The sequence below is a fragment of the Comamonas sp. A23 genome, assembly GCF_004522605.1.
In the GTDB taxonomy this organism is placed as follows: Bacteria; Pseudomonadota; Gammaproteobacteria; order Burkholderiales; family Burkholderiaceae_C; genus Comamonas; species Comamonas thiooxydans.
On sequence record NZ_RSDT01000014.1, the window covers coordinates 1 to 57671 of the forward strand.

Here is a 57671-nt window from a genome sequence, read left to right on the forward strand (position 1 = left end):
ATCGTCCAGCGACAGATGCCCTTGCTTGCGTAATGCAATTGCCAGGTGTTCTTGCTCTTGAGAAAGATGCTGGCTTGCTCTGTCCCGAGGACCCATGGGCTCATCGAGAACAGAGGTGCGCGCACGCACTTGGCCACGGCCAAGCTGCTGAAATCCGCGTCTCCCGACATGCCTTTGGGGGCTCGTCTGTATCTCGACAACTGCGCAGCCTGCCACTTTGTCAGCGGCAAGGGCGCTCCCGAGATCTTCCCCGAGCTGCAAGGCAATGCCATGGTGCTGGGCAAGGATGCCAGCCCGCTGGTGTCGGTGATTCTCAAGGGCGCTTCATCGCCCGCTACGGAGCGCCGTCCCATGCATCTGGTGATGCAGGGCTATGCCGACCGCCTGACCGACAGCGAAGTGGCCGCACTGGCCACCTTTCTGCGCACGGGCTGGGGCAACCAGGCTTCGGATGTGAGCGAAAGTCTGGTTAGCAAGGTGCGCAAGCATGTGCAAGTCGATGCTGCTCCGCCGCGAGCCCTGTAGACAGCATGAGCGTCCGCCAGGTGCCTTGTGCGCCGGGCCGGCTCCCGAAAACCCGGCCCGATGGAAATCCGGCCGGGTTTTTTCATGCCGCTGTCGTTTGCCGGAGTGACTGAGCAGTCCAAATATCAACAGGCCGCATCACTGTGCTTAAGTGATGCGGCCTGTTGCATATGCGTATTGCGGATCAACCAACCGGATGCTGACGGTAAACGGCGCGGTATGTTGAATGGTTTTGCTGCGTCGGTAAACGTGCTTCCATGGACTCAAGTGTGCATGTTGCAGTGCAGAAAATGTTGCTTCAAATTCTGTAAATACAGTGTTGCTACAGAAAATTTTTCTGTTTTTGAATTTTTGGCGGTAAATTCCAAGATATGGATACTCTGGATAAAAAGATTCTTGCTGCATTGCAGGCTAACGCGCGCGCCAGTCTGCAGGAGATTGGCGCGGCCGTGGGTCTGAGTGCATCACCATGCTGGGCACGCATCAAGAAGATGGAGGAGGCCGGCGTGATCGAGGGCTATACCGTGCGTCTGAACCCGCAGGCGCTGGGACTGGCCGATTCGGTTCTGGTCATGGTCACGCTGGACAGCCATTCGGACAACACGCTGGAGAAGTTCGGCGAGGTGCTGGCCACCATTCCCGAGGTAGTGGAGGCGCATCTGGTTTCGGGCGAGTACGATTATCTGCTGCGTATCGTTGTCAAGGACACGCGCGATTACGAGCGCCTGCTGCGCGAAAAGCTCTACAAGATCAAGGGCATACGCCATAGCCAGTCCAGCTTTGTGCTGCGCACGCTGAAGAAGGCCGACCTGCCCCTGGGAGTGTGAAGCAGCATCGCTCTAAGCGGTGCCAGGTGTGGCTGAAGTCATTCAGGTTTCAACTCTCATCGAGACCTGGATGCAGACCGGATCGCTGGCCGCGTTGGCCCATCTGGGGGGCTGCGCGGCGGATGTGATGGAGGAACGGATGAAGCTGATTCGGTGCCGGGGCGCCGCGTCAACTGTCTCAACGCATGGCGCGGCGCAGGCCGGCGCTGCTCCAGTCCACGGCAATGCTCAGCAAAAGCATGGCCATGATCACGGTGCTGGCCTGGGCATAGTGGAACAGCGAAAGCTCGAAGTACAGCAGCTGGCCCAGACCGCCGGCACCCACAAAGCCCAGAATCGCCGCCATGCGGATATTCATTTCCCAGCGGTACAGCGTGTATGCCAGCAACTGCGGCGCTGCGCCAGGGAGGGTGCCATAGCAAAATGCCAGCAGGCGATTGCTGCCGCTGAGCTTGAGCGCATTCGCGGGGGCGGCCGGAGCATTCTGCAAGGCCTCGGCAAACAGGCGGCCCAGCACGCCGGTGGTATGCAGGGCCAGGGCCAGCGCACCGGCAAACGGGCCCAGGCCCACGGCCAGCGCGGTGATCGTGGCCCAGACCAGCTCGGGCACGGAGCGCAGCACGTTGAGCACCACATTCCATGGCGCACGCCAGCGCGGCAGGGCCAGCAGCAGGCCCGCGATCGCGGCCAGCAAGGTGCCGACTATGGAGATGGCCAGGGTCTCCCAGATGCCTTGCAGCACCTTGAGCAGCCAGGACTGGCTCAGATCGGGCGGGAAAAAGCCACGCACGAAGTCGCCCATGCTGGCGGCAGCATCTGCCGTGAACAGCGCAGAGAAATCAATATCCAGAAGCCGCAGACTGGCCCATAGCGCCGCGCAGGCAGCCAGCAGAAATGTGCCGGTTCGCCAGCCGAAGGGCTGGGCGCGCGCAGCAGGCGCGGCGTCGAGCGCGCGACGCAGCCACCAGGAAAGCAGATCGGCCGCCGCCACCAGCAGCATGAAGGCCAGCAGAATGCTGGCGGCTTCGCCGCCGTTGAGCATCTTCATGGCCTGATCCATGAGCTGGCCCAGGCCCCCCGCCCCGACAAAGCCCATGACCACCGAGGCACGGACCGCGCATTCCCAGCGGTAGACGGTGTAGGAGGTCAGCTCCTTGGCAGCCTGGGGCAGCAGGCCATAGAGCAGGGCCTGGATACGGCCGGTGCCGCTGGCACGCAGGGCGCGGGCCGGGGCGGGGTCGGTGGATTCGAGAATTTCCGCATAGACCTTGGCCAGCATGCCGCCATAGGTCAGGCCCAGGGCCAGCACACCGGCTGCCGGGCCCAGGCCGAAGACACGCACGAACACCAGAGCCCAGACCAGCTCGGGAATGCCGCGCAGGATGGTGAGCACGCTGCGGGCGATGGGGTTGAGCGTGACTCTCTCGCGTGCCGCGCCCGTGGACAGATAGGCCATGGGTACGGCAATCACAAAGGCCAGCGCCATGCCGGCCGTGGCGATGGCCAGGGTCTCCAGCGTGGCCTGAGCCAGATAGGCCAGAAACTCCCTACTGGTCTCGGGCGGCAGAAACTGCGCGAGAAAGCCGCCGATGACTTTGAGATTGTCGGCATCGAAAAGCGGCTTGAGCGAAAAGCCCGAGGTCTGCAGCATGGGCCAGAGCACGACCAGGGTCAGGATCAGGCCGCTCAGGCGGCCGCGAGCAGAGGGGTCGCGGCGTGATGGCCGGGCTTGCTCGAGCATGTCTACCGGCATGCGTTCACCTGGATGGGAGTGGGCGTGATGCTGGCGGGATCGCGCTGAGCCAGGCGGTTGTGCAGCATGGGCAGGTCGGCCGCTCTGCCATCGGTATGGGCATAGAGCGCTTGCAACTGCGCATCGCTGACCTGCGCGGCCGGCAGGTCAAAGGCCAGGCGGCCATCGCGCACGCCGACGATGCGGGCAAAGTTGGCCAGCGCCAGATCGACGGCATGCAGGCTGACCACCAGCGTGGCCTTGCGCGCGGCGGCTTCCCGCACCAGCAATTGCACCGTGGCCTGCGAGAGTGCAGGGTCCAGGGCCGAGACCGGCTCGTCGGCCAGAATCAGTTCGGCCTGCTGGTAGAGCACGCGGGCAATGCCCACGCGCTGCAGCTGGCCGCCGGAGAGCTGGTCGCAGCGTGCAAACAGCTTGTTCTCGAGCTGCACGCGGGCCAGGGCCTCGCGCGCGCCCGCAATGTCCTGCGGATAGGCCAGCGATGCCAGCGCCTTCCACAGCGGCCACTGGCCGAGCTTGCCGGCCAGCACGGCCGTGACTACGCGCTGACGAAGCGGAATGGGGGCGGCCTGGTGCACGGTGCCGATGCGGCTGCGCAAAGCCTTGAGTTCGCGGGCGGCGGATTGCGCAGACGCGGTCCGGCCCAGCACCTGCATGCGACCTGCCGTGGGCAGGTAGGCTGTGCCTATGGTGCTGAGCAGCGAAGTCTTGCCGGCGCCCGAGGGGCCGATGAGCGCAATGCTCTCGCCCTGGATGGCGGACAAGGAGATATGGGACAGGGCGGTAAAGCCGTTGCTGTGGGTCAGGCCCACATCGTCCAGCATGAAGCTCATGAGACGAATACTCTGAAAACAATAGCTGCCAACGCCTGATAAATAAGCGTTGGCAGTCAAAAAAGCTGAATTTCTTACTTCAGCAGACCGGCGGACTTGGCGGCAGCTTCGATGCCGTCGTAGTTCTTGGAGTCGGTGGCGATGAACTTGGAGGCGCGCTGCAGGTCCATGATGGCCTTGTGCTCTGGCTTGCTGGGGTCCAGTGCCAGGAAGGCAGTAGTCAGTTTCTTGACGATGGCTGGGTCCAGGTCGCCGCGCACCGTCCAGTTGTAGTCAAAGTAGGTGGGCGTCGTGGCGAACACGCGCACCTTGCTCGTGTCCACCTTCTTGGATTCGACCAGCTTGTCCCACACCGAAGTGTTGAGCACGCCGGCCTCGGCCTTGCCTGCGGCCACAAAGGCCACGGTGGCGTCATGCGCGCCCGAGTAGGCCACGGTCTTGAAATCTTTTTCGGGATTCAGGCCGTCCTGCTGCAGGAAGAAACGCGGCATCAGGCTGCCTGAGGTGGACGAAGGTGCACCGAAGGCAAAGGTCTTCCCCTTGAGGTCGGCCAGCGTCTTGATGGCGGGGTCGGCCGTGATGAACTTGCTGGTGAAGACCGCATCTTCGGCCCGTTGCACAATGGGGATGGCCGTGCCGTTGGTGCGAATCTTGGCCTGCACATAGGTGAAACCGCCCAGCCAGGCCAGGTCCAGCTTTTTGGTGGCCAGGGACTCGACCACGGCTGCGTAGTCGGATACGGGGGTGAACACCACCTTCATGCCGGTGGCTTGCGAGAGGTATTCGCCCAGGGGCTTGAACTTGCGCTGCAGCTCGGTCGGTGCCTCGTCAGGAATGGCCGAGACGCGCAGCACGGCGGGGGTGTCTGCATGCGCTGCGGACAGCAGGGAAGAGGAGGCGAGAGCTGCCACGGCCAAGCCGCGCAGCGCCTGGCGGCGAGCGAAAGAGTGCGTCATTAAGTGCTCCGTTCAAAAAGCCACCGCCGTCCGGATACACGGCGGTTTAGTAGGTCGCAAGCGTCTGGCTTGCGGCGAATGGGAACCCATAGGCGGTACACCGACCGCTGGCGCTTATTGTTACGTAATTGAGAAACCCTCGGTGCAGTCTTTGCTTGATTTGAATAGCAAAAAGCCCCGTGGGGACGGGGCTTGGCATGAAAGCGATTGCTTGTCTGCAGGTTTCAATATTGCAGATTGAGCTGGTAGATGGCCGTGGTGCCGCTGACCTCGTTGCCCACCATCAGCAAGGGTTTGCCGTTGGGTGACTTGGCGGCAGAAATGAAGTGCAGGCCTTCGGGGCCCAGATCGCCCACATCGCTGAGTGCAGTGCCTGCCAGCGCGGATTTGCTGTCAAAGCTGGCGGTCCAGTTTTCGCGAGTGTTCAGATAGTCGATCTGCTTGGGTGCCTTGGGGTCGGTGATGTCGAACACCAGAATGCCTCCCATGCGTTCCAGGCCCACAAAGACAAAGGTCTTGGTGCCGATCTGGCCCACGGTCAGTCCTTCGGGCTCGGGACCCTTGGCGCTGCTGCGCGCATCGAGCCTGGCCGTTTCGTCATGACCGGTGTTGAAGTAGGTGGCGCAGGCAATGTCACGTCTGGCGCCCAGCTTGCATTCGGGGCTGGCGATGAATTTTTCGATGGCCGCGCCAGAGTCCCAGACCTGCTTGCCCTTGGCATCCCAGATGGAGATGGAGCGGCCGCCATAGGCGTATAGCCTGTCATAAGTCAGGTAGCCCTTGCCATCCTTGACGGGGTTGCCGCTGCTGTCGGTCTGGTAGCCCATGGTCCAGGTGACCTTGAGGCGGCCCAGTTTGTCATCGTCGCGGCAGGTCTTGGGGTCTGTGCCGACCGCGCCGCACCAGGCAAAGTTGCTGGCATTCAGATAGGCGCCGCTGGCCAGCTGAGCCAGATGGGCAGGCAGATCGTCGCCCGCGCGGCGCAGAAAGCCGTCCTTGTGCACCAGGTGCTTGATGCGCCACTCTTCCACAAAGCCCTTGCTCATATCGCCCGCCGTGGCCGGGGTGTTGGCCGTCTTGTCGGCGGCCGTGCCGAAATAGCTCTTGTTGCCTTCACCCCAGGCGCGTGCATCGCCTTCGTTGGCAGTGACCAGATAGGTCGCACCGTCGGCGGCCTTGTAGGCGGCGATGGAGTCGGGCTGGTACATGCCAAACACATTGGCGGCCTGGGTGATGTTGATGACCGGGCTCTTGCCGTCGCTGTCGGCGAAGTCCAGCTCGTTGCCGGCCGCGCCATGATCCTTGTAGCCCAGAGCCACCACATCGGTCACGGTGGCGCTGGCGATGTCCACGATGGCCAGCGCATTGTTTTCCTGCAGCGTCACCCAGGCCGTCTTGCCGTCCGGGGCCACGGCAATGTATTCGGGCTCCAGGTCGTTGGCCACGGCGGCCGTTCCCAGGCCGTCTGCGGTCGGGCCGAAGATGCGCACGCCCTTGGCCAGCAACTGCGCCTTCTGGCTGTTGAAGGCCTTGAAGTCGGCAGTGCGCGCCACGGGCTTGGCGGGCGTGCTCACATCGATCACGCTGATCGAGCCTTCGGGGTCGATCTGGTAGTCATCGCTGGGCTCGCCCTCGTTGGCGACCAGAATGGTCTTGCCGTCGGGGGTGAAGGTCAGCATATCGGGCAGGGCGCCCACGGGCACTTCGGCGATCACGCCGAGCTTGTCGGCGTCATAGATGACGACCATGCCCTTGTCCGTCTTGACCGATGCCTGCACGGCTGCAGCCACCAGGCCGCCATGCACGGCCACGCTGTTGATGGAGGCCCCCGCACCCAGCGAGAGCTTTGTGGCATCCAGGCTGGCCAGCATGCGCGGTGCGGCGGGGTTGCTCATGTCCAGCACGTCGAGCGCACCCTTTTGGGCGTTGACCACAAAGCCGCGCTTGGTGACAGGATCGAAAGCCGTAATTTCGGCGGCGCTCTGCAGAAAAATGCCCGACTGATAGCTGCCGATTTTCTCCAGCGTGAGCGAGGTGGGCGTCTTCTCGGGCTCGGGTGCCGGCGCCGGGACTTCAGGAATCGGAGCAGGCGCTGGTGTGGTGTTGTTCGTGTTGTTGTCACCGCCACCGCAGGCGGCCAGGGCAGCGGCTGCGATCAGGGAAATCAGAAGAGGTTGGCGAAAGGTCTGTGCAGATGTCATTGAGAGTTTGGCAGGTGCAGGAAGAAAACTACGATTTGTAACCAGCCTCTGTTTCATCTCTGTGAAACCGTTTCGTGTTCTTTGCGCAACAAGTTTCGGTCAAGCGCTTGGCAGTTGGGCTTGCAAGCAAATACACTCGCCAGCCTTGCTCCACCTGCGCTATTCGCTCTCATTTTCGAGGTGCACCATGTCCCGCCGTATTCGTTTGAGCTAAACGACTTCGTCACACGCTGATCTTTCTCGCGTGTGCGCTGCGGTGTGGAACTCCCGCTCTGTGAAGGGCGGCAATCTTCCTGCTTGGCGTCTCTGGCCTGAATTGCATTCGGGCTCCAAGCTCCTCCCACTCTCTGAACTCCAGGCCGGCCCTTTGCTTGGCTGCTTGGGTTCTGTCTTTTTCCGATGGCAGCGGAGAGCGGCGCTGTCCATGTCCTTGATTTGTCTGCCGCGCCTTTTTTGCGCGTGGCTTATTCCCTTTTAGGAAAGCACAACATGACTTCACCACATCTATTCAATCTGGAGATCCTCAAATATCCGCGCACGCCGCATCTGCGTGGCTCGCGGCTGCAGATCGGCGATCAGGCAGATGCCGTGCCTTACGATGCGCTGGCCGGCCGGCATATCGTTGTCGAGGAAAAGCTGGACGGCGCCAATGCGGCACTGAGCTTTGGTGCCGACGGCAGCTTGCTGCTGCAGTCGCGCGGCCACTATCTGCAAGCCGATCAGATGGGCGGGCGCGAGCGTCAGTTCAACGCCTACAAGCAATGGGCCCGAGCCCATGAGAGCGCGCTGATGGCGCTGCTGGACGATCGCTATGTGATGTATGGCGAATGGCTGTATGCCAAGCATTCTCTGTACTACGACGCCTTGCCGCACTGGTTTTGCGAGTTCGACATCTGGGACCGCTCGGCGCAGCAGTTTCTGGACACGCCGCAGCGCCACGCGCTGCTGGACGGTGTGCCCGTGGTGTCCGTGCCCGTGCTCTACGCGGGCATCGCACCGAGGCGCATGCAGGATTTGCTGGCATTGCTGACACCATCTCTGGGGCGCAGCGCAGGCTGGAAGGCTATGTTCGAGGATCAGGTGCAAAGACAGAAGCTGGATCTGCCGTTGGCCTGGCGCCAGACCGACCGATCCGAGCTGGCCGAAGGTCTGTATATCAAGGTCGAGGAAAACGGCCAGACCGTGGAGCGCTACAAGTTCGTGCGCTCCGACTTCGTGCAGGTGATCCTGGAGTCGGGCTCGCACCACAGCGAGCGGCCCATTGTCGCCAACGGTCTGCGCACAGGCGTCGATATCTTTGCCAACAAGATTCAAAAAAGCTGGTGAGGCTTGTCCAACAAGCGTTGATAGCTATCAAAACCGTGGTTTTCATGAGGAGGCTGCGGTGAAAGGAGAATTTATGTGGAGCTGGAAACAGATCGCGGCCCTGGTGCCGCATTCCGCTCACCATGCGGTGGACTGGGCGGCCTGCCTGGAGGCTTTTCCGCAACTGGAGCTGGCCAAGACCACGCCGCAAGATCCGATCTACCATGCCGAAGGCGATGTCTGGACGCATACGCAGATGGTGGTGACCGAGCTGCTGCAGGACGGCGACTATGCAGGGCTCACCAACGAGGAGCGCGAGACAGTCTTTCTGGCCGCGCTGCTGCACGATGTCGCCAAGTGCTCGACCACGCAGATAGCCGACGACGGCCGCATCTCGCAGCCCGGCCATTCGCGCCGGGGTGCACTCGATGCGCGGCTCATGCTCTGGGAGGCGGGCGCGCCCGTGGCCCGGCGCGAGGCGGTCTGCCGCCTGATTGCAGTGCATCAGGTGCCGTTCTTCGCCTTTGCCGATTCGCGCCGAGGCGTCTCGCCCGAGTTCATGGTCAGAGAGCTGTCCTGGCAGGTCGATCTGCATTTGCTGGTGCTGCTGGCCCGTGCCGATATTCGCGGCCGCATCTGCCCCGATGTGGGCAATGTGCTGGTGAATATCGAGCTGTTCAGGGAGCTTGCGCTGGAGGAGGGCTGTTTGCGCAAGCCGCGCAGCTTTGCTTCGGCCGAGACGGCAGTGCGCTATTTCCGCGGTGCCGAGTTGCACCCGGACTACGCCTTGCACGAAGAGCCGGGCTCGCGCGTCATCGTCATGTGCGGTCTGCCTGCATCGGGCAAGAACCACTGGGTGGCCCGGCATCATGCGGGCCTGCCCGTGGTGTCGTTTGACGATGCGCGCACCGAACTGGGCCTGCGCCACGGCGAGAACGAGGGCGCTGCGGCCCATCATGCGGTGGACAAGGCCAAGAGCCTGCTGCGCGCCAAGGCCGCTTTTGTCTGGAATGCCACGCATCTGTCCAGGCAGATGCGCGGCAAGACGCTGGAGCTGTGCCTGGCCTATGGCGCGCAGGTGGAACTGGTGCATCTGGAGGCAAGCAGGTCCACCTTGCTGGCGCGCAACAGCAAGCGCGACACCACGCTCGGCAATGCCGCATTGCTGGGCATGTTGCACCGATGGGAGGTACCCTTGCCGACCGAGGCGCATGGGCTGCAACTGCTGGTCAACGAGTAGTCCGCGTAAAAACGAAAAGGAAAAAGGGCCTGGAAGTTTCCAGGCCCTTTTTTTGGGGATCGCAATGCCGTGCTCAAGGCTGTTGCATGGCTTGCGGGTAGCCCTGGGGGTTGAAGCGTGTCACCAGCAGGCAGACCAGCGCGGCGACGCCGGCCTGATAAAGCCAGCCCGTCATCCAGCTGTCGCTGATCTGGTGCAACTGTGCCATGACCAGAGGGGCCAGTGCGGCGAGGATGAAGCCGCCGCCCTGCATCAGCGAGTTGAGGGCGCCGGCCTGTGTGGGCGATGGCAGATGGTCCAGCGCCACCAGCATGAAGAGCGAAAAGCAGCCGCCCAGTCCCAGACCCAGCACGATGGCATTGAGTGTGGGCATGGCATCGGGCCAGAGCCCGAGGCCGGCAAAGCCGATGATCTGCAGCAGCAAGGCCAGCACGACCCAGCTGCGGCGGTCCAGGCTGCGGCGCGCCAGGGCGGGCATGGCCAGCGCCGATGCGGCCTGTGCAATCGACAGAATGGCCAGCAGCGAGCCGCTTTGCGTGGCCGTCCAGCCATGGGTCTGATAGAACGGAGCGAGCCAGGCAACGGTGGAGCCATAACCGCCGTTCATCAGGCCAAAGCTGATCAGCAGCAGCCAGGTGCGGCCCCGGCGCAGCAGCCAGCCGGTGTCGCTGTCGGCTTGTATCCGGGGCGCGGAGGGGGCAGGGGCAACGGGCTCGCGCATCAGGGTCAGCGCATACCAGGCCAGCGGCAATGCCAGCAGCACCGGAATGGCCCAGATGGCCAGCGAAGCCTGCCAGCTCAGACCCAGCTGCATGGCCACTGGCGAGAGCTGGGCGCTGAGTGCACCGCCGCCCATGAGTGCAGCCGAATACAGGCCCATCATGGGCGCCACGTTGTGGGGAGACTGGCGCTTGATCAGTCCCGGCAGAATGCTTTGTGCCAGCGCCACGCCCGCGCCGCAGAGGCCGGCCGTGGCGATCAGCAGACTGCCGGTGGCGTCACCAGCAGGCGTCAGGCGCAGGGCGCAGCCCAGGGCAATCAACAGCAACGAGGCGCAAATGGCGGCACGTGCGCCCCAGCGTCGCAATGCCGTGGGAGCAAGCCAGCCGCCGATGCCCATCAGCGCCATAGGCAGCAGCGTGAGCCAGGAAAAACTGCGCAAATCCATGCCCGTGGCCTGCTGTATGGTCGGTGCCAAGGGGCCGGGGGCAGTCAGAAAGGGGCGCAGGTTGATGGTGACCAGTATCACCACGACCAGCCACAGCAGCGGCGGTACGCGGTGCGTTTGGGAATATGTCGATGTCATGAAGCGCTGAGGCTGCCAGCGTTGCAACGCGCTGGTGCGATTGCTGGTCGCCTTAGGCAGCCCGGTTTGTTGTTGTGGTTTTTGGCGGCAACGAGGATCAGGCAGCGGGCCAGGCCTCGTCACCATAGAGCTGGGCCGCGCGGATGCCGGTATCGATGCGGGTGATGGGCAGCGGCTGCGGCGTCAGCGACAGGCGCAGGCGCTGGTAGCTGCTCTCGCTGGACAGGCCATAGGGCGCGGCGTCCTGGTTGTCGAAGGCGAAGAACACCTGCTCGGCACCATTCATGACCAGGGCTGCCAGGCACATGGGGCAGGGGTGGCCACTGGCATAGATGGACAGGCCTGCCAGGCTGGGGTTGGCGCGTTTTTGCGTGCCCGCGCGTATGGCCTGCATTTCGGCATGGGTGCTGGGGTCGTGGCTGACAATGATTTCGTTGACGCCGGTGGCAACGACTTCATTTCCCTGGGCGAGCACGGCGCCGAACGGGCGGCCGCCCTGGAGGCGGTTGGCATGGGCCAGGTCCACGGCCAGGCGCATCAGTTGTTGTGGGGTACCGGAAGTTGGACTCATGACTAAGAAAGATATGGCGGCGAGCGTCGGATGCCTGATGCATCAGCGCCGCAACTGTTGTGTTTGAAATGGGCAAGGCGGCGCTCAGCGCCGTGCAGCGTACACCTGCAGTGCCGTGCCGCTACCTGTCTGGAAAGCAAAACTTATTTGCTCTGAGGGCGTTGGCCGCCTATTAGTTCCGCCCAGGCCGAGCAGGCGAGCTCGACCTGCTGGCGTGCCGCCGGGCTGGCGGCCAGCATGCGTGCAAAGCCGTGGACCATGGCCGGGGCGCGCAAAAGCTGCAGTGGTGCGCCCAGTGCCTGGGCAGCATGGGCAAAGGCTTCAGCCTCGTCGCGCAGAATATCGTGGCTGGCCGTCATCAGCAGTGTGGGCGGCAAATGGGCGATGGCTGCGCTGCAGCAGCCCGGCGTCCGCCATTGAGCGGCCTGGCCTTCGGGCCGGCCCAGTTCCTGCCAGTAGCGCTGCATGGCGGCGGGCGTGAGCCCGAAGCCTGTGGCAAAGCGGCGCATGCTGTCATTGTCCTGATCGGGCTGAAGCGGGGGGTAGAGCAGCAGCAGGCCTGCAATGCGGGCCGCATCGGTGGGTTGCTGAATCTGGCGCACCGCCGCTGCCAGTGCCAGATGGGCGCCAGCGCTATCGCCACCGAGCAGGACCTGGTCAGTCGCAAAAGGCTGCAGTCCGCGCATATCTCTCAGCCATTGCAGCACGGCCATCACATCGTCCAGCGGCGCGGGAAAGGGGTTTTCCGGCGTGCGGCGGTAATGCACGGACAGCACGGTATGGCCGGTGAACTGGGCCAGATGCTCGCACAGGTCGTCATGGGTGTTGAGATCGCCCACCATCCAGCCGCCGCCATGCAGCCAGACCAGCGTCCGGCCGCTGCCCGCACCTTGCTTGCGATAGCTGCGCAGGCAGATCTCGCGGCCCTCTGCGGCCAGGAAATGCTCAGCCCTGGAAATGCCGGGTAGTGCCGAGCGAATCAGCCCGGCCTGCAGCTCGCTGAGCAGACGCCGGCGTTGCACATAGTCGAGCTGCGGGGTCGGCGTCTCCGCATCGAGCCGGGCAAAGCGCTGCAGCGTGCGTGCCAGAGCCGGGTCCATGGGCTGCAGAGGCAGGCTGCGGCCCTGATCTGTGCCCTCGCTCATGGCTGCTGGTCCGCCGCCAGCGCAGGAGCGCGATAGACCATGACCTTGAGGCTGCGCTCTTCGTTCACATCGGCAAATACGGCCGGGTTGGCCAGGCGCTCGACGAACTGGAGCTCGGGTGCGATTTCCGCCATCTGCTCGCGCAGAAAGTCGGTGCCGAGTTCGGGGGCGTTCAGGCACAGCAGGACCTGGCCGCCCGGCACCAGCAGATCGGGCAGGCGGCGCATCAGGCGCGCATAGTCCTTGGTGGCGATGAAGCTGCCTTTTTGGTAGCTGGGTGGGTCCACGACGATCAGGTCGTACGGTCCGCTGCGGTTGATCTTGCCCCAGCTGCTGAAAATATCGTGGGCGGCGAAGCTGGCGCCGGCCTTGACGCCGTTGAGCTGATGGTTGTGCTGACCCGTGGCCAGAGCGCCCTTGCTCATGTCCATATTGAGAACCTGGCCCGCGCCGGCCAGCTTGGCCACGACCGAGAACGCGCAGGTATAGGCAAACAGATTGAGCACCTTCATGCGCGCGGGCCGCTCATGGGCCAGCACCTGCCGGCGCACCCAGTCGCGGCCGGCGGCCATGTCGAGGAACAGGCCGTGGTTCTGCCCGCGTGCGATATGGATCAGATATCGCGCGCCGTTCTCTGTGACCACATGCGGCTCGGGCAGCTCCCCGGCCATGACGCGGGTTTCGACCTTGCCGCCGCTTTCGCGGGTCTGGAAGGCCCAGGTCAGAGCCTGGCCGGCCGGGGCGATCTGCTGCCAGCGCTGCTCCAGCGCCTGACCAATCTGGCTCAGTTGGGCTTCCTCCATGGGGGCAAAGCTGGTCAGCACGATGACGGGCGCAAAAGCATCCAGCGAGATCTGTTCGCAGCCCGGATACCGCCCCCCGCGGCCATGAAAGATGCGCTGGGCATCGGTGGGTAAGGGCATCTGGGCAATGGCGGCTAGCAGGGCTTGCATGGAGAGAAAACAGTCACACGGTCAAACAAGCCGCCAGTGTAGGCATTGCAGCGAGCTCCGGTGACCAGGGCGGCACATGTCCCTTGCAATGCTTGGCAGCCCGGTCCAGCGCTGACGGCCTCGGGACTCGCGCCGCCCGCGTCCGTTCACTCAGTGGTAGATGCGCCGCACATCGAAAAAACAGCTTTCGGTGCCTCCAATACCTTGCAGGCCGGCCTCTGCAGCGGCGCGGGCAGCTTTCATCCAGCGGTGGAAGGTGAGCTTGGCGTCGTCGGTGATTTCTTCGGGCGGGGTGTCTTCCAGGCCTTGCACCAGCGACAGGGCTTGTCCGACCTGTTCTTCCCCGCCAAGCTGGCGTGCCAGTACGCGGGCATAACGTGCCTCGGCTTGTTGGCGTTTGTCCTCGGGCAGCTCGGGATAGTCGCAAAGAGAGACGGTGAAATGGGCTTCTTGCATGTCCGTATATCCACAGTGTTTTGACTGTCTAAATATACAGTAATTAACTGTTTTTGCATCCAGTCTTTTGGGAATTTTTGCGAAAGCATATGGATTGCGTTTTGTAGACTGTGGCCATGAACCACGCTGCTTCGTTGCCATTTCCCGGCCATGCCCTGTTTGTCACGCGTATTGGCGTATGTGGTCTGGCCTGGAATGCCACTGCCATCTGCGCCGTGCAACTGCCCGAGGCCAGCTGGGGCGAGACTCGGGAGCGCATGCTGCTGGGTCTGTCCAAACGCCATGCGCTGCAGCCGCAGCGCGGGCCTGCGGCCTATGGTGCCGTGACCTCCATCTCCGCTGTTCCGGGCTTTGCCCTGCAGGCCATGGCGGGGGTTCAGTGTCTGCTGGCCGGAGTGAATGCGCAGATCGAGCCGGGCTGGGCGCAGCCCAGCGCAGAGGCCGTGGCTGCCGGCGTGCTGGGAGATATGCGGCAGGACAGGGGGCAAGGCGCGGTTGGTGTTCTGCCTGACCTGCAGGAGATTGCACTCGACGAGTTCGCCGTGCCTGCATTTCACAGCCGGGTCTATGCCTTCACGCGCGCCCTGGCGCCAGGCCGGACCAGCACTTATGGTGAAGTTGCAGCAGCGCTGGGTGAGGCTGGTGCTGCGCGCGCCGTGGGCCAGGCCCTGGGTGCGAATCCGTTTGCGCCGATTGTTCCCTGCCATCGCGTGCTGGCCGCAGGGCGGGCACCGGGAGGCTTCTCGGGCGGTCAGGGCGCTTTGACCAAGCTGCGCATGCTGGAGATCGAAGGCGGGGCCTGGGGCGGCACGCAGTCGCTGTTTGCCGATTGATGCCGATTGAAGGCGCCGGATGCGCTTTGCCTTGCTGCTGCTGGCAGACCCTGCAAGCCGCGCCAGCGCGGGCTCTGCCACCTGCGGGACAGCGCCGACACGCAGGTGACAACACAGCGTCTGAGGCGCCCGCACAATTCATGCAGCTTTTGACGGGCAGGCCTTGCAAGGCACTGCGCACCCGGTTTGAACCTTGAAAACAAACAGGAGACATGAGAATGACACGTACGGTGCAGCAACTTTTCGACCTCTCGGGCAAGACGGCCCTGGTGACCGGCGGCTCGCGTGGCCTGGGTCTGCAGATGGCGCATGCGCTGGGCGAGGCCGGCGCGAAGATTCTGCTGAGCTCGCGCAAGGCCAAGGATCTGGAAGAGGCCGCAGCCGAGCTCAAGGCCGCTGGCATAGAGGCCGACTGGATTGCTGCCGACTGCTCGGACGAGGCCGATATCACGCGCCTGGCCAAGGAGGCCGTGCAGCGTCTCGGCCATGTGGACATCCTGATCAACAATGCGGGAGCCAGCTGGGGTGCGCCGGCCGAAGACCACCCGACGGCGGCCTGGGACAAGGTGATGAACCTGAATGTGCGCGGCTATTTTCTGCTGAGCCAGCAGATCGCCCGCCTGTCCATGCTGGAGCGCAAGAGCGGCCGCATCATCAATCTGGCCTCGATCGCCGGCCTGGGCGGCAATCCCACGGGCATGAAGACCATTGCCTACAACACCTCCAAGGGCGCAGTCATCAATTTCACGCGCGCGCTGGCCGGCGAGTGGGGCGAGCACGGCATCACCGTCAACGCCATCTGCCCGGGCTTTTTCAAGACCAAGATGGCAGCCGTGCTGATCGAGACATTGGGCGAGGACGAAATGCGCTCCCATGCGCCGCTGCGCCGCCTGGGCGACGATGAGGACCTCAAGGGCCTGACGCTGCTCTATGCCAGCGATGCCGGCAAGCACATCACGGGCCAGTGGATGGCCGTGGATGGCGGCGTGAGCGCTCTGGTCGGTGGTTGATAGTGGCGGATGAAGGGTGAGTCATGTTTTTTGTGCGGTGCAGCATTCTGAGGCTGTCCGCCGCGCTTACATTCACGGTTCAGCAGCTGCAGTCTGCGGCGCATCACTCTTCTGAAAGGTTTCGCGGTGTTGTCATTTGGTCCTGAAATTCCCTTTGTGCATGAGCTGGGCTTCACCCTCCACAAGATGGAGAACGGTGAGTCCGAGCTGCACTTCACACCGCGTCCCGAACATCTGAATTCCTTTGGCATCACCCATGGCGGAGCCTCGATGACGCTGATGGATGTGACCATGGCCGTGGCTGCGCGCAGCGTGGATTTCGATCTGGGCGTGGTCACCATCGAGATGAAAACCTCGTTCATGCAGGCGGCCAATGGCCCGCTGGTGGGCAAGGGCGTGCTGCTGCATCGCACCGGCACCATGGCTTTTACCGAAGGCCGCATCTACGATGCACAGGGCCGACTCTGCGTCCATGCCACGGGCACCTTCAAGTACATGAAGCGCAGGCCTGCGGCCGAAGGCGGATTGCAAGCCCTGCCCACGGATTGAGTACGGATCGGTTGCTCTGTTTTTATGAGCGGCTGTCGCTTTCCCTATTGTTGTTTTGTGTGCTATCAGCTTCAAGTGCGAGGTATATCAAGCGCTTGCAGCTATGAGATCTGAAGTTCAAACAGGAGACGAAACATGACGGTCAATCAGCAAATCCTTCTGGACAATCGCCCCCAGGGTGAGGCGGTGGAGAGCAATTTCAAGCTGGTGCAGTCGCCGCTGCCCGCCGTGGGCGAGGGCCAGGTGCTGGTGCGCCACCACTATCTGAGCCTGGACCCTTACATGCGCGGCCGCATGAACGACTCCAAGAGCTATGCCCAGCCTCAGCCACTGGGTGAGGTCATGCAGGGCGGCACGGTGGGCGAGATTGTCGAGAGCCGCCACCCCAAGTTCAAGGCCGGCGACAAGGTGGTCGGCATGGGCGGCTGGCAGGAATACTCGCTGCTCGACCCCAGCGTGCCCGGCGCGCTGCGCAAGGTCGACACCACCCATGTGCCGCTGTCCTACTATCTGGGCGCCGTGGGCATGCCGGGCGTGACGGCCTGGTATGGCCTGGTCAAGATCATCAACCCCAAGGCCGGTGAAACCATGGTCGTCAGCGCTGCCACCGGTGCCGTGGGCAGCGCCTTTGTGGCGCTGGCCAAGGCACGTGGCTGCCGCGTGGTGGGCATTGCGGGCGGTGCCGAGAAATGCCGCTACGCCGTGCATGAATTGGGCTTTGATGCATGCATCGATTACCGCGAGCACCCCGATGTCAAGACCATGGCCAAGGCCTTGAAGGATGCCTGCCCCAACGGCATCGACGGCTATTTCGAGAACGTGGGCGGCTATATTTTCGACGCCGTGCTGCTGCGCACCAATGCCTTTGCGCGTGTGGCCTTGTGCGGAATGATTGCCGGCTATGACGGCCAGCCCCTGCCGCTGGCCAACCCGGCGCTGCTGCTGGTCAACCGCATCAAGCTCGAAGGCTTTATCGTCAGCGAGCACATGGAAGTCTGGGGCGAGGCCCTGACCGAGCTGGGCGGTCTGGTGGCAGCTGGCAAGCTCAAGCCGCGCGAGACGATCTCCCAAGGTCTGGCCTCGGCGCCCGGCGCGTTCCTGGGCCTGCTCAAGGGCAAGAACTTCGGCAAGCAGCTGGTGAAGCTGCTCTAACCCCCTGAGGCGCTTTGCGCCTTCCCCTAGCCGGGCGCCCCCCTTTTCTCTACGCGCTGCGCGCTATGGAAGGGGGGCGACAGCCTCGCTGCGGGGCGGCGCGGCCGGCATAGGCCCTTGCTTGCTGTCCCTTGGTTGTGCCGCACCGGTTTCGAGTGTGGAAGCGCATTTGAGCTGCGTCCAAATAAATACGGAGACAAGAATGATCACGAATTTCGCGGGAAAGACGGCGGTTCTGACTGGTGCGGGCTCGGGCTTCGGGCTGGAGTGCGCGCGCATCGGAGCCGCCAGAGGCATGAATCTGGTGCTGGTCGATGTGCAGCAGGAGGCGCTGGACAAGGCCGAGACCGAGCTCAAGGCTACCGGTGCCAAGGTGCTGGCGCGCAGGGTCGATGTCTCGGATGCGGCGCAGATGGAGCGACTGGCAGCCGAAGTCAAGGAAACCTTTGGTGCGCCGCACTTTGTCTTCAACAACGCGGGCGTCGGCGCGGGCGGCCTGGTCTGGGAAAACACTGTTGCCGACTGGCAATGGGTGCTGGGCGTCAATGTCTGGGGCGTAATCCATGGCGTACGCCTGTTCACGCCCATGATGCTGGAGGCCGCCAAGGCCGATCCCGCCTTCGAAGGCCATATCGTCAACACCGCCAGCATGGCAGGTCTGCTGGCGCCGCCGAACATGGGCATCTACAACGTCAGCAAGCACGCTGTGGTGTCACTGACCGAGACGCTGTACCAGGACCTGGCCCTGGTCTCGGACCAGGTCAGTGCCAGTCTGCTCTGCCCCTTCTTCGTGCCCACGGGCATAGGTCATAGCGAGCGCAACCGTCCCCAGGGCCTGGAGGCGCAGCCTTTGACGGCCAGCCAGAAGATAGGCCAGGCCATGACCGACAAGGCCGTGGGCTCGGGCAAGGTCACGGCGACCGAGGTGGCGCAGAAGGTGTTCGATGCCATGGCCTCGGGCCAGTTCTATATCTACAGCCACCCGCAGGCCCTGGGTTCGGTGCAGGTGCGCCTGGAAGATGTGGTTCAGGGCCGCAACCCGACGGATCCGTTTGCGCACAAGCCCGAACTGGGCGAGAGCCTCAAGGCAGCGCTGCGCGCTGGCTGAGCCGGCGGGAGTTGAAAAAGCCTTGCCAAAGCGGCAAGGCTTTTTTCATGGTGCGGCCGGAGCCTGGGTGCCGAGTTCGGCCTCGGTGGCAGGGCGCACCAGGCGCAGCAGCAAGGCATTGCCCTTGCCCATATCGGGCACGGCCTGCAGTGTCTCGGTGTTGACCGCCCAGGCCTGCTGGGCCGAGAGGCCGGAGAGGCTGCTGGATTTGTCCACCTGGGCGTAGTTGTAGGTGTTCAGGCGCTGGGCATTCACGGCGGCCGTACCCGTCCAGTGCCAGTCGCGTGGCGCATTGGGAAAGAGTTCCGGGTTCAGGCCCTGGGGCTTGCTGCTGCGGTCCAGCAGGCGTTTGAGTTCATTGACGCGCGGCAGGCGCCAGCGCAGGTTTTCGGCCTTGCTGCGTTCTGCGGCATGGCTCATGGCCTGCTTGTAGCTGAAGACCTCGGCCTGGCCGCTGCAGGCCTTGCCATTCCAGCTCATGCCCTCGGCGCAGCGCGGCCAGGCCAGCCTGGCGCGCGTGTCTATCACCATGCTGGCATCGGGCGAGAGCTGAAAGGCAGGGGCAGCAGGCGCGGGCTGTGCACCAGTTGGTCCAGCCGCCAAGCATAGTGCAGCGAGCGCGGTGGGCAGCGAAAAGGGCAGACGTGGGAAGGAGCTTGCAGCAGTCACGGCGAGAGCAGGGAAGGGTGGTTGAGCCCATTGTGCTGGTTGTCCATGCAGTCATCGCCTGGATGACCGGGTCTAAAGCCTCGTAATTGAAGGCTTAGGCACAGGCGCTGCCCGGCGGACTGGCGTGAGCCTGCAAGGTCATACAGGAAACCGGCAATTGCTCAGCACATAAATCAAGTTACCACGACAATCACACCCCTATGCAAGCTTCTGTCTCCCTGCGTCTGGTTCTGATCCTGGGCCTGTTGTCGGCCATCGGGCCTTTCGCCATCGATATGTATCTGCCGGCCTTGCCCCAGATCGGCGCCAGCCTGGATGCCCAGGTCGGGGCCGTGCAAGCCAGCCTGACCGCGTTCTTTCTCTCCATTGGTGTGGGCCAGCTGCTCTATGGGCCGGTCTCCGACATGCTGGGCCGCAAGCCGCCGCTGTACTTTGGTCTGACGGTTTTTGCCGTCGCCAGCGTGGGATGCGCGCTGGCTCCGAATATCGAGACCCTGGTGGCGTTTCGCTTTGTGCAGGGTCTGGGCGCTGCGGCCTGCATGGCCGTGCCGCGTGCCGTGGTGCGCGATCTGCATACCGGCCACGCGGCCGCGCGCATGATGTCGCTGCTGATGCTGGTGTTCAGCGTCTCGCCGATTCTGGCGCCCCTGGCCGGCAGCGGCGTGATTTCCCTGGCCGGCTGGCGTGCCGTGTTCTGGGTGGTGGCGGCAGCAGCCGTGCTGGGCCTGATCGCCACGTGGCGTGGCGTGGAAGAGACCCGCACGGCCGAGGCGCGGCTGGACAGCAGCCTTGGCGGTGCGCTCAAGGCCTATCTGGTCCTGCTGCGTGACTGGCATTACCTGGGCCTGGTGTTCATCGGCGGCTGCGCCATGGCGGGCTTTTTCGTCTATCTGGCGGGCTCGCCCTTTGTGCTCATCAACTACTACGGCCTCTCGTCCACCCAGTACAGCATGGCGTTTGCGCTGAACTCCATCGCCTTTATCGGCGCGGCGCAGCTGACGGGGCGGCTGGGCCAGCGCTTTGGCCTGGTCAATGTGGTCAAGGCTGCGGCTTCTGCTTCGGGCCTGACCATGGCAGCATTGCTGCTCTATTACCTGCTGGGCGGCGAGAAGCTGGCGGTGCTGATCGTGCTGTACTTCATTGCCAGCGCCTTCATGGGCCTGGTGATTCCCACGACCTCGGTGCTGGCCCTGGAAGAGCATGGCGAGATTGCGGGCACGGCCTCCGCCTTGCTGGGAACGCTGCAGATGCTGAGCGGCGCTGCGGCCATGCAGATCGTGGGGCACTTTTCCAATGGCAAGCCCCTGCCCATGGTGGTGGGCATGGCGACCGGCGCCCTGGTGGGCGTGGCGCTGACCTGGATCACGCTGGGCCGTGTGCACCGAGTCGCCCATGACTGAGAGCACTGCTCAAGCTTCCCCTGTCTACGACGGCCTGCCTGACGGTGCGCGTGGCCGCGCCATGCTGGTCATCATTCTGGGACTGACGCTGTCGGTGCTGGACAGCAGCATTGTCAATCTGGCCTTGCCCGCCATTGCGCGCGAGCTGCAGGCCAGCTCGGCCCTGACGCTCTGGGTGGTCAACGCCTATCAGCTGGCCGGCCTGGTGCTGCTGCTGCCGCTGGCAGCCCTGGGCGAGCGCCTGGGTTATCGGCGCATCTATCTGCTGGGCATGACGGTGTTTGTCATTGCCTCGGTGGCGGCCACGCTGGCCAGCTCGCTGAGCACGCTGATTGCAGCGCGCGTGTTTCAAGGCATGGGTGCAGCGGGTATCATGAGCGTCAATGCGGCGCTGGTGCGCTTGACCTATCCGCGTGCCATGCTGGGGCGCGGCATGGCCATCAACTCGCTGGTGGTGGCGACCTCGTCCATGGCCGGGCCTTCGGTGGCCGCTGCCATCCTGTCGGTTGCCAGCTGGCCCTGGCTGTTTGCCATCAACGTGCCGCTGGGCTTGATGACCTTGTGGATGGGGCGCAAGGCGCTGCCGGCCAACCCCGTGGTGCGCAAGAATGGCGAGCCGATAGCGGCGCTTGACGTATTGCTCAATATTCTGATGTTCACCCTGCTTTTCCTGGGCGGTGAGCAACTGGGCGTGCGCATGGGGCAGGATCAGGGGGCTGCGGGCAGCCCGCTGATGCCTTCGGGCTGGTGGCTGCTGGGCGCCGGGCTGGTGGTCGGCTATGTCTATCTGCGCCGTCAGTGGCACAAGACAGCTCCGCTGTTCCCCGTCGATCTGATGCGCATTCCCGTGTTCCGGCTGTCGATGTGCGGCTCGGTCTCGGCCTTCTGCGCGCAGATGCTGTCCTATCTGGCCTTGCCGTTCCTGCTGCTGGAGGCGCGCGGTCTGTCACCCATGGAGGCAGGCATGCTGATCACGGCCTGGCCGCTGGCCACCGTGCTGACGGCGCCGGTGGCCGGACGCCTGATCGGCAAGTATCCCGACGGGTTGCTGGGCGGCATCGGCATGGCCATGTTTGCCTGTGGACTGTGGCTGTTGGCGGCCATGCCGGTCGATGTGGCGCACTGGGACATGGTCTGGCGCATGCTGCTGGCGGGCAGCGGCTTCGCGCTCTACCAGTCGCCCAACAATCACACCATCGTCACTTCGGCCCCCATGTCGCGCAGCGGTGCCGCGGGCGGCATGCTCAGTTCTGCCCGCATGACAGGTCAGACACTGGGTGCCGTGGTGCTGGCCACCATCTTTGCCATCTCGGGCGGGCATGGCGGCAATGCTGAACTGCTGGCGCTGGCTGTGGCCGGCGGTTTTGCGGCGCTGGCCGGAGTTTTCAGCATCTTGCGCGTACGTCCGGGCAAGCAGCAGCATTGATTTGGCAGCAAAAGCTGCTTTTGTCCTGATATAGAGAGCGCAGCCAGTTGCCGATTCCGGGATTTTGCGGGTTCCGGCTCTAGTCCGTTATGACGAGGAGCCTTGCTGCCAAGGTTTTCTACAGTGGTGTCTCAAGCCAGAGACCGCTGCGACGCCGCATGCCCGCATGACAGGAGAATGGCAAGCGGGTGATTGCCGGCATGTCATTGCGCCTTTGGCTGCTTTACATTTTATTAATATTGTCGGCGCACAATGTTGACAAGTTCTTTAGTTCAGACCGCTCCACGTATGAAGATTGACCAGCCCGCTTCGCTGAGCCCGCGCCGAGAGGCGCATTTTTCTTGCCTTCCCAGTGCAAGCCAGCAAGGTCATCGCCAGCAGCGCTGGACACTGGCTGTGGGAGCCATGCTGATTGCCGCTGCGCTGGCGGGCTGCTCCAAGCCCGAGGCGGAGCAAAAAGGCCCGCCCAAGTCCGAGCCGAAGGTCGGCGTGGTCACCTTGCAGTCGCAAAGCCAGCAGCTGGATGCCAGCCTGCCGGGGCGCACCCGTGCCTTCATGACGGCCGAAGTGCGTCCCCAGGTCTCGGGCATCATTCAGCAGCGCTTGTTCACCGAAGGTGCTCTGGTCAAACAGGGCCAGCAGCTCTATCAGATCGACGCCGCGTCGTTGAAGGCGGCCGAGGCCAGTGCTGCGGCCGCCGTGGCCAAGGCCGAAGCCAGCCAGCGCACGCTGGCTGCAACGGCACGGCGCAATGCCGAGCTGGTCAAGATCGACGCGATCAGCAAGCAGGCGTTTGACGAAAGCCAGGCGGCGGCGGCCCAGTCCGCATCGGATGTGGCCGTGGCCAAGGCGAATCTGGAAACCGCACGCATCAATCTCAAGTACAGCCGGATCGAAGCCCCTATCGGCGGTCGCATCGCGCTGTCTGCCGTCACGCCCGGTGCGCTGGTCACGGCCAATCAGGCCACGGCGCTCACCACCATCGTGCGGTTGGACCCCATGTATGTGGACTTCACCCAGTCCAGCACCGATCTGATGCAGCTCAAGCGCGATCTGGATTCCGGCCGCTACCAGAAGGTGGAAGGCAACAAGATTCCCGTGCGCATCCAGCTCGACGACGGCAGCGACTACCCGCATCAGGGCAAGCTGGCCTTTGCGGGCGTGATCGTCAACGACACGACTGGCACGCTGACCCTGCGCGCCGAGGTGCCCAATCCCGACGGCATGCTCATGCCCGGCATGTATGTGAAGGCCTTGCTGCCCACGGCCCTGGCACCCGATGCCTTGCTGGTGCCGCAGCAGTCGGTGACCCGCGATCTGACCGGCCGTGCCAATGTCATGGTCGTCAAGGACGGCGATGTGGTTGAAAAGCGGGATGTGGAACTGGACCGCGCCGTAGGCGCTTTCTGGTTGCTCAAGACGGGCCTGAAAGCAGGCGAGCGTGTGATGGTGGATGGCTTTCAGCGCATCAAGCCCGGCGACAAGGTTCAGACCGTGGAGGTGGATCTGAAGGCCAAGGCCGAGCGCAAGAGCCAGCGGGGCGAGCCGCCCGTGCAGGCCGCTGCCGATGCACCTGCCAAGAAGTAAGCAAGGCAGGCGACACACATGGCTCAGTTCTTCATCAACCGGCCCATCTTTGCGTGGGTCATCGCCATCATCATCATGCTGGCCGGGGCTTTGTCGATCAAGCTGCTGCCGCTGGAGCAGTATCCCGAGATCGCTCCACCCCGCGTGACCATAGGCGCCCAGTACACGGGTGCTTCGGCCGAGACGGTCGAAAACTCGGTGACGCAGATCATCGAGCAGCAGATCAAAGGCATCGACAACATGCTCTATATGAGCTCGACCAGCAATGCCTCCGGTCAGGCTCGCATCACGCTGACCTTTGCTCCGGGCACCAATGTCGACGTGGCGCAGGTGCAGGTGCAAAACAAGATCCAGGGCGCGGTCAACCGCCTGCCGGACTCCGTGAAGACGCGTGGCGTCTTCATCAACAAGGGCGGCCAGGATTTTCTGGTCACCTACAGCTTCTATTCGCCCGATGAAGATGTGACCGCAGTGGACATCGGCGACTACATCAACAGCAATCTGGTGGACATCATCGGTCGCATAGAAGGCGTCGGTGACATCAACGTCTTCGGCACGCCCTATGCCATGCGCATCTGGATGGACCCCGCCAAGATGGAGAAGTACGGGCTGATCCCCTCCGATCTGAGCAGCGCGCTCAACGCGCAAAATGCCCAGGTCTCGGCGGGTCAGCTGGGGGCCTTGCCCGCGGTGCAGAACCAGCAGCTGAACGCGACCATTACGGCGCGTACCAAGCTCAAGACCGTGGAGCAGTTCGAGGACATCGTGCTCAAGTCTTCGAATGACGGCTCGGTCGTCACCATCAAGGACGTGGCCCGGGTGGAACTGGGGGCCGACAATCTCTCCATCCAGGCCAAGCTCAATGGTATGCCGGGCGCAGGCATGGGCATCATCCTGGCCGATGGTGCCAACGCCATGGCGGTGTCGGATGCAGTGGCGGCCAAGCTGGCCGAGCTCAAGCCCTTCTTTCCCAATCAGATCGACTATTTCGTGAGTTCGGACTCCACGCCCTTTGTGCGGGCCTCGATCAGCGAAGTGGTGCATGCGCTGGGCGAGGCCATGGTGCTGGTGGTGATCGTGATGTTCGTGTTCCTGCAGAACTTCCGCGCCACGCTGATCCCCGCCATTGCCGTGCCGGTGGTGCTGCTTGGGACCTTCGGCGTGCTGTCCGTCGCGGGCTTCTCCATCAATACCCTGACCATGTTTGCCATGGTGCTGGCCATCGGCCTGCTGGTGGACGATGCCATCGTGGTGGTCGAGAACGTGGAGCGGGTGATGCACGAGACGGGCAAGTCTCCCAAGGAGGCGACGCGCCAGTCCATGAAGGAAATCACGCCTGCGCTGGTCGGCATCGGGGTCACGCTGTCGGCGGTGTTTGTGCCCATGGCCTTCTTTGGCGGCTCCACGGGTGTGATCTATCGCCAGTTCTCCATCACCATCGTGGCGGCCATGGCGCTGTCCGTGTTCGTGGCCCTGACGCTGACACCGGCGCTGTGCGCCACGCTTCTCAAGGCACCGGATCGCAGCCATGGCGACGGCCATGAGCGTCCCATACGCTCCGGGGTGCTGGGCATCAACGACCGGTTCTTCCGCTGGTTCAACCGCAATTTCGATGCCGCCGCCAATCGCTACCAAAGCACCGTGGCCTTCAGCCTGGGCCGGGCCAAGCGCATGATGCTGATCTTCCTGGCCGTGCTGGCCGCGGTCTGGCTGCTGATGGCCAAGCTGCCCACTTCCTTTCTGCCCGATGAGGACCAGGGCTTTGTCTACGTCAACGTGAACCTGCCTTCCGGTGCTTCGAATGCCCGTCTTCAGGAAGTGCTTGACCAGGTGCGCGAGTACCTGGCCAAGCAGCCGGATGTGATCAGCTTCAACCAGGTGTCCGGTCTCAACGGCGACCAGAGTTCGGCGCGCGGCTTCATCCGTCTGAAGCCCTGGAGCATGCGTCCGCTGCCTTCTCAATCAGCCGCGGCCATTGCGAACAAGGCAACCAGGGAGCTGGCCAGCATCCGTGATGCGCGCGTGCAAGTGGTGCTGCCGCCTGCAGTGCGTGGCCTGGGTTCGAGTTCGGGCTACAACTTCATGATCAAGGACATCAATGGTGTGGGCCACGAGGCACTGCTCGCCGCGCGTGATCAGGTGCTTGGCGAAATGCGCGCCAACAATCTGCTGACTGCCGTGCGCACGACCAATCTGGAAGACGCCAGCGAGCTGCGCGTGGATGTGGATGACCGCAAGGCCGCCGCGCTGGGACTGGCGTACAGCGACATCAACAGCGTGCTCTCCAGCGCCATGGGTGGCACCTATGTGAACGACTTCTTGAACAATGGTCGTGTCAAGCGTGTCTACATCATGGGCGATGCCCAGTACCGCATGCTGCCCACCGATATCGCCAAATGGACGGTGCGCAACAACAAGGGCGAGATGGTGCCTTTCGGAGCCTTCTCCAAAAGCTACTGGGCCTACGGCTCGCCCCAGCTGCTGCGCTACAACGGCAGCCCGGCCTATGAGTTCGAAGGCCGTGCCGCAGCCGGCATCAGCTCGGGTACCGCCATGGAGACGGTGGAAGATATCTTGAAGAAGCTGCCCAACGGTATTGCCTACGAATGGACGGGCGCTTCTTTGCAGGAGCGCCAGTCCGGTGCGCAGGCGCCCATGCTGTATGCCATCTCGATTCTGTTCGTCTTCCTGTGCCTGGCTGCACTCTATGAAAGCTGGACGGTGCCGCTGTCGGTGATGCTGGCCGTGCCGCTGGGTGTGGTCGGCGCACTGCTGGCGACCTATACCCGTGGCTTGACCAACGATGTGTATTTCCAGGTCGGTCTGCTCACGACCGTGGGTCTTGCGGCAAAGAACGCGATCCTGATCGTGGAGTTTGCGGTGCAGCTGCAGGAGCAGGGCAAGAAGCTGTTCGATGCGACGGTGGAAGCCGTGCGTCTGCGTCTGCGACCCATCCTGATGACTTCTCTGGCCTTTGGTTTCGGCGTGATCCCGCTGGCCATCGGCACCGGCGCTGGCGCTGGTGGTCGCAATGCCATCGGCACGGCCGTGCTGGGCGGCATGGTGGCATCGACGGTGCTGGGTATCTTCCTCGTGCCGGTGTTCTTCCTGCTGGTTCGCAGCTGGTTCAAGAGCCGCTCGCGCAGCGATGAGGCACCTGACGTCAACAAGGAGAGCGCAGCATGAGGCGCCCGAGCATGAAATTTTCTACCATGGCGGCCGCCGCAGTGACGGCCTTGCTGGCGGGCTGCAATCTGGCTCCGGCCTATAAAACGCCTGATCTGCCCGTGCCCGAGACTGTCTCCGGCAACGCCTTGCCGGCCCAGGCGAGCGAGGCGGCGCTGCAACAGGCCGAGGCGCTGCAATGGTTGCAGTCGCCGCAGCTGCGCGAGGTGGTGGCGCTGGCGCTGAGCAACAATCGCGATCTGCGTGTCGCGCTGGAAAACATCGAGAAGGCGCGCGCCCAGTACGGCATCACAAGAGCCGATCTGCTGCCTGGCATCACGGCCCAGGCGCAGAGCAATCGCACGCGCACCGCAGGGGATCTGACGACGGCCGGGCGTTCCAGCATCACCGAGCAATACACGGCTCAGCTGGGTTTCGCCAGCTATGAGCTGGACCTGTGGGGGCGCATCCGCAATCTGAGCGAAGCCTCGCTGCAGCAGTTTCTGCAAAGCCAGGACAACCGGCGCAATGTGCAGATCGGCCTGGTGGCCGATGTCGCCAATGCCTGGCTGACGCTGGCGGCCGATCAGGCGCGCCTGCAGCTGGCCAGGGACACGCTGGACAGCCGCATCAAGGCTTTTGAGCTGACACGGCGCATGCATGAACTGGGCTCGACCTCCGGTTTGGTGCTGGCCCAGAACCAGACCACGGTCGATACGGCGCGCGGCGATGTGGCCAGCTATACCTCCCAGGTCGACAGAGATCGCAATGCCCTGCAACTGCTGGTGGGGGGGGCGGTGCCCGTGCAACTGCTACCTACTGCGCAGACCCTGACGGGTGCGGCAGACACTGCGGCTCTCAAGGTCGTGCCCGTACCCCTGCCATCATCGGTACTGCTCAAGCGTCCCGATGTGCAGGCCGCCGAGCGCAATCTGCAGGCCATGAATGCCAATATCGGCGCAGCCAGAGCGGCGCTGTTTCCCAGCATCACGCTCACTGGCAGTGTCGGTACCGGCAGCAACGAGCTGGACCGTTTGTTCGGCAACAACAACAGCACCTGGAGTTTCATCCCTCTGGTCAAGCTGCCGATTTTTGATGGCGGTCGCAACCGCGCCAATGTACAGGTGGCCGAAAGCAATCAGCGCATTGCGCTGAGTCAGTACGAGAAGTCCGTGCAGACGGCCTTCAAGGAGGTGGCGGATGTGCTGGCCGACCGAGCCCAGTGGGATGAGCGGCTGGCCGCCCAGACAAGCATGGTGGCCAATACCCAAAAAGCCTTCGATTTGTCGAATGCTCGCTTCAAGGCCGGCGTGGACAACTATCTGACGGTGCTGGATGCGCAGCGCAGCCTCTATACCGCGCAGCAGACCCTGATAGGCCTGCGCCTGTCTGAGCAGCTCAACCGTGTGACTCTGTGGAAGGCGCTGGGCGGGGACGAGGCCGCACAGCAGGGTTGCTGGGCGGACTCGCTCGATAAAAAAAGCTGCAGCCTGAAAGACTGCGGCTTTGTTTTTTGATAGCTACTAGCGCTTTACCAGAAAGCGATTGAGCCGGATTTCATTGAAATTTCGGCGCGTCAACATCCAAGGTCATGGCATCTTGAATAGCAGAGCCACCTGGAGTCGGAACAGGGTTCCAGCATTCATGGGCACTTCGGGATGGATGACGGTGTTGTTCATCATCGCCAGCCACAGCGGTGCGAGCAGCAATTCCGGGTGCTGCACCAGCTCGGGCGCCTTGAGTTCGCCACGTTTGGCGGCCAGCTGCGCGAGCCGGGTGAAATGCTCGAGCAGGGCATCGTGCACGTAGCGGCGATACATCTGCGCCAGCAGCGGAAACTCCAGGCCTTCGGCGACGACCAGCCTGGCCGTGGCAGAGCGGCCGCTGCTGTCGATGACCTCTGCCGCAGCCCCCACCGTGCGCAGCAGATACTCACCCACGGATTCATGCTCGTGCATGGGGCTGGACTGCAAGGCCACGGCGGCAGAGGCGATATGTGTCTGGATCACTGCCTCGAACAAGGCTTCCTTGCTGTCGAAATAGCGAAACAGCGTGACCTTGGACAGTCCTGCGCGCTGTGCAACCGAAGCCGTGGTGCCACGCGCATAGCCGTGTTCCAGAAATTCTGCAAACGCAGCCGCCACGATGGAGCGGCGTGTGGCCTGGGTCTTTTGTGGACTGGGGCCGCGTGGCGTGCGCTTGGGGCGTGCGGTGTCTGGTTCAATCATGGACGCAAGAGCTGGTGAAGTCGCAGACTATGCCTGCATGGGAGCGCGCATCGGGGAAAAGCGTGCGCAAGCAATGATGGCACATTTATACAAGCCGATTCGAAGGCTCCATTTTTGCCTTTGTATGGAGCCTGTCCTGCCCGGAATGATGCGGGCAAACCCTTGTTTTTCTAAAAAATGCCCAAGGCCAGTCCCGTGGCCAGTGATTGCCCCAATTCTTCGCAGCGCTGCAAATCGGCGGACGGTATCTGTTTGGGGGCGAGTATGGCCTCCGGCGTCTGGGCATGGGTGCAGATGATGAGCGGCTCTGCCACGGCCTTCAGGCGCCAGCCGGTGGCAATGCGTTCCATCTGCCTGGCTGCGTTATGACCGTCGCTGCCGGCGCAGACCAAACTGGCATAGGGTCGGCCCTGTATCCGGTCGAGCACGCCGTAATAGCTTCGATCGAAGAAGTCCTTCATCAGACCGCTGATGGCGGCCAGATTCTCCGGTGTGGCAAACAGATAGCCCTGAGCTTGCAGCAGGTCTTGCGGGCCGGCCTGGGAGGCATGCAGCACGCGGACCTCGACGGATTCCTCCTGCCGGGCGCCGGTGCTGGCCGCTTCAACCATCTGGAGTGTGCCGCCAGTCAGTGAGTGGTAGACGATCAGCAGGGTCGTGCGTTGTGACATGGTTGCTTTATTGCCGGTGGACAAACCGCAGGCGCTTGCAGGCGGGAATAACCGGGTAGAGCGCTGTGGTTCTGCTTGATTGTTGCTAAAAAGATACGGGTTGCCGTGGTTTGTGATGCGGCCTGAATGGGACTAAGCTCCGACAAATATTGACATTTGTCAATTTTGCGACCTGGGGTTGCTCTTGATTTTGCAGCGCTTTGTATTGGATATACAAGCTTATGCCTATGATTTGATCTAAATCCAGACGCAATCATGCCAAGGCTTTCAGGGTAATCACTTGGTGTGACTGTTCTTTGGATGTAGGTTTGCTCCTACAAACTATGTCGCTCCTCATCTTGGCTCATGGTGCTGCAGCCTTTGCTGCAAGGCGCCACTGCCGACTGGAGCCACCTCGCAACTCAGGAATCTTGTGTTTTTTGCATGTCGCAATTCGCAACTCAGCCAGTGATGAAAATGCGTAAACCCTGGTTGGCGCTGCTGGCATTGGGTTTTGGAATTTCCTGTGGCAGTTTGGGGGGCTGGATGCTCCATCAACGCCAGGAGTCGCGCATGCAACAGCGCTTGCAGCTCAGTGCCGATATGGCGACGAGAGCTATGGAGCAACGCCTGGGCAGCTATGACCGTCTGCTCGTCAAGCTCGCCGAGCAAATGGCCGGCAATGCGGATGCGGGCCAGCAGGTGTTTGCCCAGCATGCCCATGCTCTGCTCAGTCAGGATAGTCTGGTGGGGCTGCAGGCCCTGAGTCTGACCCGTGCAGTGACTGCGGAGCAGCACACCGATCTTGCGCGTGATTCACAGGCCTTCGAGGTTTCCTACGTCTGGCCGTTGATAGGCAACGAGGCGCTGGCGGGAAGCAACGCGCGTCAGCCGGCGGCGGCATTTCATTCCTTGATGCAGGCGTGGAACTCTCGCCAGATGTCGATGTCGGCTCCATTTCGCTTTCTGCAACTGCCCGATAGCCCCAAGGGCGTGGTGTTGCGGGCTCCGCTGTGGGCTGCAGAAGAGGGGGGCGGCGGCGCCGCGATCGGGAAATCTTCCGGAAAGCCGCTCGGGACGCTCAATGCCAGGATCCGTCTGGGCGAATTTGCGAGGGGGCTGGTTCCGGCCAACCTCTACCCTCAGGTCGCCTTCAAGCTGGTGGATCTCAGCCCAGCCGACCCATCGCCAAAGGCTGGTGGGGACCACATGAGACTGACCACACCGCTGTCGATGCTTGCTGGCGGTGCGGAGATCTTGTTCACTGGCTCACTGTGGGCGGAGGCGGAAACCCATCCTGAATTTGCCTTGATCAAGCCGCTGGAGCGGCAGATACAGGTGTATGACCGCATCTGGTCGCTGCAGTTCAAGCCTGCGCTCAGCACTCAGAGACGGTTTGAGAGGTATCTGCCCTGGCTGGTATTGGGCCTGGGTCTGCTGGCGGGGCTGGTGCTGGCTGCCTGGGTCTCGGGCTGGTGGCAGAGCCGCTGGAGCTGGAGCCGGCGCCTCAAGTTCAGTGCGCAGGCAAGGCAGGAGAGTGATGCGCGCTTTCATGCTATGTGCGAGCAGGCGGCCATGGGCGTGCTCGAGCTTGATATCGCCACGCGCAGCGTACTCAAGGCCAACCAGCATTTCTGTCAGTTGCTGGGCTATGAGGCCCAGGAAATTCACAGACGCAGCGTGCTGGAGTTGGTCATGCCCGAAGACCAGGCGCACTGTGCGCAATTGCTCGAAGGACTGGACCTGCAGCAGTTCCAGCACAACGCGGGCGAATTCTGTCTGCGTTCCAAGGAGGGCGCGCCAGTCTGGGTCGAACTCAATGCGTTTCTGACCGGACGTCATGAATCACGGCGCCTGCAGGTGCTGGTGCAGGACATCAGCGGGCGCAAGCGCCTCGAGCAGATGGAGCGGCTGGGTCATCAGCAGTTGCGCAATCTCATGCAGAGACTTCCGGTGGGTCTGGTCATGGAGGATCTGGATGGGCGCCTGGTCTACTGGAACGAAGAGTTTCTGCGTCTGGCCGGCCATGGGGGCAAGCCCGGCGTATCAACCCAGCAGTGGTGGGAGCGCATGTTCCCCGATGCCGCTGAGCGCGAGCGCGTCATCCAGCGATGGGAAGCCGCCAAGGCTCAGGCCCGCCGGACGTTGCAGCTGCGCCAATCCGAGCGTGTCGACGATGTGCAGGCTCAGTGGGACGAGCTCGCCACCGAGGCGTCGGCTTGCACGGTGTCTGCGCAGACATTGATGCTCAGTGGGGTAGACGGCCTGCGCCGCCCGGTCGCGGTCAGTGCCGTGTTGCAAGCCGAAGGGTGCTTGATGGTGCTGCAGGATCAGAGCCAGCGCATGGCGGCCGAGCAGGAGGTCCGCCGTCTGGCCTTCTACGACGCCTTGACTGGCCTGCCCAACCGGCGCCTGCTGGCTGATCGGCTGCAACAGGCTCTGGCCGTGGCGCAACGCAAGGCCCATTTTGGTGGTGTGGTGCTGCTGGATATCGACAACTTCAAAGCCTTCAACGAGACCTATGGCCTGGATCAGGGCGATTTGCTGCTGCAGTCGATGAGTCAGCGCATCCGTGGTCTGCTTCCTTCAGGGGCCACGATTGCTCGTCAGGGCGGCGATGATTTTGTGCTGCTGATCGAGGACCTTGGCAGCGATTCCGTGGCGGCAGCCGCCAGGCTGGAGCAGCAGGCCGACCAGTGGCTGAGCCGCTTGCGTGAGCCCATAGAGATCGGCGGCATTCCGCGCTCCATCACCGTCAGCATGGGCCTGAGCCTGTTTGGCGAGCCAGAGCTGACGGGTGAAGAAGTGCAGCGCCGCGCTGAAATGGCCATGTACCAGGCCAAGAGCCAGGGGCGCAATGTCAGTTGCTTCTTTGACCCCCAGCTGCAATCGGCGCTGCAGGAACGCCGCACGCTTGAACAGGACATGCGTGCCGGTCTGCAGGCCGGTGAATTCGAGCTGTTCTATCAACCCCAGGTGGAGATGGGCAAGGTGATTGGCGCCGAAGGTCTGCTGCGCTGGAAGCATCCTGAAAAAGGCTTTGTCCCTCCTGCGCATTTCATTCCGCTGGCCGAGGAAACAGGCGTCATCCTCCCCCTGGGCGACTGGGTGCTGCAAGCCGCCTGCCAGCAACTGGCGAAATGGGCCAAGCACCCCCGTTATGCGCAACTGGTGCTCTCGGTCAACGTCAGTCCCAAGCAGTTCCATCAGAGCGGATTTGTCGAACAGGTGCTCAAGGCGCTGGCCGAGCATGGGGCCGATGCGCGTCGGCTCAAGCTGGAGCTGACCGAAGGCATGCTGGTCTCCGACGTGGACGACACCATCGCCAAGATGATGCGCCTGAAGTCCTACGGCATCGGATTTTCGCTGGACGACTTTGGTACCGGCTATTCCTCGCTGTCCTATCTGAAACGGTTGCCGCTGGACCAGCTCAAGATCGACCGCAGCTTTGTGCGTGACGTGCTGACCGATCCCAATGACGCGGCCATTGCCCGCACCATTGTGGCTCTGGCCAAGAGCCTGAGTCTGCATGTGATCGCCGAAGGCGTGGAGACCCAGGCGCAGTGCCGTTTTCTCGAAGGCATACGCTGCTATGCGTGGCAGGGGTATCTGATGAGCCCGCCCGTGCCGGTCAGCGAGTTCGAGAGCCTGGTCACCAATGGCAATGTGCCGGGATCTCCGACGCCGGCTCTCAGTCCGGTGTCCATGCGCTGAGGCGGTTCATGCTCTCTACAATGCCCGCATTTCGCTGTGTGAGAGATTGAATTGCCTGAAATCAAGACCCTGCTGTTATTTGTCCTGACCGCCGTGGCGGAGATTGTGGGCTGCTACCTGCCCTGGCTCTGGCTCAAGCAGGGCGGTAGCGCCTGGCTGTTGCTGCCCGCCGCGGTCAGCCTGGCCTTGTTTGTCTGGCTGCTGACTTTGCATCCCTCGGCCTCGGGTCGTGTCTACGCGGCCTACGGCGGCATCTACATCAGCGTGGCGCTTCTGTGGCTGTGGCTGGTGGATGGCATCAAACCCAGCGTCTGGGATATGGCAGGGGTGGCCGTCTGTCTGCTGGGGGCGGGTTTGATTGCTTTTCAGCCGCGCACCTGAGGCATCCGCTGCTCTCTTATTTGATCAAAATCTGCCCCAATCCCTTGCCGATCCTGCGCAGGCTGCTATGGTTTGCGTGTATGCAGCAATCTTGGCTGACGAGGGGGCAGGCCGCGTTATGATTCCCGTCTGTTGACGGTTGCGAGCAAGAACAGGGCTTTTTCAAGTTTTGCGTTTGTGCAACCGCTTTTGCCGTTTTTCTTTCCCAATCACAAGCCTTTGCTGGCCAGCCTCTAGACCGACACCGACACCGTGCGCCTGAATTCCATCAAGCTCTCCGGCTTCAAATCCTTTGCCGAGCCCACCAATTTCATTCTGCCGGGGCAGATGGTCGGCGTGGTGGGGCCCAACGGTTGCGGCAAGTCCAACATCATGGATGCGGTGCGCTGGGTGCTGGGGGAGAGCAAGGCCAGCGAGCTGCGTGGCGAGTCCATGCAGGACGTGATCTTCAACGGCACCACGCATCGCAAGCCGTCCAGCCGTGCCAGTGTGGAGCTGACCTTCGACAACAGCGACCACCGCGCAGGCGGTCAGTGGGGGCAGTTCGGCGAAATCGCCGTCAAGCGCGTGCTCACGCGCGAGGGCAACAGCAGCTACTTCATCAACAACCAGCCCGTGCGTCGTCGCGACGTGCAGGACGTGTTTCTGGGCACGGGTCTGGGACCGCGTGCCTACGCCATCATCGGTCAGGGCACGATCAGCCGCATCATCGAGTCGCGCCCCGAAGAGCTGCGCCTGTTCCTCGAAGAAGCGGCCGGGGTTTCCAAGTACAAGGAGCGTCGTCGTGAGACGGAAAACCGCCTCTCGGCCACGACCGAGAACCTCACCCGTGTGGAAGACATTCTGCGCGAGCTCAATGCCAATCTGGACAAGCTGGAAAAGCAGGCCGAAGTTGCGGCCAAGTACAACGGCCTGAACGCCCAGGTCACGCTCAAGCAGCACCAACTGTGGTTCATGAAGCGGGCCGATGCCGAGGCCGAGCAGGACCGCGTGCGTGTCGAAGGCCTCAAGGTCGTCAACGAGCTCGAAGAGCGCATGGCCGATATCCGCAACAACGAGAGCGGACTCGAGACCCTGCGCCAGTCGCACTACGACGCCAGCGATCAGGTCAATCAGGCGCAGAGCAAGCTCTACGAAGCCACGGCCGAGGTCGGCAAGCTGGAGGCCGAAATCCGCTATGTGGTCGAAGGCCGCCAGCGCGTGCAACTGCGTCTGCAGCAACTGGCCGAGCAACTGCTGCTGTGGAGTAGCCGCAGCGAAGAGGCCCAGGGCGAGATCGAGAACATCGAGGGTGCGGGCATGGATGCCGAAGAGCAGGCCGAGATGCTGGCTGCCCAGCTCGAGGAGCAAAGCACCCGCCTGCCCGATCTGGAAGATTCTCTGCATAAGGCGCAGAAAGCCGATGCAGACCAGCGCAACTCGGTGGTGCAGGTGCAGCAGCAGATTCAGGTGCTGGCCGCCGAGCAGCGCAGTCTCGATGAGCAGCGCCGTCAGTTTGAAACCCGTTATGAACGTTTGCGGGCCGACCGCAATGCACTGGAAACGCCGGACGAAGCGCGCCTGAACAATTTGCAGGCGCAGCTGGCCGAGGCGCAGGAGCTGGCCGAGATGGCCGATGCCGTCCTCAATGAGTTGCAGGACAGCGTGCCGCAACTCGATGAGGATAGGCGCGCACGCCAGCAGGCCGTGAATGCCGAAAACAGTCGTCACGCCGATCTGTCGGCGCGGCTGGATGCGCTCAAGGCCTTGCAGGAAAAGGTCAAGACCGATGGCAAGCTTCAGCCCTGGCTGGCCAAGCATGGGTTGGACGGCATGCAAGGCCTGTGGAGCCGCATAGCCATCGAGTCGGGTTGGGAAAATGCGCTGGAAGCCGCACTGCGCGAACGTCTGGGTGCGCTGGAAGTCGGTCGCCTCGACATGGTGCGCGGTTTTCTGGGCTCCGGGGGGCTGGACGCTCCGCCGGCCCGGCTGGCCTTTTTCAGCCAGGCTCAGGCAGCGGGAGCACCTGTGGCTGCGCGCTTTGCGCGTCTCAGCGATCTGCTCAAGATCAATGATGCCGGCCTGCGCGCCGTGCTGGTGGACTGGCTGACGGGCTGCTATACCGCGCCCACGCTCGACGAGGCCCTGGCCAAGCGTGCCGATCTGCAGGCTGGCGAGACCATTTATGTGCCCACCGGCCATGCGGTGACCGCGCACAGCGTGACCTTTTATGCGCAGGACTCCGAACAATCGGGGCTGCTGGCGCGGGCGCAGGAAATCGAGCACCTGGAAAAGGAAGTCCGCGCCCAGGCGCTGATCGCCGATGAATCGCGTTCGGCCTTGGTGCGCGCCGAAAGCGCTTATGCCGATGCCTCGCAGCGTCTGGTGTCCGCACGCCGCGAAGCGAGCGAGTCGCAAAGCCGTGCCCATGAGCTGCAGGTCGAGACCTTGCGCCTGTCTCAACTGGCCGAGCAGGCGCGCGCACGCAATGCGCAAATTTCGGCGGATCTGTCCGAAGTCGAAACCCAGCTCTCCGATATCGAAGAGCGCAAGGTCGCCGCCGAGGCCCGCTTTGAAGAGCTGGACATGCAGTTGGCCGACAGCCAGGAGCGCCATGCCCAGCTGGGGGATCGCGTGCTGGAGGCCGAGCGCCGCCTGAACGAATCGCGCGAGCAGTTGCGCAGTCTGGAGCGTCAGGCCCAGGAGGCGACCTTCTCGCAGCGCACGCTGCACGCGCGTCGCGCCGAGCTGTCGCGCACCATCGAAACCGCCAGCCAGCAGGCCAAGTCCCTGGCCGAGGAGCAGCAACGCGCTCAGGACGAACTGGCAAGACTGTCTGATGCCGCAGCGCAGGGCGGCCTGCAGGATGCGCTGGATCTGAAGATGCAGCGCGAAAAAGACGTCGCCGAGCGCCGCAGCGAATATGAGGATCTGACCAATAAGCTGCGTGCCAGCGACGAGCGCCGCCAGAGCCTGGAAAAGGCACTGGACCCGCTGCGTCAGCGCATCACCGAATTCCAGCTCAAGGAACAGGCCGCGCGCCTGGGACTGGAGCAGTACAGCAATCTGCTGACCGAAGCCGAGGCCGATCTGGCTGCTGTGGCTCAGTCGATTGCCGAAGGAAATGTGCGCATGCACGGCCTGCAAGGTGAAATTGACCGCCTGCACCGCGAAATCCAGGCCCTGGGGGCCGTGAATCTGGCCGCGCTGGATGAGTTGACCCTGGCGCGTGAGCGCAAGACCTTCCTCGATGCGCAGATGGATGATCTGACCAAGGCCATGAACACCTTGGAAGAAGCCATTCGCAAGATCGATGCCGAGACGCGGGATTTGCTGACCGGCACCTTCGACATCGTCAATCGCCATTTTGGCCGCATGTTTCCCGAGCTGTTCGGTGGCGGTCAGGCCAAGCTGGTGATCACCGGCGACGAGATTCTCGACGCCGGGGTGCAGGTGATTGCTCAGCCGCCCGGCAAGAAGAACCAGACCATTCACCTGCTCTCGGGCGGCGAGAAGGCGCTGACCGCGATTGCGCTGGTGTTTGCCATCTTCCAGCTCAACCCAGCGCCATTCTGTTTGCTGGACGAGGTGGATGCGCCGCTGGACGACGCCAATACCGAACGTTATGCCAAGCTGGTTTACAGCATGAGCAAGGGAACCCAGTTCCTGTTCATCAGTCACAACAAGATCGCCATGGAGATGGCTGAGCAGCTGATTGGTGTGACCATGCAGGAACAGGGCGTTTCACGAATTGTTGCGGTGGACATGGAGTCCGCCCTCTCCATGGCTGAGCTATCCTGAGCCCGGTCATCCCCTATTGAAGAACCGTTTTCTCACATGAGTAACTTGCAAATCAGTCTGGCCGTCCTGGGTGTGGTGCTGTTGGCGCTGATCGTTGCCTACAACTCCTGGACTGCGCGTCGCAATGCGCCCAAGCGGGCCGAGCCTGAGGAAGAAAGCACAGATCCTCAGCGCCTCGAGCCCGGAATGAACACCGTCGGTCATGGTGCGGACCTGACCAAATACCAGCATGAGCCCGTGCTGGGGGATTTCGGCAAGGCCATTCCCGGTACCGAGCCCCTGCAGATGCCCGAATCCGCAGGTCGCTTTGCCGAAGCCGATGCCGAGCTGGCCCGCCTGGTGGCGCGCGAAGCCCATGAGGAAGCGCAGCGTCAGGAAGCTCTGGCGGCCGCCCAGCACAAAGCCGAGACGACCGAGGCTGCGCATGCTGTGCAAGAGGTGAACGCTCAGGGCACGGATGCAGCCATTGCTGCAGTGACCGAGCAGGCCGTGCAGGCTGTGGAGCCCGTGTTGACGGACGCTCCTCTGGCCGCCTCGATTCCTCCCGCCCCGTCAGTGGAGCGACGCGGCCATCTGGATGCGCTGATCGATGCGATTGCTCCGATCACTGTGGCCCAGATTGTTCCTGGTGAAGTGGCCTTGCAGGCCCAGCCCAGTACCCGCCGTGCCGGCAACAAGCCCTTTGCCATTGAAGGCATGAACCAGGACAGCAAGCAGTGGGAGCCGTTGCAGACCGGCCAGCGCTATCTGGGCTTTCAGGCCGGTGTCCAGCTGGCCAACCGTACTGGTGCACTCAACGAGATCGAGTTTTCGGAGTTCGTCACCAAGGTGCAGCGCTTCGCCGATGCGCTGGGCGCCATGGCCGACGTGCCCAATATGCTCAACGAGGTCTCGCGTGCACGCGAGCTCGATCAGTTCGCCAGCGAGCACGATGCGCAGCTGAGCTTTATGCTGCGTGCGCGTCAGGCGTCCTGGAGTGCTGGTTATGTCCAGCAAAATGCCCAGCGCCTGGGCTTTGTCATCACGCCCATGCCGGGCCGCATGGTGCTTGCCTCCCCCATCCAGGGCCTGCCTCCGGTGCTGGTGCTGAACTACGACCCCCAGGCCGCCATGGGCGATGATCTGGATCAGTCCGTCGTGCGCGAATTCCTGCTCAGCCTGGACGTGGCCCAGGTGCCGCGCGGGCAGCAGCCGTTTGCGCGCCTGCGTCAGGTGGCGGAGCAACTGTGCCAGACCATGGACGGCGTGCTCTGCGACCAGAACGGCTATCTGCTGCCGGTCTCGGCGCTGGACCCGATTCAGCATGACCTGGAGCTGCTCTACGACAAGCTCGACAGCGCAGAGCTGTCGGCCGGCTCACTTCTTGCCAGAAGGCTTTTCAGCTAAAACAAACAGGCCAACAATGTTGGCCTTTTTTATCCCGGACTTTGAATTTCCAGCGGGCAGAGCATGACCGAGAATTTAGATCTTTTTTCCGCTGAACCCCAGGGCCAGAAGCCATCGACAGCTATCAATGCAGGCGTGCCCGAAAGCGTGACGAGCAAGGTGGCGGCATTGCGCGCCCAACTCCATCAATGGGCACATGAGTACTATGTACTCGATACGCCCACGGTTCCCGACGGGGAATATGACCGCGTCTATCAGCAACTCGAAGCGCTGGAGGGGGCTTACCCCGCACTCGTTACGCCGGACTCTCCCACGCAGCGCGTGATCGGTGCGGTGCTGGACGGTTTGACTCCGGTTCGCCATGCCGTGCCCATGCTGAGCATCCAGACAGAGACCGATAACGAGGCCACGGGTGCCATTGCCTTCGACCAGCGTGTGCGCAAGGAGCTGGGGCTGGATGAGTCCGCTGCAGCCATCGAATATGTGGCCGAGCCCAAGTTCGACGGCCTGGCCATGAATCTGCGTTATGAAAACGGTCGCCTGGTGCAGGCCACCACGCGTGGCGATGGCGAGGTGGGGGAAGACGTCACGCACAATATCCGTACCATTCGCCAGATTCCACTGACCCTGTCCGCAGGCCGCGATGTCCCCCCCGTGGTGGAGGTGCGAGGCGAGGTGCATATGGCCAAGGCCGATCTGGACAAGCTCAACGCGCGCCAGCAGGCCGCAGGTGCCAAGACCTTTGCCAATCCGCGCAATGCGGCGGCCGGATCGGTCCGTCAGCTCGACTCGAATATCGCGGCCCAGCGTCCGCTGTCGTTCTTCGCCTATGGTCTGGGCGAGATCACGCCGCCGGAGCAGGGCGGGCCGGACTTCGGCACGCATTACGCCATGCTGCAGACTTTGAAATCCTGGGGCTTTCCGGTTGCACCGCAAGTCAGTATTGCGCTGGGCGCTTCTGAACTGGTAGCGTTTCACGAACGCATCGGTGCCGAGCGCGCCAATCTGCCCTATGAAATCGACGGCGTGGTCTACAAGGTCAACAGCCTGGCTCTGCAGCGTCAGCTGGGGTTCAAGTCGCGCGAGCCGCGCTGGGCCGTGGCGCACAAATACCCGGCGCAGGAGATGCCTACGCTCATGGAAGCCATCGATGTGCAGGTGGGGCGCACGGGCAAGTTGACGCCCGTGGCCCGCCTGGCTCCTGTGCAGGTGGGCGGTGTGGTGGTGACCAATGCCACGCTGTCCAATCTGTTCGACATCCGCAAGAAGGGTGTGCGCGTGGGCGATCAGGTCATAGTGCGCCGTGCGGGCGACGTGATCCCCGAGGTGGTGGGACGGGTGCCGGGCGAGCGGCCTGCTTATGTGCCCAACTTCCGCATGCCCAAGACCTGTCCCATCTGCGGCAGCGAGGTGGTGCGTGAAAAAGGCGAGGCCAACCACCGCTGCACGGGCGGCCTGTTCTGCGGCGCGCAGCGCAAGGAGGCCATCTTGCACTTTGCGCATCGCCGTGCCATGGACATCGAAGGTCTGGGCGACAAGCTGGTCGATCAGCTCGTGGATGCCCAGGTGGTGCGCGTGCTGCCTGATCTTTACAGGCTGGGCCTGAGCTCGCTGGCGGCGCTGGATCGCATGGCCGAGAAATCGGCCCAGAACGTGCTGGCAGCCCTTGAAAAATCCAAGAGCACCACGCTGCAGCGCTTTCTGTTTGGCTTGGGCATTCGAAATGTGGGCGAATCCACGGCCAGGGATCTGGCCAAGCATTTCGGCAAGCTCGACGCCATCATGGACGCCAGCGTGGAGGAGTTGCTGCAAGTCAAGGATGTCGGGCCGGTGGTGGCCGACAGCATTCACACCTTTTTTGCACAGCCCCATAACCGCGAGGTGGTGGAGCAGCTGCGCGCCTGCGGTGTGCATTGGGAGGAAGGCGAGCCAGCCGAGAAGGCGCCTCAGATTCTGGCCGGCCTGACCGTGGTGCTGACCGGCACCTTGCCCACGCTGGGCCGCGACGCCGCCAAGGATATGCTGGAGGCGGCGGGTGCCAAGGTCTCGGGTTCGGTCAGCAAAAAGACCAGCTATGTGGTCGCAGGGGCCGAGGCGGGCAGCAAGCTGGCCAAGGCCGAGGAGCTGGGCGTGCCCGTGCTGGACGAAGCTGGCATGCTGGCTCTGCTAAGGGGCGAGCAGCCCGGTTGAGTCGACTGTAGAAGCAGCAAGGGGGCTACATGAACAAATTGCGACGCAAACCCGTGGTGGGCCTGGCCCTGGGCAGCGGCTCTGCAAGAGGCTGGGCGCATTTTGGCGTGCTGCGCGCGCTGCGCGAGGCCGGTGTCAGCCCCGACATCATCTGCGGCACCTCCATTGGCTCATTGGTCGGTGCAACCTATGCTGCCGGCGAAATGGATGCCTTCGAGAGCTGGGTGCTGGGCCTGGGCAAGCGAAAGGTCTTCGGCTTCATGGACTTCAATCTGGGCGGCGGATTGCTCAAGGGCGAGAAGATCATCGAGTTCTGGCGCGAGAATTTCGTCCAGGAAACCGTGGAGCAACTGGGCACGCCGTTCGGCTGCGTGGCCACCGATCTGCAGACAGGTGCCGAGGTCTGGCTGCGCAAGGGCTCGATTGCCGAAGCCGTGCGCGCGTCCATCGCCTTGCCCGGCCTGTTCACTCCGGTGATGCGGGAAGGGCGGCTGCTGGTCGATGGCGGTCTGGTCAACCCGGTGCCGGTGTCGCTGGCGCGCGCCATGGGTGCGGACATCGTCATCGCCGTCGATTTGAATGCCGACATCATGCGCAGGCATATGAAGCCCGTTGACATGAGCGAGAGCGAGATCAACCTGCATTCCCGCGAGCTCAGGGTCTCGCAGCTGCATCTGGATGAGGAAGAGCCTCCGGTGCCGCTGGGCCAGATTCCTGAAGCGCTGGCGGCGAATGGCTCACCGCTCGGTTGGGCGGGCGCATGGATGCGCAGTATGACGAGCGTGAAGACATTGTCCTCATCCGTCATGCGCAGGGGGCGCAAGGGGGAGGGAGATGCCGAGGACGGTGCTTCTGTGCCTGTGCCCTCGCTGGTCAATGTGGTCATGGCCAGTGTCAACATCATGCAGATGCGCATCACCCGCAGCCGTATGGCGGGTGACCCGGCCGAGGTGCTGATTGCTCCGCGCCTCTCGCATGTCGGGCTGATGGACTTCTACCGGGGGCGCGAGTCCATCGATGAAGGCTATGCCGCAACCCAGCTGGCGTTGCCTGCGCTCAAGGACTGGGGTCTTTAGCCCGGAGTGCGCACGGCTCTGGAGTGCCGAGGACGCAGCCTGCTCAGCTGCGGATATAGGTCCAGCCACCTTGCTGCATGCGGGCGATGGCTTCGACGGCGCCCATGGGCAGCACCTGAATATTGTCCGGTGCGCTGATGCCGGCGTTCCTGAGCGTGTTGGGGCACAGCAGCACATGTGCCAGAGCAGGACCCATGTCGTCCGGCTGGTCCAGCACGGCTTGCACGGCCTGGGCATTGACGACAATCCAGACTTCCAACTCGGGGTTGGCGGCTTTCAGGTTCTTGAAGTTGCCGCGTGCGCGGACCAGTGCTTGTGTGCTGGGTGCGTGCAGCACGATGCGGGTGCTGGGGCGCAGGGCGGGCAGCAGGGTGTTCCAGTCAGGTCGGCTCATGGTGTTGGGGCAGATTTGCTAGCGCGATGATAGCCGCTTGCAAATTCTGTGCAGGGGCTATGCGGTGACTTGAATCCTAATGTGCTGGCGACTTGGCGGGAGCTTTGTCCATCAACTCGTCCAGCAGCCCGGGCGGCATGCCGGTGCGGATCTGCACCAGCCCCTGGGCATTCTTCCAGATCGTCGCGGGTGTGGCACGCAGGCCTGCATTGCTCATCAGCGCGGCGTTGTTGGCTAGTGCATCGCGGGCCGACAGGGGGATGCGCTGCAGCGGTGCAATACCCAGGACATCGGGATTCTTGCCATGAGCGTCGGCATAGGCCATGGCATGGCTGGCAAGGGCCTGCTCGGGTGCCTTGGAGGCCAGAATGGCGGCGGCCTTGCCTTCGCTGCTGGGGCGCAGCATGCCCACCAGAATATGGCGCAACTGCAACTGGCCAGCTTGCACCAGTGGTCTGGCATCGCGCCAGAGCTGGTTGCAATAAGGGCAGTTGGGATCGGTGAACACATAGGCGATGCGGGCGGCATCGGGCTTGCCGTCGCCAATCCAGTGTGTACGCTCCAGATCGATCCAGAACTCCTGGCCCATGGGCTTTTGCACGGCGTTGTGCAAAGCTTTGGCGTTGACATCCTTGCCCTGGGCATCGATGACGGTGCCAATCACCCAGTGCTTGCCGTCAGGCATGCGGTAGATGGGGATGGGCTGCTGGTCGCGGTAGGCGGCCCAGGCCTTGAGGCCGCCGGAGCTTTGCATGGGGCCCACGATCTGCAGGCCTTGTTCGGCGAGAAACTGCGCTGAGGGCAGGTCGCTGCTTGCCGCACCGCTTGCTGCAGCGCCGCTGGCGGCAATCACGTCGCGGGTATAGGCCACGGCCACCACGGTGGCTGCGGCTGCAGCGAAGATGGGGAGAATCAGCGCCATCCATTGGCGTGACAGGGGCTGTAAACGTGGCACGATAAACCTTTGTCCATCTTGAGTCATGGGGCCTGTGTTGGAGGCGCAATGATGCGCAACTGCTCGCTCAGGCTTGCGCGGGAGAGCTCCCCCGTACGCGTGGACCGCAGGCGTCCGTTCGCGTCATAGAAATAGGTCGATGGCAGGGCGCGCTGCTGCCAGTGCTGACCGGCGAGCTGCTCTGGGTCCAGGAGCACCTGGGCTGGGGGGAGAGGCATGGACTGCAAATAGCGCAGCACTGCAGCGGCGTCTTCACCCTGGTTGATCCAGATGAAACGCACACCTGGATGGTCTTTTTGCGCTTGGGCCAGTACCGGCATCTCGCGCTTGCAGGGCGGGCACCAACTGGCCCAGAGGTTGATGACCAGCGGTTGACCGCCGTAGCTGCGCAGATCCGTGGGCTGAGCGGCAGCGCTGACCAGCGTCAGAGAGGGGAGTGAAGACTCTGAAGGCTCAACCCAATTTCGAAATGTGTAAGCTGCCATCAGGATGAATGCACCCACACCCAGGGACTGCAGCACGCCACGTTTCAGGAGTGCATGGCTGCGGCAGCTCCAGGCTGCCCAGAGAACCGCCACCAGCAGTCCGGCCCAAAGGTTCCAGCCACCGTCGCGAATATCCAGAATCTGCAGCACGCTGGCGGGAGATGCGCTCACGGGCCCCCAGTACTCGGGCCACCATTGCACGACGTAGGCCGTGCGCGCCGCTACCAGTCCGGCAAGCGTGGCGTGAAGCAGCACAGTCTCTACAGGCTGATTGCTTTGCCGCTGCCTGAGCCGCGCCCACCACTGGCTGGCAAACAATGCCAGAAATGCGGCAAGAGCCATGGTAGGCAGAGCGAGAGGGCCTATCCGCACACTGGCGGGCAAGGCCAGTGCCTGCAACAAGCCGGGTTGAGCTGCTTCGGTATTGCCTTCGCCAAGGGCTGGAGTCGGGGCATCCGCATTCCCGTCCATGCCTGCTTGAGCGGCGCTGATGCTCTGCTGCTGTATCGGGTAGCAGATGCCTATCTCGGCACAGCCCTGCCATTGCAGCTCCAGCGGCCATTGCGCCGGCCGTTCAGGCAGCGCGGCCTGAATGCGCAACTCCCGGTGAAAGACCTGCACACGGCCAAAGAAGGCATCGCTCAGGGTCCGACCTTCAGGGATCTGCAGTGGTATTGGCTGACCCTGAGCATCGAGCAGGCGCAACTGGTCGCGGTAGAGATAGTGACCAGGAGCAATATTCCAGCGCAGCTCCAGCAGGCGGCGGCCATCAGCCTCTGTTTGGATGGCGCTTTGCTCGGTGTGGACCAGCTCGAAAGCCTGTTCGGCAGTCAGAACTTCGGGTTGCGCAGCGGGCTTGTCGGCACTCAGGCCGGGCAGGGTCAGCGGCTGTGCCCAGGCAGTCATTCCCGTCAGCAGGACTGAAAGCAGAGCTAGGGCTGCGGCAGAGCGAAGAGACATGAAGGGTGGTGGCTGAGTGTCTTGGATGAGGCAGCCCCGCATCTTGGGCGCAAGGGATTAAGCAGGGGTTAACGCTGCGAAAAGACAAATCTGCGATGCTCGACCGCTTCGGATAAACAAGGTGCGTAACGGGTACTCACATCTCCGGATGTGATGGTGAGGGTGGCGGTTGCGCAGTGAAAAAATGCATGTGCTGTTAGTGGAAGATAACGCTTTGGTCGCCAGCGGGGTGAAGGCGGGCCTGCAGCTACAGGGCTTTGGCGTGGACGTGGTGGGTTGCGCCAGCCAGGCTGATGCGGCACTCAAATCCTCCCACTTCGATGTATGTGTGCTGGATCTGGGTCTGCCCGATGAGGACGGTCTGCATCTGCTGGCGCGGTGGCGCCGTCAGGGGCTGGAGCTGCCGGTGCTGGTGCTGACCGCACGTGATGCAGTGGACCAGCGCATCGAAGGCTTGCAGACCGGAGCTGACGACTATCTGGTCAAGCCCTTCGATCTGCACGAGCTGGCGGCGCGGCTGCATGCGCTGCTGCGACGGGCGGCGGGGCGTACCGTGGACTGGATTGTGCTGGGCGATGTCAAAGTGGATCTGGCCGCTGGCCAGGCCATACGGGAGGGCAGCATCGTGGACCTGTCGCGTCGTGAATGGGCGTTGCTGCGCGCGCTGCTGCAGTCGCCCGGGCGAGTGCTGAGCCTGGAGCAACTGCGCGACAGCCTCTATGGCTACAGCCTTGATGTGGAAAGCAACGCGGTCAATGTGCATGTGCACCATCTGCGTCGCAAGCTGGGCTCGGACATGGTGGAGACCGTGCGTGGTGTGGGCTTCAGATTAGGGCGCGTGCAGGGAGGCAGTTGCTGATGCGCAGCCTGCGGGTCCGTTTGCTGGTCTGGCTGTGTCTGGCGCTGTGCACTCTATGGGGCGGTGTGGCGGCATGGATGTTTGCCGACATGAGGCATGAGCTGCGTTCCGTGCTCGACGACCGGCTGATTGCATCGGCCCGCATGGTGGCGGGCATTGTTCACCAGTTCAAGCCGCACAACACCAGTCCCGAGGACTGGGGTCCCATGCTCAATGTGGTGGCACGTGATGGTGTGGCTTGCGAGGTCAGCATGATTCGCAGCGAAGTGCATACCGCACCTACACATGATGCTATGGATGCAGATGCTGTGTCGGACGAGGCGAGCGGCAAGGCGGCTCGCCCAGCCCTGATTCCGGCATCTCCGCTGGATGCACCGCGCGCCAAAACTGCAAAGACCGGCCGCGCCGAGGACTCCGCAGATACGGCCTCCGAGCAGGCGGCCGAGCCTACCGATTCTCAGGTGCTGGCTCGCACTGCGGGTGCGCCCAGCTTCCAGGGGCCGCTGCCGCTGGGCTTCTCTAGCATCACCAAAGGCGGCAAGCCCTGGCGTACCTATGTGCTTGAGGAGCATGGCGTGCGCATTGCGACGGCCGACCGCATCGATGTGCGCGAGGGACTGATCCATGGTTTCGCCTACACCATCATCCTGCCCTTTGTGCTGGCGCTGCTGGCCAGCATGGTGTTGATGTGGTGGGGGGTGACGCGCGGCCTGCGCCCCCTTGAGTCGCTGCGCCAGGAGTTGAGCGAGCGTCCGCCCGGAGATGATTCGCCCGTGGCGCAAGGCAGGCAGGTCAAGGAGCTGGCGCCACTGGTGCAGACCATCAATCACCTGCTGCAGCGCGTGCACAAAGCCATTGAGCGCGAACGTCGCTGGAGCGACGATGCCGCCCATGAGCTGCGCACTCCGCTGACTGCCGTCAAAACCCATGTGCAGGTGGCGCAGATGGCGGTGGCCAATGCGGGGTCTCAGATGGTCGCTTTGAGGGATCAGCCCGGCACTGGCAAAGAGGATGCTGTGCCCAGGCCGATTTCGGAGACCGCACAGTGGCAGATGACCCGGCAGGCGCTGGAGCAAGCGGGGGAGGGCGTGGAGCATTTGCAGCACACGCTGGAGCAATTGCTGCTCTTGGCCCGGCTGGATTGTCAGCCGGTGGGCGAAGGTGCAGGAGGCTCTCGTGCCATGGCCTGCGGTAGCGAGCCCGCCTGTGCGTGGGAGGCTCTGGAAAAAGCCTGGGGATTGGCCGCCACGGCCATTCCTTCAGGCTCGCTGCGCTTGCGCTGGTTGCCTCGGCAAGCCCTGAATGACGCCAGGCTGCAGGACTTGCGTGTGGCCGTGCCTCAGCCCCTGCTGGTGTCGGCATTGCGCAATCTGATGGAAAACGCCTTGCGCTATGGGCAGCAGGCAAGTGGCGAGCCGGACGACTCTGCGGTGCTGCTCGGCCTGCGCCACATTCCGCAGCTGGCGCAGGTCGGCGGCGACAAGCCACAGACGATGCCTGTCAATCCTGCCGGTTATGTGGAGTTCACAGTGATTGACCATGGGCCCGGGCTGAGTAGCGAGGACTGTGCCGTGGCGACCCAGCGCTTCTGGCGCAAGCAGCATCAGGCCCATGGCAGCGGTCTGGGGCTGGCGATAGTGCAGCGCATTGCACAGTGCAGCGACGGTGAGCTGGAGCTGCTGCCCTTGGCCCAGTGGCAGCAGCATAAGGGCTATGCATTCGAGCAGGTGCACAGCGGCCTGGCGCCAGAAGCGGTGACAGGGCTGGTGGTGCGTTTATGCCTGCCGGTGAAGTCCTGTGCTGCGCCGCCTGATTAGTCAGATTGGGAGCCAATTGTTTGCAGCATTAATTGGCTCTTAATCTTCTATAAGTATCTTCGGGCAATGTGCTTGCTGTCATTGGGCTGCTTTGGCTCGTGACATTCCAGGTCAGACGTCGGCGTTCAGCACACGCCTGATGTGCGGCAGATCTGAGCCGCTTAAACCTCCATTCCCAAGATGAATCGCTTGAACACAAAGACTCTGCCCCGGTCGTGGGTGGCTGTCGGCATTTCCATGCTGATGGCGACCAGCGCCTGGGCGCAAGAACCTGCTGCCGCCAAGGCTGCATTGAACGGCAATGTCGCTTCCGGTGCAAAGATCGCTCAGTCCGGCTCGGCCGGCGGTGCGGCTGCCTGCGTCACCTGCCATGGTGCCAAGGGCGAGGGCCAGCCTGGCTTCCCCGCACTGGCGGGTCAGCACGCCGGTTACCTGGAGCGTCAGCTGAACCAGCTGGCGGCCGGTGCCCGTCAGTCCGCTGTCATGGCTCCCATGGCCAAGGCCTTGAGCGAGCAGGAACGCGCCGATGTGGCCGTCTATTACGCCAGCCTGCAACTGCCTATCAAGAGCGTGCGTGGTGCCTTGCCCGGCAAGAGCGACGATAGCGGTGCCTGGTTGGTCGAGCGTGGTCGCTGGGCTGACGGCATTCCTGCCTGTGCGCAGTGCCATGGCCCCGGTGGCGTGGGCGTGGGCAAGGACTTTCCGGCTATCGGCCATCTATCTGCCGACTATATGCAAAGTCAGATCGATGCCTGGAACAAGGGGCAGCGCGAGGCCGGCCCACTGGGTCTGATGGGGGCTGTGGCCAAGAAGCTCACGGCTGATGACGTCAAGGCCGTTGCTGCGTACTACCAGCGCCTGCACAACCCCGCTGCTGCCGCAGCAACCGCCAAGCCTTAAGAGTTCGGGAGTTGACAATGTCGGACAAACAACAAACTGCTTCCAAAAGCTCCAATCTCGCTGAATACGCGGTGGTGGCCTGCCTGTTCGCCGGTCTGGGCGGCGCGCTCTGGTATGGCATGAGCATCAGCAGCCCCAAGAAGGCTGAAGAACCAGCCAAGGTGGCCGCGCCTGCTGCAGACGCCAAGGCCGTGACAGTGGCAGCCAAGCCCGGTGAATTCACACCTCCCGGCGTCAGCGACTATCCGGAAGGCCCCATGGGCGAGTGGGTGCGCCGTGGCGAAGCGATCTTCACACGCACGCCGGTCAATGCCGTAGGCTTCTCGGGCAACCCGCTGAGCTGCACCAATTGCCACCTCGACGCAGGTCGTTTGAAGGGCGCAGCCCCCATGTGGGGGGCCTACCCCATGTACCCGGCCTATCGCAAGAAGACCGACCATGTGGACACCTTTGCCGAGCGCGTGCGCGGCTGCTTCATGTACTCCATGAACGGCAAGGCACCGGACGACGGTCATGACGTTCTGGTGGCACTGGAGTCCTATGCCTACTGGATGGCACAGAAGGCTCCCACGGGCGAGAAGCTGCCCGGTGCAGGTTTCAAGAAGGCGGGCAAGCCCGAAGAGACTCCCACCTATGAAGCCGGTGCCAAGGTTTATGAAGCCAAGTGCGCGCTATGCCACGCTGCAGACGGCAAGGGCCAGTTTGTCGGCGATGTGGCCGTGTTCCCGCCGCTGTGGGGCAAGGACTCCTATAACTGGGGTGCCGGCATGCATGACATCGACAAGGCGGCCAACTTCATCAAGAACAACATGCCCTACGGCAATGCAACGCTGAGCGATCAGGAAGCCTGGGATGTGGCGACCTTCATCAACAGCCAGGAGCGTGGCCAGGATCCGCGCTTCAACGGCAATCTGCAGGCCACGGCCGAAAAGCACCATGGAAAGTACTCCATGTACGGCAAGGAAGTGAACGGCAAGCTGCTCAAGGGTCTGTGAATGGACGCTTGATCGGGTCTGCTGGATGAAGGCTCAAGGCCAGCCCTGTAGCAGGGGCTGGCCTTTTTTGGTGATCGGGGTGATCAGAGTGGGTGTCTGGCCAAGCCGCCGTTGAGTCGTCGGCGGTACGTTGCGTCCTGGTCACAGAGCCCGGGGTGTGGCAGGGCTGTACAAGATCCATTGAATCCGCACTCAAACCTAGACTCGGAACGCACGGGAAGATCACTTTCCGACAGACGTAGAAAAGCCCGGCGAGCCGGGCTTTTGCAATGGCAGGGCTTGAAGGATCAGGCCATGAACAGGTAGTGATCCACGAGCAGGGCGAGAAACAGCAGGCTCAGGTGAAGCAGTGAAAAACGGAAGGTGCGGCGCGACAGCTCGTCCGAGTAATTGCGGTACAGGGCCACGGCATAGGCGATGAAGCCTGCACCCAGAACGACAGCCGCGAACAGATACAGCCAGCTGCTCATGCCGTACATGAAGGGCAGCAGACCGGCCGCAAACAGTACAACGGTGTAGAGCAGAATCTGCAGGCGCGTGTATTCGCTGCCATGGGTCACGGGCAGCATGGGCAGGCCGGATTGGCGGTAGTCCTCCACGCGGTACAGGGCCAGTGCCCAGAAGTGGGGCGGAGTCCAGAGGAAGATGATGAGGAACAGAATCAGCGCCTCGGGGCCGACATTGCCCGTCATGGCGGCCCAGCCCAGCACGGGTGGCATGGCGCCTGAAGCTCCGCCGATCACGATGTTCTGTGGCGTGGCGGGCTTGAGAACCACGGTGTAGATCACCGCATAGCCGACAAAGGTGGCCAGTGTCAGCCACATCGTCAGCGCATTGGTCCAGACCAGCAAGATCGTGGCGCCAATCATGCAGAGAATGGCCGAGAAGGCCAGTGCCTGCTGACTGGAGAGCTCGCCGCGCGCCGTGGGGCGCCATGATGTGCGCTTCATCTTGGCATCGATATGACGCTCCACCAGGCAGTTGAAGGCCGCAGCGGCAGCCGCCACCAGCCAGATGCCGACGCAGGCGACGCCCATATGGATCCACTGATTGGCTGTGGGCCAGCCGGGTACGGCCAGCACCATGCCGATCAGGGCGCAGAACACGATGAGCTGCACCACGCGCGGCTTGGTCAGCGCGTAGAACTGGCTGATTCGCGAGGTGTTGTTCAACAAGGCTTCACTTTGACTCATGCAATCACTCTTTTGCGCTATGCCTCAGGCAGGGCGGTGCGCCATTTCAGGGTCGGGGGCGGTGACGGCATGGCTACGCGTCACGGCTAGGCTCCAGACCACAATCGTTACCAGGGCCGCAGCTCCACCGGTGTGGAGCACGGCCGCCACCAGGGGCCAGTCCAACACCACATTGGACAGACCCGTCAGAACTTGCAGCACCGCAAAAAATCCCAGCAGCCGGCGCTGCCTGGCCAGTGCAGGGGCATGACGCAATGCCCACCACAGGCTGGCCAGTGCCAGAACCACCACATAGGCTGCCAGCCTGTGGGTGTAGTGGATCGCGGTCAGCGCTTCGAAGCTGATGTGGCTGCCGTCCTTGAGCATGCCCAGCGGGCGCCAGATCTGCAGCGCTTCGGCGAAATTCATGGCCGGCCACCAACTGCCCTGACAGCCGGGGAAGCTCGTGCAAGCCAGCACGGCGTAATTGGTGCTGACCCAGCCGCCCAGGCTGACCTGGACGATGAGCAGCGCCAGACACAGCCATAGCGCGATGCGCAAGCGTCCGGCAATCGGGGCCGCAGAGCGACCGGCCTGCTGCTGGCTCAGTCCCGATGCAGGAATGGCCAGCAAGGCCAGCAAGCCGGTACCGCCCAGCAGATGCAGGGTGACGATGGCCGGAAACAGCTTCATGGTGACCGTCAAGGCGCCGAAAGCGCCCTGTATGCAGACCCATACCAGAGCCAGAGTCGGCCACCAGGGGTTGGCCGCGCCGCTGAAAGACGCGTGCTGACCCTTGCGTCTGGCGGCCCGCGCCTGCTTCCAGCTCATGACCGTCATGGCAATGATGAGCACGCCGACCGTGGTCGCCAGATAGCGGTGAATCATTTCCACCCAGGCCTTGCCATGGGTGACAGGGCCGGTCGGCATGGCGGCTTGCGCCTCGGAGATCTGGGCATGTGCTGCGATAGGGCTGGCCGTGCCATAGCAGCCAGGCCAATCAGGGCAGCCCAGGCCCGAGTCCGTCAGCCGAGTGAAGGCGCCGAATAGAACCAGATCGAAGGTCAGGAACAGCGTCAGCACGCAAAGGGCCTGCAGACGTTTGCCGGGGCCGGTGCCCCGACTGCGCCACCAGACCCAGCACAAGGGCCCCAGGGCCAGCACCAGACCGAAAGCCATCAGCTCCAGTGCAGGAGCCAGGTCATAAAGCTGCTGCTCCGTCATGCCGCAGCTCCGCGGGCCGGCTTCCATCGTCCAGCCGCCTGTGCTTCAGGCAAGGCACGGCGGTCAGCGGGCGGGAAAAAATCGCAGAAGCAAAGCGGCATGATTCGGCAGGGACGGTCAGTATTTGGCCAGTATTTACAGAAATTATTGAAGATCTTGGTCAAGCGTAAAACGAGAGCAACCTGCTTGCCCGTAGCGAGACTTGCGTGCTCCAGGACCAGGACTTTGCTCGACGCTTGGAGCAGCAGTTGAATGCAGGCTCTTTGATCCCGCACAATTTTACCCATGTGATTTGAGGCTAGGCAGTCGTGACCGGAGTGTCCCTAACAACGAGGAAGAAAGGCTGGTCCTCAAAACCCTGCTTTCGGGGAAACTCCGAGGCAAAAAATTGCCAAAATGCTCCGATTTTGAACGGAGGCTACACAGCCTTGATGTACGATAGCCCAAGCTCTCAGCCTGGAACTGTGAGCGTGTCGAAGACAGCTGCAGTCGTGGCTTCGTCGCAGACGCGGGTGTCGTTCAATGGTAGGACTCTTGCTTCCCAAGCAAATAACGTGGGTTCGATTCCCATCACCCGCTCCAGCTTTGCCTTTATAAAACAAAGACTTATCGCGATCTTTGTTTTTTTTGGGGGAGTTCCTGGGGAGTTTTGTCCGATGAAGGACTCCAGCTTCGCCTGCTCGATATCCCCCTGATCGTCGTCCAGCCACTTGGAATAGACGCTCCAAAACATCTCCACCGAATGCCCCATCTGCTTGGCTGCATAGGCCGCCGTGGCACCTTCCATGAGCAGCATCGTCGGATAGGTGTGGCGCATATGGTTGGGCAGCCACTAACGAATGCCCAGGGCCTTGAGCACCGGCACCCAGAAAGGGTTGTGAAACCGCTTCTCGTCAGCCCAGGGCTCTCCATGCGTCGGTTCTACAAAGACCGTCTGTGAATCCTTGGGTGTGGTTTGGCGCATGACGTCCCCGGCCACGTTGCCGAGTTGCGCCCTCGGGGTCTGCTCCTTTTGTCTTTCCAATGCATCCAGGGCCCGGCTGTTCAAGCTGACGAGGCGGGCCTTGTTCGTCTTGGCCTGCTTGCGCAGGCCTTTGACGACCGCCTTGTGGATCAGCACCTGCATTTTGTTGCAGTCGATGCTTTGCCAGCGCAGGGCCACCATCTCGCTGGTGCGCAGACCTGAGAAGAATCGAAACGCGATCAAGTTGACAACCGTTGGCGCAAAGTTGGTGTGCGCGTGGTCAATGATCTTCTCCACTTCCTCACGGTCGAACGGGTCGGGCGGTTCTCGCTCAGCAGCTTGTCGAGCACGGCCAGGTCCATAGCGGACCTGGGGGCCGACACATAGTTGTTGATGGTCTGCTCGCCCGCCAGTCGCACCAGTTCGCCGCGGTCTGAGGCAAGACTTCTTGGTGATTAAAAAAGCCCGCGTGTGCGGGCTGTTCCATTGATTGCATCCTTAATCTGGGCTTTCTTCGTTTAACGCCTCTTGAGCAATCTGTTCGGCTTCGTTCAGTAGCTCCTCTGTGCAGCCTTTGGCTATGAACATTTTTCGCTTGCTGATTGACAAAGCGCCATCGTTTTGCACGAGTAGTCTTGCGATCAGGTTCATGAGGTTGTTGTTCATGTCAATGGCTTTATTGAGCCGTGAATACACACGATCAAATCGGCCGAGGAAATGAACTTCTTCATGCAGGTCACGCTGGAGTGCCTCTTTGGCCATCTCCAGGCCAAACTGCACGCACTGTGTGGCGTCCCAGAAATGGTAGATCTCGGGTGAGCCCTCAAAGGCGCAGTCGTACTCCAGGTCTGAGACTTTGGCCACTGTCCATAGGTCGCGCGCGGGGGCAGAGAAGGACTTGAGGGCCCTCAGGTAGTGGCCTTCATGGCGTGCCATCGCTGTAGAGATGGGGAGTACCAGACCGTTGGGTAAATTGGCATTGCGGCAGGCAATTTTGTGGAACAAGAAACGCGATAGGCGACCGTTTCCGTCCATGAAGGGGTGGGCGAATACAAATCCAAAGCTGACCAGCGATCCCAGAACCAGTGGATGGATGCCGTTGTCTTTTTGGTTGGCCAGTGTGAGCAGGCCTTCCATTACGGGGAGGAGGTGCTCAGGTGCTGGCGGTACGTAGGTGATGCTGCTGTCGCGTCGCAGCCAGTTTTGCTGGTTGCGGTACTCCACTGCCTGATCCATGGCCGATTGCACGGTGAGATTTTGAAGCTCGACCAGATACTCTTCAGTGAGAAGGATCTCTTCATGAGCGCGAGCAAGAAGCTTGGCAAATGCTTCTGTGCGGTTGCCTGTAGGCGCTTCGCGCTCAATCGCGTATGAACCTTCGGTCTCGCTGAGATACGCCCAGCGCACCGCGCGCTCGACCATGTCGGGGTCCATGGATTGGATGAACTCGCGGGCCTGACCAAGGATATCTTCGGCCAGCAGAGCCTTGATTTCAGGTGTGAGTCTGACGGTGGGGCTGTACTGTATGGAACCTATGCCGTTGAAGTCCACGCGCCATCGGGTGTATTTGCTCGATGGGCCGGTGAGAAATAGATTGGGGTCAAATAGCGGCTTGGTCGCACCTTTGGCTGGTGGTGCATTCAAAGTTTGCTGGTTGGCTATTTCCCAGAGGAAGCAGGCTTGCTGGAGATAGCTGCTGCTGGTGGCCTGTGAAAACTGCTCCACCAGTGGTACTGGGTCGATTTTTTTGAGGGCTAGTATCGCGGCTTGCAGATCCAGCTCTTCATGCTTGAGGGCGAAGAGCAGATGCTCCAATGCACTGGCATCGGAGGCAGGAGCGGCGTGTTCAGGCACTTGCACGCAGTCAGACAGTCGCACAAATTTCTGGACAGGGTAGACTTTGGCAGGTTGTGACGGCTCGAATGCCCCTGTGCTCAGGCGCTCACGTAGATGTGCATAACCAACTTTACGGTGATGTGCCATCTGCTCCTCGAGGAAAAAAGTTATTTGGCAAATGCTAAACAAAATTTTTCCGACTTCACTGAAGAAAAAATTACTTTCTTTGTCTTTTTGAGGATTTTTCTTATCTCTGATGCCTCTGCTTAGCTGCGAAGCAATTGTTCGCGGTCTGAGGTGTCGGTCATCAAGATTCCTTGGGAATCAAGAAAGCCCGCCAAGTCTGGAACCTTGCGGGCTTTTGTTGGGGTGAGAGGTGCTTAGCTTTTACAGAAAGGCCTGTCTCTGCGATCTGAGCGCATCGCGGTCGATGCTGGCGGCGAGCAACTCCATGTCGGACTTGCTGACCCCCAGCGCAGTAAAGTGCGCGGCCCAGCGATCGACGGCGGCGGCCACCTGCCGTATCAGTTCGACGGCGCGGGGCATTTTGATGCCGTACTCGTTGATCTGGGTGAGTGCGTTTTCCAGGCTGGATTCGGAGCCTGCGGTACCCACGACGAGTGCCTGATAGCCAAGGTTTTGCAGGCTGGGCACCACGTCATAGGCGGGCGTGAGGTCGTAGTAGCCGTCTGCCAAATTGAGGCTGATGCTGTGGTTGCGCTCGTGGTCGTCGGTGTTGTCCATGAGGATGTTGAAGACCAGGCGTTTGAACAGTTCCTCGCGCATGGCGGTCTGCCGGTCCGGGTGGCCCAGGCGCAGCACGATGGTGGCCAGATTGCTGTAACTTTGCTCCAGCCCCGCAGCGCGCAGGGCGGTGTGGGCGGACTGGCAGTGCACGCGGTAGGGGCCCAGGCGGTCGAAGCGCTCGATGGTGAGAGCGTGCCGAGCCTTGCCGTAGCGTGGCAGCAGTGGCAGCACGGCGGTGTCGGCCACATACATGCCGGCCTGTGCGGCCAGCGTCATGGTGGCGTGCTCGATAAGCGGGGTGTCCACGGGGTCGTCGAGCTCGCTGAACTTGATGACGCAGGGGCCGTTATCCGTCTGCAGCAATGCCTTGGGCCGCGCGCCGCCGAGGGTGACACCGGGCTGGATAAGGCGCTGTATCTCTGCGGTGATCGGGGCCTGGGTCTGCACGTCTTCCACCGCGGCGGCGAGCTGGGCCAGATCCTTCAACTGCGGATACGGCCCGAGGTAGCGGGGAATATATTGCTCTGCCGAGGTCGACACGCCCAGCGCGCCAAAGCGGTCGTCACCCGCGAAGAGCAGCATTTCCAGAATGGACAGGCGGGCAGGCCGGTCGATGTGACGAATGATGCGCTCGCCCCAGCGGTCGGGGCGGGCGTCGTCGATTGCGCCGGGGGCCGTGTTCCTCTCGCCCGTGCTGAAGATCTGCCCTTGGACGATGGGCATGTCCTCGCTGAGCGCAAAGTTCCACCAGTCCTGTGTGTAGGTAAAAGTGGCGCAGTCTGCCACCAGCTGCGAGAGGCTGAGCTCGCCCACCAGCGTGGGCGAAGCAGGGTTGACCATGGCCCACACATAGAGCTGGTCTTGCGGCACGTAGGTGCGTGGCGAGACGGTGTTGATGGGCAGGCTCATAGCTTTTGAGGCGTTGATTTGTTCATGAGAGCGGCTAGTCCTGCTGCTGCAGCTGTCTTTTTGTCGCCCTGAGCTTGCATCTCTTGCTCTAAAGCGTACTTGGCCATCCGTTCAAACAGTCCTGCCAAGCCTTCCGGTTCTGAAGTCGATGGCTGAGGGAGTGCAGCTTTCGTTGCAGCCGCTGATGGCTTGTTCTTTTTGGGAGCGCTGCTCTTGCGCTTGCTGTCAATCTTTGCGACCTCCTTCTCCAGCGCCGCATGGTCGTTCTGCGGCGCGATCAGGTCGGCCAGGCCGCCGGCATGATTGATCAGCCACATGCACATCACATACGAGGCCATGGCGACGGACGGGTCGCCGCGCTCTATGCGCGCCATGGTGGGCTGCGATATGCCCAGCTTCTTGGCCCACTGCGCCTGCGACTCGCCGCGCCGTTTACGGGCGATGACGATGTTCTGCGCAAGCTGCTCGATCTGCTGGAGTACGGCTTGCGGGTAGTCTGCGGGCGATGTGTTCTGGCGTGGCATGCATAGATATTAGTGTTTTGGCTAAAACATGTAAATCTATGAATTATTTTTGTCTCTAAAGCATTGCTTGCATGCGACAGCAGGCGACTTCATTGTTGTCTGCGTGCTTGTTTGATACATAGATATATTTAAATATATATTTTTGATTCATCTATGAATAATTTTGTGCTTTCTATATATGAATTTGTGAGCACGTTGCGCTTTCTCTAACTGCATTTGAAAGCAGTTTGCTGCCGATAGCTTTGCTGGGATGGCGGTGGCTGCTTTGCTTTTCATAGCGCGTGGCAGGCGGCTGCGCTGGCGGTCGAGGTGCTGCAGCTCATGCAGCACGGTGTCTATCGGATGCATCGGCAGGAGATACTCAAGCCCAGGTGGCCCGGCGCGGCAAAGCCATGGTCAAGCCATTGCCAGCGACGTTGGCATGTGCCGCAAGACGCCAGTACAACAGGCGCAATGAACTACTGGCGCAATGAACTACTGAGCCTAGAGGCTCCTCAATGATTCATTCCTTGTTGAGGTAACTTTTCTGCAGCAAATACATGCGCAACACGCTTC

46 protein-coding genes and 1 tRNA gene (1 of these 47 running past the window's edge) are annotated in these 57671 nt (G+C 62.4%); 25 read left to right on the forward strand and 22 right to left on the reverse strand.

Features of this window, described 5'->3' with window-relative positions:
• Positions 1–129: 129 nt before the first annotated feature.
• Positions 130–525 carry a cytochrome c gene (locus tag EIC84_RS22935; RefSeq protein ID WP_240701982.1) on the forward strand — a complete coding sequence of 132 codons (396 nt, stop codon included), beginning with the start codon at positions 130–132 and terminating at the stop codon, positions 523–525.
• Positions 526–896: 371 nt separating this feature from the next.
• Positions 897–1352, forward strand: a complete 456-nt coding sequence (locus EIC84_RS22940; protein ID WP_003062481.1) for an Lrp/AsnC family transcriptional regulator — start codon at positions 897–899, stop codon at positions 1350–1352.
• Positions 1353–1530: 178 nt separating this feature from the next.
• Here the strand turns inward: EIC84_RS22940 and phnE are convergent, their stop codons facing one another.
• From phnE to EIC84_RS22960, 4 genes are all read right to left on the reverse strand, one after another.
• Positions 1531–3105, reverse strand: a complete 1575-nt coding sequence (phnE, locus tag EIC84_RS22945) for a phosphonate ABC transporter, permease protein PhnE (RefSeq protein ID WP_046460237.1) — start codon at positions 3103–3105, stop codon at positions 1531–1533.
• A complete protein-coding gene (locus EIC84_RS22950; protein WP_003062474.1) occupies positions 3096–3938 on the reverse strand; it encodes a phosphonate ABC transporter ATP-binding protein in 843 nt (280 codons plus the stop codon). Before EIC84_RS22950 ends, phnE begins: the two co-directional genes overlap by 10 nt.
• 74 nt (positions 3939–4012) lie before the next feature.
• On the reverse strand, positions 4013–4894 hold the full coding sequence (locus EIC84_RS22955; protein WP_003062471.1) for a putative selenate ABC transporter substrate-binding protein: 882 nt from the start codon (positions 4892–4894) through the stop codon (positions 4013–4015).
• Between the two features lie 224 nt (positions 4895–5118).
• Positions 5119–7095: a choice-of-anchor I family protein gene (locus EIC84_RS22960; protein ID WP_003062467.1), complete on the reverse strand. Its 1977-nt coding sequence runs from the start codon at positions 7093–7095 to the stop codon at positions 5119–5121.
• A 489-nt stretch (positions 7096–7584) separates the two neighbouring features.
• On the opposite strand from EIC84_RS22960, the gene EIC84_RS22965 reads away from it, so the two are divergent.
• Together EIC84_RS22965 and EIC84_RS22970 are read left to right on the forward strand one after the other, a co-directional pair.
• Entirely contained in the window at positions 7585–8421 is an 837-nt protein-coding gene (locus tag EIC84_RS22965; protein ID WP_003062464.1) for an RNA ligase family protein, read from the forward strand.
• Positions 8422–8494: 73 nt separating this feature from the next.
• Positions 8495–9640, forward strand: coding sequence for an AAA family ATPase (locus tag EIC84_RS22970; protein WP_003062461.1), 1146 nt, complete (start codon positions 8495–8497; stop codon positions 9638–9640).
• Between the two features lie 73 nt (positions 9641–9713).
• Here EIC84_RS22970 and EIC84_RS22975 read toward each other — a convergent pair whose 3' ends face one another.
• The 5 genes from EIC84_RS22975 to EIC84_RS22995 all read right to left on the reverse strand — a co-directional run bounded on the left by EIC84_RS22975 (position 9714) and on the right by EIC84_RS22995 (position 14071).
• Positions 9714–10946, reverse strand: coding sequence for a cyanate transporter (locus EIC84_RS22975; protein WP_034361460.1), 1233 nt, complete (start codon positions 10944–10946; stop codon positions 9714–9716).
• 97 nt (positions 10947–11043) lie between these two features.
• Positions 11044–11484 carry a nucleoside deaminase gene (locus EIC84_RS22980; RefSeq protein ID WP_003062451.1) on the reverse strand — a complete coding sequence of 147 codons (441 nt, stop codon included), beginning with the start codon at positions 11482–11484 and terminating at the stop codon, positions 11044–11046.
• 176 nt (positions 11485–11660) lie between these two features.
• Complete coding sequence (locus EIC84_RS22985) at positions 11661–12662, reverse strand: alpha/beta hydrolase fold domain-containing protein (RefSeq protein WP_003062447.1); 1002 nt, start codon at positions 12660–12662, stop codon at positions 11661–11663.
• The gene (locus EIC84_RS22990; protein WP_003062444.1) at positions 12659–13615 is read right to left on the reverse strand and encodes a class I SAM-dependent methyltransferase; all 957 of its coding nucleotides are present in this window, start codon (positions 13613–13615) and stop codon (positions 12659–12661) included. Before EIC84_RS22990 ends, EIC84_RS22985 begins: the two co-directional genes overlap by 4 nt.
• 150 nt (positions 13616–13765) lie before the next feature.
• Complete coding sequence (locus tag EIC84_RS22995) at positions 13766–14071, reverse strand: hypothetical protein (protein ID WP_003062441.1); 306 nt, start codon at positions 14069–14071, stop codon at positions 13766–13768.
• A gap of 116 nt (positions 14072–14187) precedes the next feature.
• Between EIC84_RS22995 and EIC84_RS23000 the strand changes: the two genes are divergently transcribed.
• The 5 genes from EIC84_RS23000 to EIC84_RS23020 all read left to right on the forward strand — a co-directional run bounded on the left by EIC84_RS23000 (position 14188) and on the right by EIC84_RS23020 (position 18723).
• Positions 14188–14904 carry a methylated-DNA--[protein]-cysteine S-methyltransferase gene (locus EIC84_RS23000; RefSeq protein WP_003062436.1) on the forward strand — a complete coding sequence of 239 codons (717 nt, stop codon included), beginning with the start codon at positions 14188–14190 and terminating at the stop codon, positions 14902–14904.
• Positions 14905–15122: 218 nt separating this feature from the next.
• Positions 15123–15914 (forward strand): SDR family oxidoreductase, encoded by a 792-nt coding sequence (locus EIC84_RS23005; protein ID WP_003062433.1) that lies wholly within the window; start codon positions 15123–15125, stop codon positions 15912–15914.
• Positions 15915–16040: 126 nt separating this feature from the next.
• On the forward strand, positions 16041–16463 hold the full coding sequence (locus EIC84_RS23010; protein ID WP_012838708.1) for a PaaI family thioesterase: 423 nt from the start codon (positions 16041–16043) through the stop codon (positions 16461–16463).
• A gap of 135 nt (positions 16464–16598) precedes the next feature.
• On the forward strand, positions 16599–17615 hold the full coding sequence (locus EIC84_RS23015) for an NADP-dependent oxidoreductase (RefSeq protein WP_003062427.1): 1017 nt from the start codon (positions 16599–16601) through the stop codon (positions 17613–17615).
• A 202-nt stretch (positions 17616–17817) separates the two neighbouring features.
• Complete coding sequence (locus EIC84_RS23020; protein ID WP_003062425.1) at positions 17818–18723, forward strand: SDR family oxidoreductase; 906 nt, start codon at positions 17818–17820, stop codon at positions 18721–18723.
• A gap of 45 nt (positions 18724–18768) precedes the next feature.
• Here the strand turns inward: EIC84_RS23020 and EIC84_RS23025 are convergent, their stop codons facing one another.
• A complete protein-coding gene (locus tag EIC84_RS23025) occupies positions 18769–19326 on the reverse strand; it encodes a DUF1566 domain-containing protein (protein ID WP_003062423.1) in 558 nt (185 codons plus the stop codon).
• Positions 19327–19592: 266 nt separating this feature from the next.
• Between EIC84_RS23025 and EIC84_RS23030 the strand changes: the two genes are divergently transcribed.
• From EIC84_RS23030 to EIC84_RS23050, 5 genes are all read left to right on the forward strand, one after another.
• The gene (locus EIC84_RS23030) at positions 19593–20792 is read left to right on the forward strand and encodes a multidrug effflux MFS transporter (protein WP_003062420.1); all 1200 of its coding nucleotides are present in this window, start codon (positions 19593–19595) and stop codon (positions 20790–20792) included.
• Complete coding sequence (locus EIC84_RS23035) at positions 20785–22218, forward strand: MFS transporter (protein WP_003062417.1); 1434 nt, start codon at positions 20785–20787, stop codon at positions 22216–22218. Before EIC84_RS23030 ends, EIC84_RS23035 begins: the two co-directional genes overlap by 8 nt.
• Positions 22219–22506: 288 nt before the next feature.
• A complete protein-coding gene (locus tag EIC84_RS23040; protein WP_003062415.1) occupies positions 22507–23805 on the forward strand; it encodes an efflux RND transporter periplasmic adaptor subunit in 1299 nt (432 codons plus the stop codon).
• 18 nt (positions 23806–23823) lie between these two features.
• Positions 23824–26991: an efflux RND transporter permease subunit gene (locus tag EIC84_RS23045; RefSeq protein ID WP_003062414.1), complete on the forward strand. Its 3168-nt coding sequence runs from the start codon at positions 23824–23826 to the stop codon at positions 26989–26991.
• A complete protein-coding gene (locus tag EIC84_RS23050) occupies positions 26988–28487 on the forward strand; it encodes an efflux transporter outer membrane subunit (RefSeq protein ID WP_240701983.1) in 1500 nt (499 codons plus the stop codon). The genes EIC84_RS23045 and EIC84_RS23050 overlap by 4 nt, the downstream gene beginning before the upstream one ends.
• 72 nt (positions 28488–28559) lie before the next feature.
• Here EIC84_RS23050 and EIC84_RS23055 read toward each other — a convergent pair whose 3' ends face one another.
• Together EIC84_RS23055 and EIC84_RS23060 are read right to left on the reverse strand one after the other, a co-directional pair.
• On the reverse strand, positions 28560–29198 hold the full coding sequence (locus EIC84_RS23055; RefSeq protein ID WP_003062413.1) for a TetR/AcrR family transcriptional regulator: 639 nt from the start codon (positions 29196–29198) through the stop codon (positions 28560–28562).
• 170 nt (positions 29199–29368) lie between these two features.
• Entirely contained in the window at positions 29369–29869 is a 501-nt protein-coding gene (locus tag EIC84_RS23060; RefSeq protein ID WP_003062406.1) for a flavodoxin family protein, read from the reverse strand.
• Between the two features lie 552 nt (positions 29870–30421).
• On the opposite strand from EIC84_RS23060, the gene EIC84_RS23065 reads away from it, so the two are divergent.
• From EIC84_RS23065 to EIC84_RS23090, 6 genes are all read left to right on the forward strand, one after another.
• Complete coding sequence (locus EIC84_RS23065) at positions 30422–33562, forward strand: EAL domain-containing protein (protein WP_003062405.1); 3141 nt, start codon at positions 30422–30424, stop codon at positions 33560–33562.
• 51 nt (positions 33563–33613) lie between these two features.
• Entirely contained in the window at positions 33614–33943 is a 330-nt protein-coding gene (locus tag EIC84_RS23070) for a YnfA family protein (protein WP_003062402.1), read from the forward strand.
• 252 nt (positions 33944–34195) lie between these two features.
• On the forward strand, positions 34196–37723 hold the full coding sequence (gene smc / locus EIC84_RS23075; protein WP_003062399.1) for a chromosome segregation protein SMC: 3528 nt from the start codon (positions 34196–34198) through the stop codon (positions 37721–37723).
• Between the two features lie 36 nt (positions 37724–37759).
• Positions 37760–39109, forward strand: coding sequence for a hypothetical protein (locus tag EIC84_RS23080; RefSeq protein ID WP_003062398.1), 1350 nt, complete (start codon positions 37760–37762; stop codon positions 39107–39109).
• A 63-nt stretch (positions 39110–39172) separates the two neighbouring features.
• The gene (gene ligA, locus EIC84_RS23085; protein ID WP_003062396.1) at positions 39173–41299 is read left to right on the forward strand and encodes an NAD-dependent DNA ligase LigA; all 2127 of its coding nucleotides are present in this window, start codon (positions 39173–39175) and stop codon (positions 41297–41299) included.
• A gap of 29 nt (positions 41300–41328) precedes the next feature.
• The gene (locus EIC84_RS23090; protein WP_003062395.1) at positions 41329–42375 is read left to right on the forward strand and encodes a patatin-like phospholipase family protein; all 1047 of its coding nucleotides are present in this window, start codon (positions 41329–41331) and stop codon (positions 42373–42375) included.
• A gap of 43 nt (positions 42376–42418) precedes the next feature.
• On the opposite strand, the gene EIC84_RS23095 is transcribed toward EIC84_RS23090, so the two are convergent.
• From EIC84_RS23095 to EIC84_RS23105, 3 genes are all read right to left on the reverse strand, one after another.
• Positions 42419–42769: a hypothetical protein gene (locus EIC84_RS23095; RefSeq protein WP_003062392.1), complete on the reverse strand. Its 351-nt coding sequence runs from the start codon at positions 42767–42769 to the stop codon at positions 42419–42421.
• A gap of 76 nt (positions 42770–42845) precedes the next feature.
• Entirely contained in the window at positions 42846–43691 is an 846-nt protein-coding gene (dsbG, locus tag EIC84_RS23100; protein ID WP_003062389.1) for a thiol:disulfide interchange protein DsbG, read from the reverse strand.
• A gap of 56 nt (positions 43692–43747) precedes the next feature.
• Positions 43748–45115, reverse strand: coding sequence for a prolipoprotein diacylglyceryl transferase family protein (locus EIC84_RS23105; RefSeq protein WP_003062387.1), 1368 nt, complete (start codon positions 45113–45115; stop codon positions 43748–43750).
• A 238-nt stretch (positions 45116–45353) separates the two neighbouring features.
• Between EIC84_RS23105 and EIC84_RS23110 the strand changes: the two genes are divergently transcribed.
• The 4 genes from EIC84_RS23110 to EIC84_RS23125 all read left to right on the forward strand — a co-directional run bounded on the left by EIC84_RS23110 (position 45354) and on the right by EIC84_RS23125 (position 49740).
• Positions 45354–46028 (forward strand): response regulator, encoded by a 675-nt coding sequence (locus EIC84_RS23110; protein WP_003062385.1) that lies wholly within the window; start codon positions 45354–45356, stop codon positions 46026–46028.
• Positions 46028–47845, forward strand: coding sequence for an ATP-binding protein (locus EIC84_RS23115; RefSeq protein ID WP_003062383.1), 1818 nt, complete (start codon positions 46028–46030; stop codon positions 47843–47845). The genes EIC84_RS23110 and EIC84_RS23115 overlap by 1 nt, the downstream gene beginning before the upstream one ends.
• Before the next feature lie 180 nt (positions 47846–48025).
• Complete coding sequence (locus EIC84_RS23120; RefSeq protein ID WP_034361443.1) at positions 48026–48745, forward strand: c-type cytochrome; 720 nt, start codon at positions 48026–48028, stop codon at positions 48743–48745.
• Between the two features lie 17 nt (positions 48746–48762).
• Positions 48763–49740, forward strand: coding sequence for a c-type cytochrome (locus EIC84_RS23125; RefSeq protein ID WP_003062380.1), 978 nt, complete (start codon positions 48763–48765; stop codon positions 49738–49740).
• Between the two features lie 287 nt (positions 49741–50027).
• On the opposite strand, the gene cyoE is transcribed toward EIC84_RS23125, so the two are convergent.
• On the reverse strand, positions 50028–50933 hold the full coding sequence (gene cyoE, locus EIC84_RS23130; protein ID WP_003062379.1) for a heme o synthase: 906 nt from the start codon (positions 50931–50933) through the stop codon (positions 50028–50030).
• 24 nt (positions 50934–50957) lie between these two features.
• Positions 50958–52136, reverse strand: a complete 1179-nt coding sequence (locus EIC84_RS23135; RefSeq protein ID WP_034361441.1) for a heme A synthase — start codon at positions 52134–52136, stop codon at positions 50958–50960.
• Between the two features lie 508 nt (positions 52137–52644).
• Here EIC84_RS23135 and EIC84_RS23140 point away from each other — a divergent pair.
• Positions 52645–52718, forward strand: a tRNA-Gly gene (locus EIC84_RS23140).
• 250 nt (positions 52719–52968) lie between these two features.
• On the opposite strand, the gene EIC84_RS23145 is transcribed toward EIC84_RS23140, so the two are convergent.
• From EIC84_RS23145 to speG, 5 genes are all read right to left on the reverse strand, one after another.
• Positions 52969–53397 carry a tyrosine-type recombinase/integrase gene (locus tag EIC84_RS23145; protein ID WP_237704403.1) on the reverse strand — a complete coding sequence of 143 codons (429 nt, stop codon included), beginning with the start codon at positions 53395–53397 and terminating at the stop codon, positions 52969–52971.
• Between the two features lie 201 nt (positions 53398–53598).
• Positions 53599–55083 (reverse strand): Fic family protein, encoded by a 1485-nt coding sequence (locus tag EIC84_RS23150; RefSeq protein WP_034361454.1) that lies wholly within the window; start codon positions 55081–55083, stop codon positions 53599–53601.
• 240 nt (positions 55084–55323) lie between these two features.
• Positions 55324–56592 carry a type II toxin-antitoxin system HipA family toxin gene (locus EIC84_RS23155; protein WP_003062371.1) on the reverse strand — a complete coding sequence of 423 codons (1269 nt, stop codon included), beginning with the start codon at positions 56590–56592 and terminating at the stop codon, positions 55324–55326.
• Complete coding sequence (locus tag EIC84_RS26405; RefSeq protein ID WP_003062369.1) at positions 56589–57116, reverse strand: helix-turn-helix transcriptional regulator; 528 nt, start codon at positions 57114–57116, stop codon at positions 56589–56591. The genes EIC84_RS23155 and EIC84_RS26405 overlap by 4 nt, the downstream gene beginning before the upstream one ends.
• 502 nt (positions 57117–57618) lie before the next feature.
• Positions 57619–57671: the 3' end of a spermidine N1-acetyltransferase gene (gene speG / locus EIC84_RS23170; protein ID WP_003062367.1), read on the reverse strand. The gene runs 463 nt beyond the window's last position; only the last 53 of its 516 coding nucleotides appear in the window; its start codon lies off the right edge, out of view; its stop codon occupies positions 57619–57621.

Excerpts from the sequence above, each read along its gene's own strand:
- EIC84_RS22940 (WP_003062481.1), top strand. The coding sequence starts at position 897 with ATGGATACTCTGGATAAAAAGATTCTTGCTGCATTGCAGGCTAACGCG.
- phnE (WP_046460237.1), bottom strand. The coding sequence starts at position 3,105 with ATGCCGGTAGACATGCTCGAGCAAGCCCGGCCATCACGCCGCGACCCC.
- EIC84_RS22950 (WP_003062474.1), bottom strand. The coding sequence starts at position 3,938 with ATGAGCTTCATGCTGGACGATGTGGGCCTGACCCACAGCAACGGCTTT.
- EIC84_RS22955 (WP_003062471.1), bottom strand. The coding sequence starts at position 4,894 with ATGACGCACTCTTTCGCTCGCCGCCAGGCGCTGCGCGGCTTGGCCGTG.
- EIC84_RS22960 (WP_003062467.1), bottom strand. The coding sequence starts at position 7,095 with ATGACATCTGCACAGACCTTTCGCCAACCTCTTCTGATTTCCCTGATC.
- EIC84_RS22965 (WP_003062464.1), top strand. The coding sequence starts at position 7,585 with ATGACTTCACCACATCTATTCAATCTGGAGATCCTCAAATATCCGCGC.
- EIC84_RS22970 (WP_003062461.1), top strand. The coding sequence starts at position 8,495 with ATGTGGAGCTGGAAACAGATCGCGGCCCTGGTGCCGCATTCCGCTCAC.
- EIC84_RS22975 (WP_034361460.1), bottom strand. The coding sequence starts at position 10,946 with ATGACATCGACATATTCCCAAACGCACCGCGTACCGCCGCTGCTGTGG.
- EIC84_RS22980 (WP_003062451.1), bottom strand. The coding sequence starts at position 11,484 with ATGCGCCTGGCCGTGGACCTGGCCCATGCCAACCGCCTCCAGGGCGGC.
- EIC84_RS22985 (WP_003062447.1), bottom strand. The coding sequence starts at position 12,662 with ATGAGCGAGGGCACAGATCAGGGCCGCAGCCTGCCTCTGCAGCCCATG.
- EIC84_RS22990 (WP_003062444.1), bottom strand. The coding sequence starts at position 13,615 with ATGCAAGCCCTGCTAGCCGCCATTGCCCAGATGCCCTTACCCACCGAT.
- EIC84_RS22995 (WP_003062441.1), bottom strand. The coding sequence starts at position 14,071 with ATGCAAGAAGCCCATTTCACCGTCTCTCTTTGCGACTATCCCGAGCTG.
- EIC84_RS23000 (WP_003062436.1), top strand. The coding sequence starts at position 14,188 with ATGAACCACGCTGCTTCGTTGCCATTTCCCGGCCATGCCCTGTTTGTC.
- EIC84_RS23005 (WP_003062433.1), top strand. The coding sequence starts at position 15,123 with ATGACACGTACGGTGCAGCAACTTTTCGACCTCTCGGGCAAGACGGCC.
- EIC84_RS23015 (WP_003062427.1), top strand. The coding sequence starts at position 16,599 with ATGACGGTCAATCAGCAAATCCTTCTGGACAATCGCCCCCAGGGTGAG.
- EIC84_RS23020 (WP_003062425.1), top strand. The coding sequence starts at position 17,818 with ATGATCACGAATTTCGCGGGAAAGACGGCGGTTCTGACTGGTGCGGGC.
- EIC84_RS23030 (WP_003062420.1), top strand. The coding sequence starts at position 19,593 with ATGCAAGCTTCTGTCTCCCTGCGTCTGGTTCTGATCCTGGGCCTGTTG.
- EIC84_RS23035 (WP_003062417.1), top strand. The coding sequence starts at position 20,785 with ATGACTGAGAGCACTGCTCAAGCTTCCCCTGTCTACGACGGCCTGCCT.
- EIC84_RS23040 (WP_003062415.1), top strand. The coding sequence starts at position 22,507 with ATGAAGATTGACCAGCCCGCTTCGCTGAGCCCGCGCCGAGAGGCGCAT.
- EIC84_RS23045 (WP_003062414.1), top strand. The coding sequence starts at position 23,824 with ATGGCTCAGTTCTTCATCAACCGGCCCATCTTTGCGTGGGTCATCGCC.
- EIC84_RS23050 (WP_240701983.1), top strand. The coding sequence starts at position 26,988 with ATGAGGCGCCCGAGCATGAAATTTTCTACCATGGCGGCCGCCGCAGTG.
- EIC84_RS23055 (WP_003062413.1), bottom strand. The coding sequence starts at position 29,198 with ATGATTGAACCAGACACCGCACGCCCCAAGCGCACGCCACGCGGCCCC.
- EIC84_RS23060 (WP_003062406.1), bottom strand. The coding sequence starts at position 29,869 with ATGTCACAACGCACGACCCTGCTGATCGTCTACCACTCACTGACTGGC.
- EIC84_RS23065 (WP_003062405.1), top strand. The coding sequence starts at position 30,422 with ATGCAACAGCGCTTGCAGCTCAGTGCCGATATGGCGACGAGAGCTATG.
- EIC84_RS23080 (WP_003062398.1), top strand. The coding sequence starts at position 37,760 with ATGAGTAACTTGCAAATCAGTCTGGCCGTCCTGGGTGTGGTGCTGTTG.
- ligA (WP_003062396.1), top strand. The coding sequence starts at position 39,173 with ATGACCGAGAATTTAGATCTTTTTTCCGCTGAACCCCAGGGCCAGAAG.
- EIC84_RS23090 (WP_003062395.1), top strand. The coding sequence starts at position 41,329 with ATGAACAAATTGCGACGCAAACCCGTGGTGGGCCTGGCCCTGGGCAGC.
- EIC84_RS23095 (WP_003062392.1), bottom strand. The coding sequence starts at position 42,769 with ATGAGCCGACCTGACTGGAACACCCTGCTGCCCGCCCTGCGCCCCAGC.
- dsbG (WP_003062389.1), bottom strand. The coding sequence starts at position 43,691 with ATGGCGCTGATTCTCCCCATCTTCGCTGCAGCCGCAGCCACCGTGGTG.
- EIC84_RS23105 (WP_003062387.1), bottom strand. The coding sequence starts at position 45,115 with ATGACTGCCTGGGCACAGCCGCTGACCCTGCCCGGCCTGAGTGCCGAC.
- EIC84_RS23110 (WP_003062385.1), top strand. The coding sequence starts at position 45,354 with ATGCATGTGCTGTTAGTGGAAGATAACGCTTTGGTCGCCAGCGGGGTG.
- EIC84_RS23115 (WP_003062383.1), top strand. The coding sequence starts at position 46,028 with ATGCGCAGCCTGCGGGTCCGTTTGCTGGTCTGGCTGTGTCTGGCGCTG.
- EIC84_RS23120 (WP_034361443.1), top strand. The coding sequence starts at position 48,026 with ATGAATCGCTTGAACACAAAGACTCTGCCCCGGTCGTGGGTGGCTGTC.
- EIC84_RS23125 (WP_003062380.1), top strand. The coding sequence starts at position 48,763 with ATGTCGGACAAACAACAAACTGCTTCCAAAAGCTCCAATCTCGCTGAA.
- cyoE (WP_003062379.1), bottom strand. The coding sequence starts at position 50,933 with ATGAGTCAAAGTGAAGCCTTGTTGAACAACACCTCGCGAATCAGCCAG.
- EIC84_RS23135 (WP_034361441.1), bottom strand. The coding sequence starts at position 52,136 with ATGACGGAGCAGCAGCTTTATGACCTGGCTCCTGCACTGGAGCTGATG.
- EIC84_RS23150 (WP_034361454.1), bottom strand. The coding sequence starts at position 55,083 with ATGGCACATCACCGTAAAGTTGGTTATGCACATCTACGTGAGCGCCTG.
- EIC84_RS23155 (WP_003062371.1), bottom strand. The coding sequence starts at position 56,592 with ATGAGCCTGCCCATCAACACCGTCTCGCCACGCACCTACGTGCCGCAA.
- EIC84_RS26405 (WP_003062369.1), bottom strand. The coding sequence starts at position 57,116 with ATGCCACGCCAGAACACATCGCCCGCAGACTACCCGCAAGCCGTACTC.